This is a genomic window from Arthrobacter sp. ISL-72 (assembly GCF_018613755.1).
Classification (GTDB): domain Bacteria; phylum Actinomycetota; class Actinomycetes; order Actinomycetales; family Micrococcaceae; genus Arthrobacter.
In genome coordinates, this window is the sequence record NZ_JAGGPP010000014.1 from 56,256 (window position 1) to 113,926 (window position 57,671).

At 66.2% G+C, this 57,671-nt stretch carries 46 protein-coding genes and 2 pseudogenes (2 of these 48 cut by a window edge); 27 read left to right on the top strand and 21 right to left on the bottom strand.

Going from position 1 to position 57,671, the window contains the following annotated elements:
• Positions 1 to 1,162, bottom strand: the beginning of a protein-coding gene (locus J7I92_RS14070) for a DEAD/DEAH box helicase (RefSeq protein WP_214841419.1). 1,265 nt of this gene lie to the left of the window's left edge; only the first 1,162 of its 2,427 coding nucleotides appear in the window; its start codon is at positions 1,160 to 1,162; its stop codon lies beyond the left edge, outside the window.
• A gap of 75 nt (positions 1,163 to 1,237) precedes the next feature.
• Positions 1,238 to 1,930, bottom strand: a complete 693-nt coding sequence (locus J7I92_RS14075) for a GNAT family N-acetyltransferase (protein WP_214841420.1) — start codon at positions 1,928 to 1,930, stop codon at positions 1,238 to 1,240.
• 148 nt (positions 1,931 to 2,078) lie between these two features.
• Here J7I92_RS14075 and J7I92_RS14080 point away from each other — a divergent pair, with 148 nt between their 5' ends.
• Entirely contained in the window at positions 2,079 to 2,972 is an 894-nt protein-coding gene (locus J7I92_RS14080) for a rhodanese-related sulfurtransferase (RefSeq protein WP_214841421.1), read from the top strand.
• Positions 2,973 to 2,999: 27 nt separating this feature from the next.
• Here J7I92_RS14080 and J7I92_RS14085 read toward each other — a convergent pair whose 3' ends face one another.
• From J7I92_RS14085 to J7I92_RS14105, 5 genes are all read right to left on the bottom strand, one after another.
• Complete coding sequence (locus J7I92_RS14085; protein WP_251039927.1) at positions 3,000 to 3,539, bottom strand: hypothetical protein; 540 nt, start codon at positions 3,537 to 3,539, stop codon at positions 3,000 to 3,002.
• A 95-nt stretch (positions 3,540 to 3,634) separates the two neighbouring features.
• On the bottom strand, positions 3,635 to 4,192 hold the full coding sequence (locus J7I92_RS14090) for a hypothetical protein (protein WP_214841422.1): 558 nt from the start codon (positions 4,190 to 4,192) through the stop codon (positions 3,635 to 3,637).
• Complete coding sequence (locus J7I92_RS14095; protein ID WP_214841424.1) at positions 4,189 to 4,710, bottom strand: hypothetical protein; 522 nt, start codon at positions 4,708 to 4,710, stop codon at positions 4,189 to 4,191. Before J7I92_RS14095 ends, J7I92_RS14090 begins: the two co-directional genes overlap by 4 nt.
• A 42-nt stretch (positions 4,711 to 4,752) precedes the next feature.
• Positions 4,753 to 5,214, bottom strand: a complete 462-nt coding sequence (locus tag J7I92_RS14100) for a hypothetical protein (protein WP_214841426.1) — start codon at positions 5,212 to 5,214, stop codon at positions 4,753 to 4,755.
• A gap of 58 nt (positions 5,215 to 5,272) precedes the next feature.
• Positions 5,273 to 6,661, bottom strand: a complete 1,389-nt coding sequence (locus tag J7I92_RS14105) for an NYN domain-containing protein (protein WP_251039928.1) — start codon at positions 6,659 to 6,661, stop codon at positions 5,273 to 5,275.
• 117 nt (positions 6,662 to 6,778) lie between these two features.
• Between J7I92_RS14105 and J7I92_RS23960 the strand changes: the two genes are divergently transcribed.
• A complete protein-coding gene (locus J7I92_RS23960; protein WP_251039938.1) occupies positions 6,779 to 8,419 on the top strand; it encodes a methyltransferase in 1,641 nt (546 codons plus the stop codon).
• A 96-nt stretch (positions 8,420 to 8,515) separates the two neighbouring features.
• Here J7I92_RS23960 and J7I92_RS14110 read toward each other — a convergent pair.
• Positions 8,516 to 9,790 (bottom strand): annotated as a pseudogene (locus J7I92_RS14110) (MFS transporter); the annotation flags it as partial.
• 79 nt (positions 9,791 to 9,869) lie between these two features.
• On the opposite strand from J7I92_RS14110, the gene J7I92_RS14115 reads away from it, so the two are divergent.
• The 8 genes from J7I92_RS14115 to proC all read left to right on the top strand — a co-directional run bounded on the left by J7I92_RS14115 (position 9,870) and on the right by proC (position 18,940).
• Positions 9,870 to 10,508, top strand: a complete 639-nt coding sequence (locus tag J7I92_RS14115) for a helix-turn-helix transcriptional regulator (protein ID WP_214841430.1) — start codon at positions 9,870 to 9,872, stop codon at positions 10,506 to 10,508.
• Positions 10,509 to 10,615: 107 nt separating this feature from the next.
• Positions 10,616 to 13,363, top strand: coding sequence for a type I DNA topoisomerase (gene topA / locus J7I92_RS14120; protein WP_214841432.1), 2,748 nt, complete (start codon positions 10,616 to 10,618; stop codon positions 13,361 to 13,363).
• 70 nt (positions 13,364 to 13,433) lie between these two features.
• A complete protein-coding gene (locus tag J7I92_RS14125) occupies positions 13,434 to 13,883 on the top strand; it encodes an SseB family protein (protein ID WP_214841434.1) in 450 nt (149 codons plus the stop codon).
• 78 nt (positions 13,884 to 13,961) lie between these two features.
• Positions 13,962 to 15,026, top strand: a complete 1,065-nt coding sequence (locus J7I92_RS14130; protein WP_214841436.1) for a Ppx/GppA phosphatase family protein — start codon at positions 13,962 to 13,964, stop codon at positions 15,024 to 15,026.
• A gap of 1 nt (position 15,027) precedes the next feature.
• The gene (locus J7I92_RS14135) at positions 15,028 to 15,864 is read left to right on the top strand and encodes a sugar phosphate isomerase/epimerase (protein ID WP_214841438.1); all 837 of its coding nucleotides are present in this window, start codon (positions 15,028 to 15,030) and stop codon (positions 15,862 to 15,864) included.
• Positions 15,865 to 15,975: 111 nt separating this feature from the next.
• The gene (locus tag J7I92_RS14140) at positions 15,976 to 16,317 is read left to right on the top strand and encodes a YciI family protein (protein ID WP_214841440.1); all 342 of its coding nucleotides are present in this window, start codon (positions 15,976 to 15,978) and stop codon (positions 16,315 to 16,317) included.
• A 16-nt stretch (positions 16,318 to 16,333) separates the two neighbouring features.
• Positions 16,334 to 17,620 (top strand): RNA polymerase sigma factor, encoded by a 1,287-nt coding sequence (locus J7I92_RS14145; RefSeq protein ID WP_214841442.1) that lies wholly within the window; start codon positions 16,334 to 16,336, stop codon positions 17,618 to 17,620.
• A 486-nt stretch (positions 17,621 to 18,106) separates the two neighbouring features.
• Positions 18,107 to 18,940, top strand: a complete 834-nt coding sequence (gene proC / locus J7I92_RS14150) for a pyrroline-5-carboxylate reductase (RefSeq protein ID WP_214841444.1) — start codon at positions 18,107 to 18,109, stop codon at positions 18,938 to 18,940.
• Between the two features lie 163 nt (positions 18,941 to 19,103).
• On the opposite strand, the gene J7I92_RS14155 is transcribed toward proC, so the two are convergent.
• Positions 19,104 to 19,790: a TrkA family potassium uptake protein gene (locus J7I92_RS14155; RefSeq protein WP_214841445.1), complete on the bottom strand. Its 687-nt coding sequence runs from the start codon at positions 19,788 to 19,790 to the stop codon at positions 19,104 to 19,106.
• A complete protein-coding gene (locus tag J7I92_RS14160) occupies positions 19,783 to 21,216 on the bottom strand; it encodes a TrkH family potassium uptake protein (RefSeq protein WP_214841446.1) in 1,434 nt (477 codons plus the stop codon). The genes J7I92_RS14155 and J7I92_RS14160 overlap by 8 nt, the downstream gene beginning before the upstream one ends.
• 103 nt (positions 21,217 to 21,319) lie before the next feature.
• Here J7I92_RS14160 and J7I92_RS14165 point away from each other — a divergent pair, with 103 nt between their 5' ends.
• The gene (locus J7I92_RS14165) at positions 21,320 to 22,543 is read left to right on the top strand and encodes an acetoin utilization protein AcuC (RefSeq protein ID WP_214841447.1); all 1,224 of its coding nucleotides are present in this window, start codon (positions 21,320 to 21,322) and stop codon (positions 22,541 to 22,543) included.
• Positions 22,544 to 22,572: 29 nt separating this feature from the next.
• Here the strand turns inward: J7I92_RS14165 and J7I92_RS14170 are convergent, their stop codons facing one another.
• A complete protein-coding gene (locus J7I92_RS14170) occupies positions 22,573 to 23,067 on the bottom strand; it encodes a hypothetical protein (protein ID WP_214841449.1) in 495 nt (164 codons plus the stop codon).
• A 187-nt stretch (positions 23,068 to 23,254) separates the two neighbouring features.
• Here J7I92_RS14170 and J7I92_RS14175 point away from each other — a divergent pair, with 187 nt between their 5' ends.
• Entirely contained in the window at positions 23,255 to 23,800 is a 546-nt protein-coding gene (locus tag J7I92_RS14175; protein WP_214841451.1) for a helix-turn-helix transcriptional regulator, read from the top strand.
• A gap of 195 nt (positions 23,801 to 23,995) precedes the next feature.
• On the opposite strand, the gene J7I92_RS14180 is transcribed toward J7I92_RS14175, so the two are convergent.
• Positions 23,996 to 25,375, bottom strand: coding sequence for an alpha-hydroxy acid oxidase (locus tag J7I92_RS14180; protein ID WP_285290107.1), 1,380 nt, complete (start codon positions 25,373 to 25,375; stop codon positions 23,996 to 23,998).
• A 116-nt stretch (positions 25,376 to 25,491) separates the two neighbouring features.
• Here J7I92_RS14180 and J7I92_RS14185 point away from each other — a divergent pair, with 116 nt between their 5' ends.
• Positions 25,492 to 26,205, top strand: coding sequence for an FCD domain-containing protein (locus tag J7I92_RS14185; protein ID WP_214841453.1), 714 nt, complete (start codon positions 25,492 to 25,494; stop codon positions 26,203 to 26,205).
• 114 nt (positions 26,206 to 26,319) lie between these two features.
• Here the strand turns inward: J7I92_RS14185 and J7I92_RS14190 are convergent, their stop codons facing one another.
• Positions 26,320 to 28,812: a beta-glucosidase gene (locus J7I92_RS14190; protein WP_214841455.1), complete on the bottom strand. Its 2,493-nt coding sequence runs from the start codon at positions 28,810 to 28,812 to the stop codon at positions 26,320 to 26,322.
• Complete coding sequence (locus J7I92_RS14195) at positions 28,813 to 30,144, bottom strand: MFS transporter (RefSeq protein WP_311380361.1); 1,332 nt, start codon at positions 30,142 to 30,144, stop codon at positions 28,813 to 28,815.
• Between the two features lie 109 nt (positions 30,145 to 30,253).
• Between J7I92_RS14195 and J7I92_RS14200 the strand changes: the two genes are divergently transcribed.
• Positions 30,254 to 30,844 (top strand): TetR/AcrR family transcriptional regulator, encoded by a 591-nt coding sequence (locus tag J7I92_RS14200; protein WP_214841457.1) that lies wholly within the window; start codon positions 30,254 to 30,256, stop codon positions 30,842 to 30,844.
• A gap of 157 nt (positions 30,845 to 31,001) precedes the next feature.
• Here the strand turns inward: J7I92_RS14200 and J7I92_RS14205 are convergent, their stop codons facing one another.
• A complete protein-coding gene (locus J7I92_RS14205; RefSeq protein WP_214841459.1) occupies positions 31,002 to 32,024 on the bottom strand; it encodes a LacI family DNA-binding transcriptional regulator in 1,023 nt (340 codons plus the stop codon).
• 189 nt (positions 32,025 to 32,213) lie between these two features.
• Here J7I92_RS14205 and J7I92_RS14210 point away from each other — a divergent pair, with 189 nt between their 5' ends.
• The 5 genes from J7I92_RS14210 (at position 32,214) to J7I92_RS14230 (ending at position 37,392) form a co-directional block, all read left to right on the top strand.
• Positions 32,214 to 33,737, top strand: coding sequence for a Gfo/Idh/MocA family protein (locus J7I92_RS14210; protein WP_214841461.1), 1,524 nt, complete (start codon positions 32,214 to 32,216; stop codon positions 33,735 to 33,737).
• Between the two features lie 37 nt (positions 33,738 to 33,774).
• Positions 33,775 to 34,743 carry an NAD(P)-dependent oxidoreductase gene (locus J7I92_RS14215; RefSeq protein WP_214841463.1) on the top strand — a complete coding sequence of 323 codons (969 nt, stop codon included), beginning with the start codon at positions 33,775 to 33,777 and terminating at the stop codon, positions 34,741 to 34,743.
• Complete coding sequence (locus J7I92_RS14220; protein ID WP_214841465.1) at positions 34,740 to 35,645, top strand: 5-dehydro-4-deoxyglucarate dehydratase; 906 nt, start codon at positions 34,740 to 34,742, stop codon at positions 35,643 to 35,645. The genes J7I92_RS14215 and J7I92_RS14220 overlap by 4 nt, the downstream gene beginning before the upstream one ends.
• A gap of 86 nt (positions 35,646 to 35,731) precedes the next feature.
• Positions 35,732 to 36,835, top strand: a complete 1,104-nt coding sequence (locus tag J7I92_RS14225) for a mandelate racemase/muconate lactonizing enzyme family protein (RefSeq protein ID WP_311380362.1) — start codon at positions 35,732 to 35,734, stop codon at positions 36,833 to 36,835.
• A gap of 257 nt (positions 36,836 to 37,092) precedes the next feature.
• A complete protein-coding gene (locus J7I92_RS14230; protein WP_251039929.1) occupies positions 37,093 to 37,392 on the top strand; it encodes a hypothetical protein in 300 nt (99 codons plus the stop codon).
• Positions 37,393 to 37,448: 56 nt separating this feature from the next.
• On the opposite strand, the gene J7I92_RS14235 is transcribed toward J7I92_RS14230, so the two are convergent.
• From J7I92_RS14235 to J7I92_RS14250, 4 genes are all read right to left on the bottom strand, one after another.
• Positions 37,449 to 39,935, bottom strand: coding sequence for a bifunctional SulP family inorganic anion transporter/carbonic anhydrase (locus J7I92_RS14235; RefSeq protein ID WP_214841470.1), 2,487 nt, complete (start codon positions 39,933 to 39,935; stop codon positions 37,449 to 37,451).
• A 415-nt stretch (positions 39,936 to 40,350) separates the two neighbouring features.
• Complete coding sequence (locus tag J7I92_RS14240) at positions 40,351 to 41,499, bottom strand: Xaa-Pro peptidase family protein (protein WP_251039930.1); 1,149 nt, start codon at positions 41,497 to 41,499, stop codon at positions 40,351 to 40,353.
• A complete protein-coding gene (locus tag J7I92_RS14245) occupies positions 41,496 to 43,649 on the bottom strand; it encodes a DUF6807 family protein (RefSeq protein ID WP_214841472.1) in 2,154 nt (717 codons plus the stop codon). Before J7I92_RS14245 ends, J7I92_RS14240 begins: the two co-directional genes overlap by 4 nt.
• Entirely contained in the window at positions 43,646 to 44,797 is a 1,152-nt protein-coding gene (locus J7I92_RS14250) for an acetylesterase (RefSeq protein ID WP_251039931.1), read from the bottom strand. The genes J7I92_RS14245 and J7I92_RS14250 overlap by 4 nt, the downstream gene beginning before the upstream one ends.
• A 332-nt stretch (positions 44,798 to 45,129) precedes the next feature.
• On the opposite strand from J7I92_RS14250, the gene J7I92_RS14255 reads away from it, so the two are divergent.
• From J7I92_RS14255 to J7I92_RS14265, 3 genes are all read left to right on the top strand, one after another.
• Positions 45,130 to 46,074 carry a carbohydrate ABC transporter permease gene (locus J7I92_RS14255; protein WP_214841474.1) on the top strand — a complete coding sequence of 315 codons (945 nt, stop codon included), beginning with the start codon at positions 45,130 to 45,132 and terminating at the stop codon, positions 46,072 to 46,074.
• Positions 46,067 to 47,020, top strand: a complete 954-nt coding sequence (locus tag J7I92_RS14260; protein WP_214841476.1) for a carbohydrate ABC transporter permease — start codon at positions 46,067 to 46,069, stop codon at positions 47,018 to 47,020. Before J7I92_RS14255 ends, J7I92_RS14260 begins: the two co-directional genes overlap by 8 nt.
• Positions 47,021 to 47,341: 321 nt before the next feature.
• Positions 47,342 to 48,703: an ABC transporter substrate-binding protein gene (locus tag J7I92_RS14265; RefSeq protein ID WP_214841477.1), complete on the top strand. Its 1,362-nt coding sequence runs from the start codon at positions 47,342 to 47,344 to the stop codon at positions 48,701 to 48,703.
• Between the two features lie 211 nt (positions 48,704 to 48,914).
• Here the strand turns inward: J7I92_RS14265 and J7I92_RS14270 are convergent, their stop codons facing one another.
• Together J7I92_RS14270 and J7I92_RS14275 are read right to left on the bottom strand one after the other, a co-directional pair.
• Entirely contained in the window at positions 48,915 to 50,597 is a 1,683-nt protein-coding gene (locus J7I92_RS14270; RefSeq protein WP_214841478.1) for an HNH endonuclease signature motif containing protein, read from the bottom strand.
• 73 nt (positions 50,598 to 50,670) lie between these two features.
• Positions 50,671 to 52,743, bottom strand: coding sequence for a beta-galactosidase (locus J7I92_RS14275; RefSeq protein ID WP_214841480.1), 2,073 nt, complete (start codon positions 52,741 to 52,743; stop codon positions 50,671 to 50,673).
• Between the two features lie 179 nt (positions 52,744 to 52,922).
• Between J7I92_RS14275 and J7I92_RS14280 the strand changes: the two genes are divergently transcribed.
• From J7I92_RS14280 to J7I92_RS14300, 5 genes and pseudogenes are all read left to right on the top strand, one after another.
• Positions 52,923 to 54,206, top strand: coding sequence for an ABC transporter substrate-binding protein (locus J7I92_RS14280; protein ID WP_214841482.1), 1,284 nt, complete (start codon positions 52,923 to 52,925; stop codon positions 54,204 to 54,206).
• Positions 54,207 to 54,254: 48 nt separating this feature from the next.
• On the top strand, positions 54,255 to 55,205 hold the full coding sequence (locus tag J7I92_RS14285; protein ID WP_214841484.1) for a carbohydrate ABC transporter permease: 951 nt from the start codon (positions 54,255 to 54,257) through the stop codon (positions 55,203 to 55,205).
• A complete protein-coding gene (locus J7I92_RS14290) occupies positions 55,202 to 56,119 on the top strand; it encodes a carbohydrate ABC transporter permease (protein ID WP_214841486.1) in 918 nt (305 codons plus the stop codon). The genes J7I92_RS14285 and J7I92_RS14290 overlap by 4 nt, the downstream gene beginning before the upstream one ends.
• Before the next feature lie 12 nt (positions 56,120 to 56,131).
• Complete coding sequence (locus J7I92_RS14295) at positions 56,132 to 56,761, top strand: Poxvirus protein I5 (RefSeq protein ID WP_214841488.1); 630 nt, start codon at positions 56,132 to 56,134, stop codon at positions 56,759 to 56,761.
• Positions 56,762 to 56,840: 79 nt separating this feature from the next.
• Positions 56,841 to 57,671 (top strand): annotated as a pseudogene (locus tag J7I92_RS14300) (MFS transporter) (it continues 464 nt past the right edge of the window).

The window sequence follows — 57,671 nt, forward strand, 5'->3', positions numbered from 1 at the left end:
CGGCGTCCAGCCCGGAGATGTCGATGCCGAGTTCGAGGGCCGACGTACTGGAGACACCCAGCAGTTCCCCTGACCGCAGCGCCCTCTCCAGCGCCCGCCGCTCCTCGGGCAGGTAACCGGAACGGTAGGCGGCCACCCGCTGGGGAAGGCTGGGATCCACCTCGTCCAGCAGCCGCTTGGTGATGGCGGAGATGGTCTCCGCGCCGCGACGGGACTTGATGAACGCAATGGTCCGGATACGGGAGGAAACCAGGTTCGCCAGCAGGTCGGCGGTTTCAGCGACGGCCGTCCGGCGTTCCTTGGCACCGTTCTCACCCCGCAGTTCCGTCAGGGCAGGCTCCCAGAAGGCCACTGTGGTGGAGCCGTGCGGCGAGGAATCCTCTGACACGGCCCGGACCGGCGCCCCGATGAGCCGGCCGAAGGACGTGCCCGGTTCGGAGGCCGTCGCCGAAGCCGCGATGAACACCGGGCCCGGCTGTGATGTGTCGGCGCTGTAATACGCGCAGATCCGCCGCAGCCGGCGCATCAGGTTGGCCACATGGGAGCCGAAGACGCCGCGGTAACTGTGGGCCTCGTCCACAATGACGTACTTGAGCCGGCGGAAGAAGCTGGCCCACCAGGCATGGTTGGGCAGGATGCCGAAGTGCAGCATGTCGGGGTTGGCCAGGATGACGTTGGCGTGGTCCCGGATCCAGCGCCGCGACGCGGGGTCCGTGTCGCCGTCGTACGTTTCAGCCCTGACGGTCGGCAGCCTGAGCGACCGGATGGCCGCGAGCTGATCGGCGGCCAGGGCCTTGGTGGGGGAAAGATACAGGGCCACGGCGCGGTCGTCGTGGATTTTGCCCGGCTCGGAGAGCACGCGCAACTCCGAACGGTGGATCGCATCCAGGGCAGGCAGCTGATAGGCCAGCGACTTACCGGAAGCGGTGCCGGTGGCGATCACCACGTGCTCGCCACCGTGGGCAAGCTCCGCGGCCTGGACCTGGTGACGGTACGGCTCATGGATCCCCAAGGAACCGTAGGCGCTGATGAGGTCGGGGTGTGCCCAGTCCGGCCATGGCTCATTGACGGCCCGGCGGGCCGGAATGGTGCGGACATGACGCAGCTGTTCCGGTTCCGGGCCACGGCCCAGCAGCGGAATCAGGGAGTCATGGGGGTTCACTTCAACATTGTTTCATCCGGACTCAAATCGTCCGGCATTAACAACAACATAACAGCAGCCCAGCTTGACGCAGTGTCAGCCGACGGAAAGATCCGCACCTTCGTCAGAGGAGGAAAGCATCAGCACGTGGCACAACGTCGTCCAACCCAGGTGCGAGTAGAGCTTCTGCCCGTCCAGGGAGGCCAGCAGCAGGCCGTTTTCAACATCGTGCTCGAAGGCCTGCGCCGCGAGCGCCCTCATGATGAAGCTCCCCAGTCCGCGCCGTTGAAAGGCGGGCTCGACGATGATCTTGTCGAATACCGCGGTGTGTCCCACCACGAACACTCGACCGCTCGCAGCCAGGGTGTCACCGGAGCGCACCACGGCATGGTGGACTCCGTCCTCATTGGACGTGCTGATCTTCAGGTCATCATCGGCCAGCCAGGGGTCTTCGGAGTCCTGTGTTTCCATGTCCACGATCATCATCGTCTGGGACGCGGAGGTTACGTTCAGCCCCTGCTGCCCGGCAAGGTAGTGATACCGGGCGACGTCGTTGGTGAGGATCGTGAGGATCCGGGCCTCGGCCTCGGCCGTCTTTGCCGCAAGCTCCGAGAACTCCGTGTCCGAGGGATCATGGGCGAAGAATTCCCACTCCCTCGTGGTGTCCGCACGCAGGACGGCGGGGAAGCGGCCTTCCATTCGCGTCTCGTAACCCCGGCAACCGGCCCATCCGGTTACCCAGATTTCCACGAGGCGTGTGATGTCTTCAACCAAGGCGTCTGGGCTCATGTGATGAGAGTATTCCAGCCCTGCCGTAAGTAACAGGGGTATGCTCCGGTGAAGAGTCCTTGCTTATGGAATTGTGACCGGGCGAGCCTCTGCGGTTGCGGAATGGTCCCGGTTCCGGGGCCAATGGGCAGGAAGTACCCTTAAATACGTGGCTTTGAACCGAATTGTGCTCTTTTACGGCTTTACTCCGATCGCCGACCCCGACGCCGTGCGCCTCTGGCAGCGCGCCCTGTGCGAGAAGCTGGGCCTGACCGGCCGCATCCTCATCTCCAAGGACGGCATCAACGCGACGGTCGGCGGCGAACTGAACGCCGTCAAGCAGTACGTGAAGACCACACGCGAATACAAGGGCTTCCACGGCATCGACGTCAAATGGTCCGAGGGCGGAGCAGCGGACTTCCCCCGCCTCAGTGTCAAGGTGCGGGACGAGATCGTTTCCTTCGGCGCACCGGGCGAGCTCAAGGTGGACAAGAACGGCGTGGTCGGCGGCGGCACCCACCTCAAGCCCGAAGAGCTTCACCAGCTGGTCGACGCCAAGAAGGAAAGCGGCGAGGACGTGGTGTTCTTCGACGGCCGCAACGCCTTCGAAGCGCAGATCGGCAAGTTCAAGGACGCCATTGTCCCGGACGTCGCCACCACCCACGACTTCATCAAGGAACTCGAGTCCGGCAAGTACGACTCCCTCAAGGACAAGCCCGTGGTCACCTACTGCACCGGGGGGATCCGCTGCGAGGTGCTCTCCAGCCTCATGGTGAACCGCGGCTTCAAGGAGGTCTACCAGCTCGACGGCGGGATTGTCCGCTATGGCGAAACGTTCAAGGACCAGGGCCTATGGGAAGGTTCGCTCTACGTTTTCGACAAGCGCATGCACCTCGAATTCAGCGAGGAGGCCAAGACCATCGGCGAGTGCGTCCGCTGCTCGGCACCCACGAGCAAGTTCGAGAACTGCTCCAATCCGAGCTGCCGCACGCTGACGCTCTACTGCCCGGATTGCGCGTCCAGCCCTGAAACCCTCCGCTGCCCCGAAGGCTGCGCGGCCTAGCTGGTACCGGTCGGAGAAGCCGCATGGTCAGAGCCGGCTGACCCGGAAGGCGAAGTTCGCACCGGACTGCGCGGCCACCTCCACGCTGAGCACCGCATCGTTGGACACGTGGATCACGTTCACGCGTGATGTTCCGCACCGCACGCTCAGGTCAACAAGCGCAAGCTCGCCGTCCCGCACGGTGAACGACACCCTGCGCGGGCTCTTGCAGGCGAGCGTCAGCGAGTACGTGCCGCTGGGCAGTTGCCCGGTGCTTTCCCTGCGAGTTGTGCCGGGCTCCAGCAGGCCGAACCCTGTGTGGAAAACCTGGCCCTCGGTTTCCGGGAGGACCTGCTCAACCCACCGGTCGAGTTCCGCCCCGGTGACCGGCAAATTCCGGCGGGGGTCCTGCGGCAGCGCTGCATCGGTGAAGCGCGGCGCCGTCGCGCTGGGCAGCGGGCCGCGCCCGTCGTCGTATACGTACTCGCAACCGCTTAACGCTGCCCCGGCAGCCAGCGCACCGGAAAGCACGACGCCGGCCGCCGCGGCCGCCCGCCGTGGCACCCGGGGTGCCTGCACGGTGTGCATACTCTGACTTTAGGCCTGCTGCCACCCCCAAGCCATAGACGGCCGGACCCCCTGCTTATGCACGTCCAAGCGTCGTGCGGTATCTCCCCGGCCCCCTACGGCACGGGGTCCGAAATCCGCATGGCCCCCACCGCTGCCGGGTATTCACTGCTTTCGTCCCGACTCCCGAGATAGGCCGTAAAAGGACTGGTTCCCAGCTCAATCTGCTGGCTGATCCGTTCTCCGCAGGGCACGTCGATCTGCCGCGAGCCGCCGGCGGTTCCGCCCGATGTGATCACCAGCCGGGCCCCGGCCCCGCCCACACAAACGGCGGTGACGGTATAGGCACCGGCCCGCGTGAGGACTCCGTCGTAGGCGAAACCGCCGCCTGCGCCGCCCTGACCGCTGATACCTCCCGCACCACCGGCCGAGCCCATCGGAACGTCCGCCAGCATCAGTTCGACGGCGGCCATGTTCCGTTCCAGCTCAGCCTCAAGCTTGGGATCCGGCGAAGCGAAGGGAACTGGGTTGGCGCCCAGGCTGCGTACCGGCCGGTCGGCGGGTCCGGACGGCTCCGCCCCGGTTTCGTCGGCATATTCGCAACCGGCCACGCCCGCCATCAGGGCGCCGGCCACCAGGAACACTGCGAGCTGTGGCCACCGGCCCGCCCTCACCGTGATGTCTCCTGGTCCCACGCGGCCGGACCGGGATCCAGCCTAACGCCGGTGAATACGTGCGGCGCGTCCGTGAGCGGCACGATTTCCGCGCTAATCCTGCCGCCCTGATGGTCCAGGTACACCACCTTGCCCGTGCCGCACCCGAATGTCGTCCGCTCCGGTTCGGCATTCCCCAGGCGCACCACCAGGTCAGCGGCGGGCGCCGCGACGCACGCGGCCGTCAGGATGTATGTTCCGGCCGGAATTTCCGCGCTCCACGATGCCGCACTCGCTGACGCGTAGGGCAGTCCGCTCCCGTCCGGAAAGCCAAGAATTTCCGTCAGCGCGTCAATGGAGCCCTGCTGGCTTTCCTGGGCACTTTGGCCGCCGGAACTGGAGCTCGACGGCGGGGAATCAGCAACCCTGGGCTCATCGCTGTCGCTGCTGTACTCGCAGCCGTTCAGGCCCGCGGCGAGCAGGCACAGAACCGGCACCAGTGCGAGGCCTATCATCCGCTTCCCCCAGAGAGCTGGCATATCCCTGAGCTTACGCGCCTTGGCTGCCGGTGCTGTTGACCCCTAGCTTGCTGCAGCCAGATGGTAGGCGTAGATGAGCGGAGCGTCCACGCTGGAGGTGCTGATCTGCACGGGGCCCGTTGCGGGAATCGTGATTTTGGCGCGCTCCCGGCTGCCGTTGCAGGCGGCCCCTGCTTCCGCAATGGGGGTACCGCCCGCAGAGACCGAGAAGAAGGCCTTGCCGCCGCCGTCGCACGTCATGGTCAGCGAGTACACACCTGCCGGAACATCGGCTGCGTCCTTCACCAGCGGCTCGCGGTTGAGGATCTTGCCGGCGTCCTCAAGCACGATCCCGCTGGCCGTCGGCAGGGCCGTGGCTTTCCAGGCGGGGACGTCCGCGTTCTCTACGGAGACCGCCGAGGAGCAGCCCGAGGCAGCCAGCATTAGGCAGGCGCCGGCAGCCGCCGCACCGACGAAGCGCACGGGTGCTGTCGGCCGGAAAGGCCCGGATGAACGTGAAAGCATTCCTCCAACTTACCTGCTGGTCCGCGCCCGGAATCACCGCTGCATGGCGCGGGCGCTGCTACACGAGCTCATCGAGACGGCGCCAGAACGCTGCCCGGATGGCCTTGCGGATGTCCTGCAGGTCCGTCTTGGCTTCACCGATCTTCGCGGCACAGTCCTTGATCAGGACCCGGTCAATGGTCGGCGGGAGCAGCGGACGCTCGGCAAGGAGTTCGTTGAGTTCGCGCTGGGTGACGCTGCCGTGCCAGTTGTCCGCCAGGCTGACAGCCACCGCTTCGGCACTTTCCACCAGGTCGAACCACGGGCTCTGGGCTGAGGGGCCGCCTGTTTCGGTCGAATACACGGGCTCACGGCGAACGACGCCGGCAGCCGGCACCGGCCGCCCGTCCTGCTGGACGCGCCTGGGGCCAGGCGTCGGAATCGGCCTGCCGGACGTACCCGGGCGGGGTGCGAAGGGAGGAGAGGCGGGAGGTACGGCGGGCCCTGCGGCACGCTGGAGATTGGAATCCTGGGACGAACCGGACCCTTCCACCGACGCTGCCGCACCGGCGCCCGACCCGCCGCGCGCGGTGCCACCAGCAGCCTCCGCCGTCGTGCCCGCAGCAGCGGCCGCGGCACCCGCACCAAGTGCCGGCGCCAGGCTGGGAAACACGCCCGGCCCGGGTACCGGGCGGTGGCCGCTCGCGGAAACACGGCCAGGATCCGGCGCGGCAGCAAAAGTCGGCTCCGTCTTCGCAGCTGCCGCGCCGTCAGCAGAGGCACCGACAGCAGAGGCGCCGACAGCGGCACTGTCAGCAGCAGATGCCGCGATGGCGCCCGCGTCCGCATCGGATCTCGCCGCAGCGGCGTGGGCAACCGCCTCGCCCGGTTCCATGGTTGCCCACGCCGTCAAGGGCGCCGTCTTGGCAAAGCATCCGTCCAGCAGCGACTGCGGCAGAGTGGCGATATCGTCAACCTGCAGCGCCAGATGCTCCGCCACCGCGGTGACCCCCAGCCGGTGCCCCTGGTTCTCGATTCCCAGCAGCACCACCTTCATGCCCAGGTCCTGGGCTGCCTCCACGGCTTCGGCCAGATCGTCGTCGCCGGACAGCAGGTAGGCCACGTCGGCCGAACGGTTCCGCGCAACGCCCACAAGGTCCAGGCCCAGCTTGAGGTCCACGCCCTTCTGCTCGCCGTTGTATGACATGCGCCCCAGCCGGACCTTAACGCCCGGCAACAGGCCGATCCGTTTGTGTTCGTCGCTGAACAAACCGTCCTTGGCAGCGTCATACCAATACATGCGCAGCAGGTCACGGCTGTCGCGTTCGCTCACGAAACCCTGGATGCCATCCACCAGGCTCTTGTACTGGACGGAAAAGGCAGAGCGCAGCGAGTTCCCGGTGACCCGCAGCCCGCCCGTGGCCAGGAGGAAACCTGCGTCAACGAAGATCACACTTTTGCGGCTCATGCTCAGAAGCATAGGTGGTCCTGCCGGCAATCCCGTCGTAGGCATGGCGGAGCCAGGACGATCCCAAGGGAACGGAGGCGGCCCGGAACATAGACTTGCACGGTGACTGAAACAGCTATGCACTTCACGGCCGGCAACACTTCCGACGCCCCGCGCAGCGACCTCCCGGAGCTGCTGTCCGTCCTCGCCAAAGACCTGCGCGGCGTTGGCTACACCGTGGATGGAGTGGCCGGATTGCTTGGCGACTCCGCCAATTCCGCCCTCAGCCGGGACCAGCTCATCCCGGCGCTGATCGTCACCGAAGCCGCCGCAAAAGGTGACCCGGCCGCGGCGGCGCTTGCCGCCGTCGTGCGCCTCTGGCTGCTGGCGGTGCCCCAGCAAACTGAACTTCTCGACGCCGCCCTCCCGGGGATTCGCACCGAAGGCCTCCTCACGCTGGGGCTCGTTGAACCGGCCGCATCCACGGGCCCCGGCAGCGGGACCGTCAGGGCGAAGGCCGATCTGCGCCCGTATGGCTGGAACGGCGATGCCGCAACCGACGCTGACGGCAGTGGCGGCGTCGAACTCTGGGTGGCCAGCGACCTTGCCGCGCACCAGCAGCCCGGTGTCCTCCGGCACGATCATGTGCTGGGAATCGGGCAGGCTTCCACCACCCTGGTGCGGACCACCATCCGCCGGCACGTGGGGAAGGCCCTCGACCTGGGCACCGGCTGCGGGATCCAGTCCTTTCACCTTCTGCATCACGCGGAACACGTGACAGCCACGGACATCTCCTCCCGGGCGCTTGCCTTTACCCGCTTCAACCTGCTCCTGAACGCCGACGCGCTGGACCTCGACCCGGCCAGGCTCGAAAACCGGGTCAGCCTGCGCCTTGGTTCGCTGCTGGAGCCCGTGGCCGGAGAGACCTTCGACCTGGTGGTGTCCAATCCGCCGTTCGTCATCACGCCGCGGAGCGTGGGGGAGTGCGCCGCGGACCAGTTCACCTACCGCGACGGCGGCCTGCCCGGGGACGACATCGTGGCGTCGCTGGTCCGGGATCTGCCATCGGTCCTCGCACCGGCCGGCACAGCCCAGCTTCTGGGCAACTGGGAAGTGGCGGCAGGGACGCCTTGGCAGGAACGGCCGCAAAGCTGGGCCGGACCTGACGTGGATGCCTGGTTCATCCAGCGCGAACTGGCGGGGCCGGAACAGTACGCCGAAACATGGCTGCAGGACGCTTCCGAAGCCCGTGACCGCCAGCACTACCAGGACGCCTACGCCGCATACCTGGATGACTTCGCCTCGCGGAACGTGGAGGGAATCGGTTTCGGCATGATTTACTTGCGGCGCCCGGCTGACGGCGCGCGGCCGGTCATCAGCCGCTTCGAGGAGATCACGTATCCGATCGAGCAGCCGATCGGCCCGCATCTGGGCGCAGCGGTGGAGCGCGCCGACTGGCTCGCGGCCAACGACCTCGCCGCCGCCCACCTGTTAGTGGCGGAGGACGTCACGGAAGAGCGGCACCAGCGCCCGGGCGCGGAGCACCCCGGCGTGATCCTGCTGCGCCAGGGCGCGGGCCTCCGCCGCACCAACCTTTTAAGCACTGAGCTGGCGGGCTTCGTGTCAGCGTGCGACGGTGATTTGTCCGTCGGGCAGATCATCGGTGCGCTGGAAGCTCTGCTTGGCGGGGGAGAGGGCTTCGACGGCGCCGGGTTCCGGGGCGGGCTCCTCGCCGAAGTGGGGAACCTGGTCCGAGACGGGTTCCTCCTGCCCGCCTGATCCGGCCCCGGGTTCCGTTGGTTCCTCGCTGTCCGGGCTGCCCGCGTCGGCGAGGCCGGCATCATCCGGGCTGCCGCTATCCGTGGCGCCCTCGTCGGCCGGGCTGAGCTCCTGCGAACCGAAGCGCCACAGCACGGTTAGCGCGATGGCCAGCGAGACCGCCGCGTCGATCCCGCCGATCAGCAGGAAACCGGACCGGACCGGCAGCAGTGCGCCCAGCAGCCCGCCCGCGGCAAAAGCCGCTACCGTCGTGGCCCGGGTCAGGCCGCCGATCATCGACATGGCCTGGCCGCGGCCTTCCTCGGGAATCCGGAGGATCACGAGCGCTGCGAAGCATGCATTGAGGGCGCCGCAGGACACGCCCATCCCGGTGTAGGCGACGAACATGACGGCTACGTTGGGCACTAGCCCGATGAGGGCGAGCACAGCGGACGTGACAGCCATGGATGCCAGCAGCACGCGGAGCCGGACCAGCGGCGTCTTGATCCGGCCCGCGAGGGCGGCACCGGCGGCCATTCCCAGGGCAAAGGCGGCAACGAGCAGGCCGTACTGGGTTTCGGAGGCGCCCATTTCGCCGCGGACCAGGAACACTTCCAGGACGTTCGTCGCCTCTCCTCCGGCGATGAAGAACAGGGCCCCGAGCACAAGGGCCCACACCAGGCTGTCCCGCCGGATGAGCCGGAGCCCGTGCATCAAAGCGGGCGGCCTCCGGCCGGCGCGTTCGGCGGCAGTACCCCGGCGCGTCCTGATCAGGACGGCCCCTACCCCCATGGCGACGTAGCACGAGGTGGCTACGGAAAACACCAGTCCCGAGCCGCCCCAGCCGCTGAGAAGTCCTCCTGCCGCCGGGCCGGCCATTCCCGCGAGCATGATGGTGGCCTGCATGGTGCCGACAGCGCGGGGGGTTTGCTCGTCACCGACGATCCTGGGCAACAGTGCCTGGAATGTCGGGCCTGCCAGCGCCTGGCAGGCGTTCAGCAGGAGTGTCAGCGCGAACAGCGCGGGAATGTAGTTTTCGAGGTACTGCATGCTGAGGCCCATGCCTGCAACGGCGGCGGCGCTGCCTGCTGCAGCCGCCGTCGCGAGTGTCCGGGAATCCCTCGTGTCCGCCAGCCTGCCGGTCCAAGGGGCGAGGACAACCATCGGCAGCGCGGAGCAGAGCAGATAAAGGGCCACCAGCCACGGGCCCGCGAGGGGCACGGTGCCGGCCGCGCTGGCGGACTGGAGATGCAGCATCACACTGATCACCACGGCGCCCATGCCGGCGGCAGCCATAAAGCGGGCGCTGCTTGCCAACAGGAAATCCCGGTTCCGCCACAGCGGTGAATTCACGCGAAAAAAGGCAGGCGATCGCCCGTCCATGTGCCCCATGTCCGCGAAGCTACTCCGTTGCTCATTGAAATGTCAAGCGTTTCTTTCAGAGTTGCCTGGGGCTCGATAGAATAGAGGTGTGAATGCAGAGACTCCTGAGACGGAGCCAGCCGCACCGCTTGAAGGCGCCCACCGCACGGCACGGCCGGAGAAGAAGGTGGAGATCACGGATCCTAAGGCCATCCGTGCGCTTGCCCACGCGGCCCGGCTGGAAGTGATCTCGGAGCTGTACTCCACCCAGGTCAGCCGGACAGCCACCGAGCTTGCCGCGCAGACGGGCCTGACGCCGAGCGCCATGAGCTACCACCTTCGGGCCTTGCAGAAGTGGGGCATCGTGGAGCCCGCCGCCACTGCGGGCGACGCGCGCGAACGGCGATGGCGGGCAGCGGGATCCGACTTCACCATCAATTCCGGCGGCGGACTGGCCAGCCCCGAGTTTGCCGTCCTGGACCTGGAGCTGGACGCCTTCCGACGCCGGGTGGATGCCTTCGCCAAGGTGCGGGACCAGCGCCGGCGAAAAGGCGAATCAACCGAGGCGCCGGGTGTGGTGATGCTGTCCAGCAACCTGCTGTACCTGACGCCGTCGCAGCGCTCGGAGCTGACCGCGAGGGTCTTCGCGCTGCTCAAGGAATACGAGCTTGAGGACCCTGGCCATGTCCCCCAGGGTGCCGAACGGATGGCCACCATGTGGTCCGTGGTTCCCGACGACCGTAAGTGATGCCGGGCACCCCTTTTCCACATGACTGCGCATCATTCTGCAAAATATGGTGAACTAGGCGAGTATGGGCTCATCTGCCCGAGCCAACCTTTTTCTGTAGGAGCACCGTGCCAAGCAAGGCCAAAACCGGCAAGAAACTCGTGATTGTGGAGTCTCCGGCCAAGAGCAAGACCATCGCCAAGTACCTGGGCGAGGGCTTCATCGTTGAGGCCTCCATCGGTCACATCCGCGATCTGCCGCAGCCGTCAGAGCTCCCCGCCGAACTCAAGAAAACCTCCATCGGCAAGTTCGCCGTCGACATCGAAAACGACTTCAAGCCTTACTACGTAGTGTCCCCTGACAAGAAGAAAAAGGTGACGGAGCTCAAGGCTGCGCTCAAGGACGCCGACGAACTTTACCTCGCAACCGATGGGGACCGCGAGGGCGAGGCCATCGCGTGGCACCTGCTGGAAGTACTGAAGCCCAAGGTCCCGGTGTACCGGATGACGTTCGGCGAAATCACGAAGGAAGCAATCCAGCGCGCCATGGGCAACCTGCGCGATGTTGATTCGGCCCTTGTTGACGCACAGGAGACCCGCCGTGTGCTGGACCGCCTGTACGGCTACGAGATTTCTCCCGTGCTCTGGCGGAAGGTTGCCCGCGGGCTGTCCGCCGGCCGCGTCCAGTCCGTGGTCACGCGCATGGTGGTGGACCGGGAACGCGAACGCATGGCGTTCAAGTCCGCTTCCTACTGGGACCTCACCGGCCAGTTCGGCGCCGAATCCGGTGCTGCTTCGTCGTTTAAAGCCAAACTCGCGGCCGTGGACGGCGCCAAGGTGGCCAGCGGGCGTGACTTCAACGACGACGGCGTACTCACCTCGCGCAACGTCACGCACCTGAATGAGGAACTGGCTACGGCGCTGGCGGCGGGACTGCAGACCGCGGAATTCCGCGTCCGCTCCGTCGACACCAAACCCTATACCCGCCGTCCGACCGCACCGTTCACGACTTCCACGCTGCAGCAGGAAGCCGGGCGCAAGCTGCGGTTCTCCTCCAAGAGCACCATGCAGGTGGCACAGCGCCTGTATGAAAACGGCTACATCACCTATATGCGTACGGACTCATCTGCGCTAAGTGACGAAGCCGTGACGGCTGCCCGCCGCCAGGCCTCCGAACTGTACGGCCCCGAGTACGTACCGGCATCGCCCCGCGTGTACTCCAGCAAGGCCGCGAACGCACAGGAAGCCCACGAGGCCATCCGACCCGCCGGCGACTCCTTCCGCACGCCGGCACAGGTGGCCAAGCAGCTCTCCGGCGACGAGTTCCGCCTGTACGAGCTGATCTGGAAGCGCACCGTCGCCTCGCAGATGGCCGACGCCAAGGGTTCCACCGCCACCATCCGCCTGGGTGCCGTGGCGGTGAGTGGCCCGGCCGAGGGCCGCGACGCCGAGTTCTCGGCCTCTGGTACCGTCATCACCTTCCCCGGCTTCCTGGCCGCCTACGAGGAAGGCAAGGACGAGAGCCGCGGGGATGACGACTCCGAGGAAGCCCGCCGCCTGCCGAACGTGGCCAAGGACGATTCCCTCACGGCCTCGGACATCATCCCGGTGGGCCACGAGACCTCGCCGCCGCCGCGCTACACCGAAGCCTCACTGACGGCCGAACTGGAAAAGAAAGGCATCGGACGTCCGTCCACATATGCCTCCACCATTTCCACCATCCAGGACCGGGGCTACGTGCGTAAGCAGGGCTCCGCGCTGGTTCCCAGCTGGATCGCCTTCTCGGTGATCCGGTTGCTCGAGCAGCACTTCCACGACTACGTGGACTATGAGTTCACTGCGGACATGGAAGGTGACCTGGACAAGATCGCCAACGGCCAGGCCGTGGGCGCCGCCTGGCTCAAGCACTTCTACTACGGCGAAGACGCCGATCCGGGCCTGCTGAGCATCGTGAACAACCTCGGCGAAATCGACGCCCGCGAAATCAACTCCGTGCCCATCGCGGACGGCATCACCCTGCGCGTGGGCAAGTTCGGCCCGTACCTGGAGAGTTCCGTCCCCACGGTTGATCCCAAGACGGGCGAGGTGGTTGAATCCGCCCGTGCCAACGTGCCCGAGGACCTGGCCCCGGATGAGTTGACCGCGGCCAAGGCCGTTGAGCTGATGGAGACCGCCGCTCCCGAGGAACGCGTCCTGGGCGAGGACCCGCACACCGGTCACACGGTGGTGGCAAAGAACGGCCGCTACGGCGCGTACGTCACGGAGATCATTCCAGAGATGACGGAGGAGCAGCTGGCTAACCAGCCCGTGGAGTACTACAAGAACGGCAAGCCTAAGCCGCCGAAGAAGCCCCTCAAGGCTAAGCCGCGCACCGGTTCGCTGTTCGCCTCGATGAGCGTGGAAACAGTCAGCCTGGACGAGGCGCTGCAGCTGATGAGCCTGCCGCGGGTGCTCGGCGAGGACGCCGAAGGAAACGTCATCACCGTGCAGAACGGGCGCTTTGGGCCGTACCTGAAGAAGGGCACGGACTCGCGTTCCATCGGCTCCGAAGAGGAAATCTTCACCATCACGCTGGAGCAGGCACTGGAGATTTACTCGCAGCCGAAGCAGCGCGGTGCCCGGGCAGCCGTCCCGCCGCTTGCCGAGTTCGGACCGGATCCGGTGTCGGAGAAGAACATCGTGGTGAAGGAAGGCCGCTTCGGCCCGTACATCACCGATGGAATCACCAACATCACCGTTCCGCGGACCACTGCACTTGAAGAACTCACGCGGGAACAGGCCGTGGAACTCCTGGCGGAGAAGCGCGCCAAGGGCCCGGCCAAGCGCCCCGCCGCGCGCAAGGCTCCCGCCAAGAAGAAGGCTGCCGCCAAGAAGTAGGGTGACGCCGGACGGGTAGCAATGCTCTGCGTGAATTGCGCCAGGCTCTGCAACGTGATCGAGTAGGGATATGACTGAACAGCCTGCACCCGCGGAAATCCAGCCCCTGAACGACCTCGAAGAGAAGCTCGCTACGGGCAACGATCCGGATGCCAACCCGGTGGACGTCATCCTGTCCTTCCTCAACAACGAGGTCTACATCATCAGCCCCGACGCGCTTGAGGGTGAGGACTCCCAGGTCGAACCGTTAGTGCTGTCCAACGCCGAGGGCAAGCCGGTGCTGGCCGTCTTCTCGCACCCGAGCCGCGTGGACCAGCAGTTCCTCGACGCCGCCCCGAACATCCTGGGCACCCAGGGAGCCGCCGTCATCGGCAACCTCGGCGATGAGCTGGGCATGGTGATCAACCCCGGCAGCGCCTTCGGGTTCGAAATCGACCCCGAGGGTGTGTCCAACATCCGCCGCGACTTCAAGCGGGCCGACGAGCCCGCCGAGGATTCCGGCGAAGCCGTGGCGGAGTAACAGCCGCCCGTACGAAACGAACAAGCAGGCCGCCGACGCAGTTGCGCCGGCGGCTTGCTGTCGGTGAATAATGGCAGAATGCGTCTAGGCGTCCTCGACATCGGTTCAAACACTGTCCACCTGCTCCTGGTTGACGCGCATCCGGGCGCGCGGCCGGTCCCTTTCGCTTCGCACAAGCGCCCGCTCTCGCTGGTGCAGTTCCTGGACGCCGAAGGAAACATCAACGACGCCGGGCAGCATGAACTGATCGAATTCGTCCTGGAAGCGTGGGAGTTCGCGGCCAAGCACAAAGCCCAGGACCTGCTGGCCTTCTGCACATCGGCCATCCGTGAAGCCACCAACGGGCCCGCGGTGCTGGCGCGGGTAAAGCACGAAACCACGGTCACACTCCAGGAACTGACAGGCAGCGAAGAAGCGTCCATGACGTTCTTTGCCGTCCGCCGCTGGTACGGCTGGGGCGCCGGACCCATCCTGAACCTCGACATCGGCGGCGGCTCCTTCGAAATGGCACTCGGCCAGGACGAGCTGCCGCAGACCGCCACCTCCGTACCGCTGGGCGCGAGCCGTCTCACCAGGGACTGGCTGCATGAGGACCCGCCTTCAGCGAAAAGCGTCAAGGAGCTCCGCCGCTACATCCGGACAACCCTAAAACCCGTCGTCCGGAGCTTCAACGAGGTGGGCAGGGCCAACGTGGTGGCGGGAACATCCAAGACCTTCCGCTCGCTGGCCCGGATCGCAGGGGCTGCTCCCAGCGGGGCCGGTCCCTACGTCAAACGGGACCTTGGCGCCACCGACCTGGGCATCTGGGCGCAGCGGATTTCAGCCATGAAGACCGAAGACCGGCTTCACCTCCCCGGCGTTTCCGAAGCCCGCGCGAACCAGCTCCTCGCGGGAGCGCTTGTTGCCGAAGCCGCCCTGGAACTCTTCGAATTCAAAAAGGTGAAGATCTGCCCCTGGGCGCTGCGGGAAGGACTGATCCTCCGCAGGCTCGACCAGCTGATCTTTGAGGGGCCCCTGGAGCCTGTGTACGACGCCGTGCTGCCGCCGGTTGCGGGCGGCGCTCCTGCCGAAGGCCGCCTCTCCGCCGCTACCGCTGCCGCTACCGCTGGCGCTGCCACAGCCGGCAGCGGGACGAGAGACTGAGATGAGCACCGGCGTCGAACGTTCCCCTGACGAAGGCCGGGTCATCCCGGTGGCGCTGTCCAGCGCGTCCGTCTACCCGCTGGGCGTGCACGACGCCTTCGCCGTGGCGCAGGACCTTGGCTTTGACGGCGTGGAAGTCATGGTCACCAACAACCCCACAAGCCAGAGCCCGCACTCCCTCCTGGAGCTCAGCCACCGTTACCACCAGCCGATCGTCTCCATCCACGCGCCCACGCTGCTGCTGACCCAGAAAGTGTGGGGATCGGCCTGGAACAAGATCGAGATGTCCTGCAGGATGGCCCGCGAGGTGGGCTGCGGCACCGTAGTCGTCCATCCGCCGTTCCGCTGGCAAAGCAACTACGCCGGAAACTTCCCCGCCGGCATACGGCAGCTCGCCGACATGTACCAGGTGCGGATCGCCGTCGAAAACATGTATCCGTGGCGTGTGCGGGGACGGGAGACCGTTGCCTACCTTCCGCACTGGGACCCGCTGGGCCAGGATTACGACGACGTCACCTGGGACTTCTCGCACGCCGCCACCGCGGGGGTCAACAGCGTGGAGGCGATCAAGGCGCTCGGCGGCAAACTGCGGCACATCCACCTGACGGACGGATCCGGTTCCGGCAGGGACGAGCACCTGATTCCCGGGCGGGGCAACCAGGGCTGCGCCGAAGCGCTGCAGCACCTGGCGCGCAGCGGCTTCGACGGCGTGGTGGTGGCCGAAATTTCCACCCGCCGGGCGAGGTTCGCGGGCCAGCGCGAGCAGTGGCTGAACGAAACCCTGGGCTTTGCCCGGCAGCACCTGAGCCACCCGCTGGTGGGTGCGAGGGAAGTTTAGGCCGGTTTTTTGACAAGGGATGCGGCCGGGTGTCGATACGGGCGGGGGCCGTACGTATAGGTGGTGAGACGCCGGCACCGGGCCGGCCGAACCCTCAAGGAGGAAAACCAAATGCCACAGTACCTGCTCAGCATCTATCAGCCTGACGGTCCTGTACCGGATGCGGAGTTTCTGGAGCCGATCATGCGAGAGCTGGACGGCCTGAACCAGGAGATGAAGGCCGCGGGCGCCTGGGTGTTCGCCGCCGGACTCCACCCCGCTGATACCGCCACAGTGCTGCGGCCGCAGGGTGACGAAGTGCTCATCACCGACGGCCCGTTCACCGAGGGCAAGGAACACATCGGCGGATTCACCGTCATTGACGTCGACGATCTGGACGCTGCGTTGGGCTGGGGCGGGAGGCTGGCGAAGATCGTGACGCTGCCGGTCGAAGTCCGGCCCTTCCAGCACTAGGCGCTGGACGTACCGGATGACCGGGCGGGGCTCGGAGCCGGAGGATCGGGCGGCGGAGATCGCCCGCATCTTCCGTCGCGAATACGGCCGCGCCGTGGCGGTCCTGGTCCGGATCTTCGGCAGCATCGACATGGCCGAGGACGCCGTCCAGGACGCTTTCACGGAGGCCGTGCAGCGCTGGCCGTCCTCGGGCATCCCGCCGAGTCCGGCCGGATGGATCATCACGACCGCCCGCAACCGGGCTATTGACCGGATCCGGCGGGATGCGGCCCGCGAGGACAAATATGCCCAGGCGGCCGTGCTGCATTCAAGGACCGGGGTAGCCTCGGGCGCCGCGCCCGAGGAGCTGCTGATGGATGAGCTTGCAGGGGAGGCCGGCGTGCGTGACGACACCCTCCGGCTGATCTTCACCTGCTGCCACCCTGCCCTCGGAACCCCGGCGCGCGTGGCGTTGACCCTCCGGCTCCTCGGCGGACTGACCACGGCGGAGATCGCCCGGGCGTTCATGGTCCCTGAAAAGACCATGGCCCAGCGATTGGTCCGGGCGAAGGCGAAAATCCGGGACGCCCGGATTCCATACCGCATTCCCCGCGGCGCCGAACTGCCCGAGCGGCTGACCGCCGTGCTCGCCGTCGTCTACCTCATCTTTAATGAGGGTTACAGCGCGAGTTCGGGCCCGGCGCTGGTCCGCGACGAGCTCTGCTCCGAGGGTGTCCGGCTGGGACGGCTGCTTGTCTCGCTGATGCCCGATGAACCCGAAGCCCAGGGGCTGCTGGCCCTGATGCTGCTGATCGAATCGCGGCGTGCTGCCAGAACAGTACCCGACGGCGGGATGGTGCTTTTGGCGGACCAGGACCGGCGGCTTTGGGACAGGGAGCTTATCGCCGAAGGCCAGTCGATTGTCCGCCAATGCCTGCGGCGGAACCGGCCGGGACCTTATCAGCTCCAAGCCGCCATCAACGCGGTTCACAGCGACTCGCCGTCAGCCGAAAGGACGGACTGGGCCCAGATCCTGAAGCTTTACGATCAGCTCCTGGAGACCTCGCCGGGTCCCGTTGTTGCGCTCAACCGGGCGGTGGCCGTGGCTGAAGTGCAGGGTCCTGCGGCAGCCCTCGGTCTGCTCGACGAACTGGAGCTCACCGGCTACGGGGGTTTCCATTCGGTGCGCGCGGACCTTCTCCGCCGCCTTGGCCGCTTTCCTGAAGCCAGGGCGGCCTACGGGGAAGCCCTGTTGCTTGCAGGCAATGCGGCTGAGCGGCAGTTCCTTGAGGGCCGGCTGCTGGAACTGCTGGCCGGGGATTAAGCCTGTTCCGCAGCACAGAGGTTCGTTGGGGAAAGGTTCCGCAGGCAAGGGAAAAGCGCCGGGCGGTCCTGCCGAAGGAATTGGGGGAACCCTTCCGCAGCCGCCCGGCGCCGCGCCGGTTCCGAAGAACCGACTGTCATCACTCGCACCTGTGAGGCACTTTCCAAGGTACAGAGGGAGTATGAATGTTCCAGGAATTTTTCCTGTGCGTTGGCTGGCAATGGCCGGTTGCGGCGGCTGTAAAAGGCGGCTTAAAAGAGAAAGCACCGGTGGCCCTGGCAGGAAAATGGGGGAAACCTGCTGCAGACCACCGGTGCCAGGCAAACATCCCCATGCGTGCCGCATCACTCGCACCCTCAATGAGGTAATAACTACGTTAGGGGGCCACGTTGTGAGGAAGCTGCGCCGATCATGTGAGCCAGCTGTGAATGCGTAGCGCGACTGTCCCGGGTGCGGCAAGGTGCAGTGAACTGCAATGATGGACCAATGAGCAACCGAATCGCATTCCTTGGCTGTGGATCCATGAACGAGGCCGTCATGACCGGCATGCTGGAGGCCGGAACGGAGCCGGCTGACGTGGTGGCCACTGTCCGGCGCGCGGAGCGCGCTGCAGAACTTGCCGAACGCCATCACGGCATCACCGCCATCGCCGGCGAAGAGGAGCCGGAGAACAACAAACAGGCAGCCACCGGCTCCGACGTCGTGATCCTCGGCGTCAAGCCCGTGGGAATAGCCGACCTGGCGCGGGAAATCAGCGGTTCGCTGTCCCCGAAGACCATCGTGATCAGCGTGGCCGCTGGGGTTTCCATCGCCCAGCTCGAAGCCGCGCTGCCGGCGGGGCAGCCGGTGATCCGCACCATGCCGAACACGCCTGCCAAACTGGGACGCGGCGTCGTGTCCGTCTCGCCGGGCACCAACTGCACAGCCGAACAGCTGCAGCTCGCGAAGGACATCCTCAAAGGCGCCGGAACCGTGGTGGAGGTTCCCGAGGAACAGGTGGATGCACTGTCCGCCATCAGCGGCTCGGGGCCGGCGTACGCGTTCTACCTGGCCGAGGCGATGGCTGCTGCCGGCGTCGAACTCGGGCTGGATCCTGACTTGTCGCTGCTCCTGGCACGGGAAACCGTGGCCGGGGCGGGTCTGATGCTTGCCGAACCCGGGGCTGATCCCACCGCACTGCGCAAGGCCGTGACCAGCCCGAAGGGCACCACGGAACGCGCCATCGCCACGTTCGACGAGCGCGGGATGCCGGCGATCATCGCCGAAGGAGCCCGCGCCGCGGCAGCCCGGGCGGCCGAGATCACGGCGCAGCTCTCCTGACCTCGGAGTTTTTGTCCAGATAATGGCCCTTAGCGGACGCTTTGGGGCCATTATCTGGACAAAAACTCGAACCGCCGGGGCGCCTTCCGAACGGGCGCCCGACCACGGCGGCACCAGACTACGGCTGCGCCCGACTACGGCGGCACCAGACTATTGGGGCCGACTACGGTCGGGCGGCGAACCTTTCCAGCAGGTCCACGTGCCCGGACACAATCAGCATGTCGCGGGAGGACACCTTGGTCTCCGGCCGGGCGTAGGTAAAGTCTTCGCCCGGGGTCTTCACACCCACAATGGTCACGCCGTACTTGGAACGCACCTTGGACTCTTCGAGGGTAAACCCGACAGTTTCCCGGGGCGGGTACATCTTCACGATCGCGTAGTCGTCGTCGAACTCGATGAAGTCCAGCATCCGTCCGGACACCAGGTGCGCGGCACGGACGCCGGCGTCGGCCTCGGGGTAGATCACGTGGTTGGCGCCGATCCGGGTGAGGATCTTGCCGTGCGACGGGGTGATGGCCTTGACCCAGAGGTGCTGGATCCCGAGGTCCACGAGGTTCACGGTGATCAGCACCGAAGATTCGATGGACGTGCCGACTCCGACGACGGCCGAGCTGAACTCCTGCGCGCCGAGCTGGCGGAGAGCGTCGATGTTGGTGGCGTCGGCCTCCACCACGTGGGTCAGGACGGGCGCCCACTTCTGCACAAGGGTGCGGTCGCGCTCGATAGCCAGCACCTCGCGCCCCTGCTTGACCAGCTGTTCGGCGGTCGAAGAGCCAAAGCGGCCCAGCCCGATGACCAGGACGGGGGCATTGTGGGCGGGGCGATTTACGGCGCCTGAGGGATCAGCCAATGATGGGCCTCTCTTCCGGGTAGTGGTAAAGCTGGCTGCGCTGGCGGAGGGCCAGGGCAGCGGCGAGCGTAACGGTGCCCACACGGCCGGCGAACATCAGCGCCGACAGGACATAAACGCCCGACGCCGGCAGTTCGGCACTCAGGTTCGTGCTGAGGCCCACTGTGGCGAAGGCAGAAATGGTTTCAAACAGCACCCGGTCAAGGGATGCGCCGCTGATGTGCAGGAGCAAGAAGGACGACGCGGACACCAGGGTTGCGCCGGCGACGATCACGGAGATGGCCACCCGCATGGTTCCCTGCGGAATGGTGCGGCCGTAGACCTTAACGTCGGCGTCGCCGCGGGCTTCGGCCACGATGGCCAGGAACATGACGGCGATGGTGGTGACCTTGATGCCGCCGGCCGTGGATGCCGAACCGCCGCCAGCGAACATCAGGGCGTCGGTGAGGAGCATGGTGGTGGATTCCATGTGGTTCTGGTCCACCAGGTTGAAGCCGCCTGACCGGGTCATCACCGAGGCGAAGAGCGCATGCGTGATTTTGTCGCCCACGTCCATGGAACCGATGGTCCGGGCGTTTTCCCACTCCATCAGCCCCCACAGCACCGTTCCCGCCACCAGGAGGATGAACGACACCTGGATGGTCAGCTTCGTGTGAAGGTTCCATTTCTTCCAGTTCAGCCCGTTCTGCTGCAGCACCATCACCACGGGAAAGCCAAGGCTCCCCAGGAACACTCCGAGCATCAGCGGGATGAGGATCCACAGGTCGGTCTCATAGGGGACGATGCCGTCCGAGTGCGGCGTGAAACCGGCGTTATTAAAGGCGGAAATTGAGTAGAAGACCCCGTGCCAGACAGACTGCCAGAAGGGCTCACCGAGAACCATGAACCGAGGGACCAAGGCAAGCGCAAGGCTGGCCTCAATGACCACGGACGTGGTGATGACAATCCGCAGCAGGGTGCCCACTTCGCCAAGGCGTCCGGCGTTGTTCATGGCTTCCTGCGCAATCAGCTTGCCCCGGACGCCGAGCTTCTTGCTGACCATGAGCGCCAGCAGGGAAGCCAGGGTCAGGGTGCCCAGGCCGCCGACGAAAATACCGGTAAGAATGATCAGCTGGCCAAAGAAGGACCAGTGCACCGCGGTGGACACCACGGTGAGGCCGGTGACGCAAACCGCCGATACCGCGGTGAAAAGAGCCTGGTGCAGGGGTGTGAAATCTCCGGTGGCGGACGACGCCGGCAGCGACAGCAGGCCCGTGAACAAGAGGATGACAACGCCGAACGCAGTCAGGGCCAGCCGCGCGGGCGACGTGTTGGCGATGTTGTCGATGAAGTCGCGGATCCCGGTGAAGATCCACAGGCCCTCACGCTCCGGCATGCCGGGGTGCCAGTAAGCCGGGCTCTGAGTCCTCGGCTGGCTTTGCGTCATGTGGGCTTTTCCTCGGTTGAAACTGCTTCCTTCAGTAGTAAACCACTATATTCCGCGCGATGACGGGGAAGTCAGGCTGCCCGGCTCGGGTAGCCTGTCCTTGATGACATTCCTGCCCGGACTCGCTCAGCCCGCACTGCCAACGACGGTTGTGTGGGACATTGCCATGACTGCGTACAACTTCGGCCCCGGGCACCCTATGGCACCGGAACGCATGGAGCTCACCGCCCGGCTGGCGCGCAGCCTGGGCTTGCTGGATCTCGCCCACGTCACCGTGGCAGCTCCGGAAGTGGCCAGTGATTCCGAACTGACGGCCGTTCACAGCCCCGAGTTCGTCGCGGCCGTCCGGCGGGTCAGCGCGAACCCGGACGTCCCGGACCTGGAGCGGGGCCTGGGCACGGAGGACGATCCGGGTTTCGCCGGGATGCACGAGGCGAGTGCCCGGCTTGCGGGAGGTTCGCTGCTTGCCGCCGCTGCAATCCTGGACGGCAGTGCCGTCCGGGCCGTTAATTTCGGCGGCGGCATGCATCATGCGGCCCGGGAGCGGGCCAGCGGCTTCTGCATCTACAACGACGCCGCGCTGGCGATCCAGAAACTGCTCGACGGCGGTGTGCAGCGGGTGGCATATATCGATGTCGATGCCCACCACGGCGACGGGACGCAGAGCATCTTCTGGGACGATCCGCGTGTGCTCACCATCTCCCTGCACGAGAGCGGCCTGACACTGTTCCCCGGGACCGGCTTCGCCAACGAGATCGGCGGGCCCAATGCCGTCGGCAGCGCCGTCAACGTGGCCCTGCCTGCCAGGACGGGCGACGCCGGGTGGCTGCGGGCGTTCCATGCTGTGGTGCCGCAGCTGATCGGGGCCTTTGAACCTGAGGTCATCGTAAGCCAACACGGCTGCGACTCGCACCGTCTGGACCCCCTCACGCACCTCAACATCAGCGTGGACGGACAGCGTGAAGCCGCCACCGCCGTCGGGAATCTGGCGGCGCGCTACTGCGGCAACCGCTGGATATCCACGGGCGGCGGAGGCTACAACGTGATCAGCGTGGTGCCGCGGTCCTGGAGCCACCTGATTGCCATCGCCGCCGGGAGGCCGGTGCCGCTCCGCACGCCGGTTCCCGAGGATTGGCGGCAGTACGTCGAGGACAAGTACGGAACCGGGTACGGGATCTCGGCGCCCGAGCTTATGGGCGACGACGTGGACGTCTGGTGGCGGTCGTGGGAGGTCGGCTTCGATCCCAATGACGAGGTGGACCGCTCGGTGATGGCCACGCGCAAGGAAGTGTTTCCGCTCTACGGCCTGGACCCCTGGTTCGACTGACCCCAGCTTCGAAAAAGCTCCCGCAGCGGCTAGGTGATGGGCTTTTCCGCCTGGAAAACCACCCCTGCTGCACCGATGAGCCAGCCAAGCAGGGACAACGCGAAGGCGCCGATCAGATCCGTGGACGCCGTGCCCTTGGCCAGCCAGAGCAGCAGAACCAGCAGCCCGACGGCCATGTAGACCACCACTGCGGCCACGATCCGCCCGGACAGCCTGGCGGTTACCTCGGCCGGGTTGAAACCGGCAGTCGAGTCGGCGTCGCCGGGTTCGAGGTCACGGCGGACTTCCTCGTCACGGCGGACCTCGGCAATGGTGAATCCCAGGGCTGAGGCCGTCAGCGAACTCATCGACGTTGCCAGGACGCCAGCGGCGGTGACCAGTGCCCCGTTCAGCTGCGGGGCGATGGTCCTGCCGTCCGGAACCCAGAACCCGACGCGCAGGAGAACCGATCCCCAGACCGCCACGAACAGGCCCAGGAACACAAACGCGATGATGTTGAAAAGTTGCTGGCGCAGGAAATCCATGGCTACCCGACCTTCACGTCTGAACGGCCGGAGCCGGACAGCCCGGGGCAACCGTGAGTCCGTTGTAGCACTGCGGCCGGTGCTGGGCAATGGCCGCATGCTTGGCGGCCTGCGTGCTTTATGCTGTGGCGCGCGCGGGGCGAAATAGTGGATGCCATCCGGCGTATATGTCGCTAGGGTGGATCCCATGGTGACAGACGACGTTTTTGCCGTCATTGCTGAGGCAACCCGGCGTGACATTCTGGTATCCCTCCGCTCGGGGGACAAAGCAGTGGGGGAGCTGGTCGAGGAACTGGACGCCAGCCAGCCCACCATTTCCAAGCATTTGAAAGTTCTCCGGGAGGCCGACCTGGTCAGCATGCGCGCCCAGGGCCAGAAGCGGTATTACGCGCTGAATCCCAAACCGCTGGCAGGCGTCGCCAGCTGGCTGGAGACGTTCGACGTCGGGCCGCGGGCCGCCGTCGTGAGCCCGTCAACGCATTCTGCGGACGAGAATGCCGAAGCCGCGCCAGCGCCGTCGCCCGTTCCGGCCGGCGCCGGGGCGTCGCGTCCGGGAACCGCCGAGGTGCCGGCCCGCCCGGCCGCCGGGCAGCTGAGCCCCGCCGTCGCGATTCCGGTCGCCACGGCCGGAGATGACACGGTGCCGCAGCAGATCGGCCGCACGGTGGGCCGCGCCGCCACCAGAGCCGCCGACCTCATCGCCAACCTGCCGAAGTTCGGCCGCAAGAAGTAAAGCAAAGCCCTGCCGAAGCGCCGCCCCTCGTGACCGGACTTCCCGAGTTTTTGTCCAGATAATGGTCCGAAAATCGCGCCGGAAGGCCATTATCTGGACAAAAACTCGGCTGGCGGGGCTTCATCGGCGGGCCCCGCAGGCACGAGCGCTCCGGCAGGCCCGGCGGCCCGCGGCCCGGGGGAAGCGCGGGGAGGCTTACTTGCCGAGGATCCGGACGTGGTCCGGGGTCAGCTCGGAGAGCTTGCTGACGCCGAGCAGTGCCATGGTGCGCGTCATGTCCTTCTCCAGGATCTGGATGGCACGGTCCACGCCGGCCCGGCCGCCAGCCATGAGTCCATACAGGTACGCGCGGCCGACGAGTGTGAAGTCTGCGCCAAGGGCCAGCGCAGCAATGATGTCCGCACCGCTCATGATGCCCGTGTCCAGGATGATCGCGGCGTCCGAGTTGTCCTCCTTGAACGCCGCGGAGACCTCGGGCAGCAGGTGGAAAGGAATGGGGGCACGGTCCAGCTGGCGCCCGCCGTGGTTGGAGAGCACCACGCCGTCGGCACCGTGGTCCACCACTTTGCGGGCGTCGTCGACGGTCTGGATGCCCTTGACAACCAGCTTGCCCTTCCAGGTTTCACGCAGCCAGTCGAGGTCCTCGAACGTCAGGGTGGGGTCGAACATGGAGTTGATCAGGTCTGCCACTGTGCCGGTGTAGCGGGACAGCGACGCGAACGTCAGCGGCTCGTGGGTGAGGAAGTTGAACCACCAGGCCGGTCGGTATGACGCATCCAGGACGGTCTTCAGCGTCAGTGCCGGCGGGATGGTCATGCCGTTGCGGACATCACGCAGCCGCGCACCGGCGACAGCGGTGTCCACCGTGACCATGAGGGTGTCGTTGCCCGCCTTCGCGGCCCGCTCGATCAGTTCGAGCGACCGGTCCCGGTCCGTCCAGAGGTACAGCTGGAACCAGTTCCGGCCATTCGGGGCGGCCGCGGCAACATCCTCGATGGACGCCGTGCCCATCGTGGAGAGCGTGTAGGGGATGCCGGCGGCCTCGGCGGCCTGGGAGCCGGCGTATTCACCCTCCGACTGCATCATCCGGGTGAATCCTGTGGGTGCGATGCCAACCGGCAGCCGGGACGGCTTGCCCAGAATATCGGTGCTCAGGTCGATGCTGGACACGTTCCGCAGGATGCCCGGCCGGAACTCGATGTCCAGGAAAGCCTCACGGGCGCGGCGCAGGGTGATTTCGGCTTCTGCCGCGCCGTCCGTGTAGTCAAAGGGTGCCTGCGGCGTGCGGCGCTTGGCCATGTCCCGCAACTCCCAGATGGTGCTGGCGCGCTGCAGCTTGGCGGCACGGCTGAACTCCGGCTTTTTGAACTGCATCAACGGGGCGAGGTCCGAGTATTTCGGCACGCGGCGCTTGAGCGCCGCGGGGACTGCGGATGCTGCCCGGTTGACGGCACCGCTGGGGGAAGTGCCGGCGTCGGGCGCTGCACCGGTGCCGGCGCCACCGGTCGCTGGGATGTCCGTCGATTCAGGCGCAGGGGTGGCCTCGGGATTGTTGGGCTGGATGGTGTGCGTCATTGCTGCCTCCGGGCATGGGCTGTGAAGCTTTGGGCTGTGGGGCTTTGAACAGATAGTTCTGTGGTCTAACCACACTCTAAGGTATGTGGTCCAACCACATCAAGTACCATTGACCCGTGCGCACCCATCAACTGGTCCTACAGTGGATCGAAGACCAGCTCTCCAGCGGGGAGCTGTCCCTTGGCGGCCGGCTGCCGGCGGAGCGGACGCTGGCCGAGCAGCTGCAGGTTTCGCGCACCTCGGTCCGTGAAGCGATCCGGATACTGGAGGCCATGGGGGTCGTGCGTGCCGGAGTGGGGTCGGGCCCCGACGCGGGCACTGTGGTCATAGCGGACCCGACGGCGGCACTCGGCTCGGCATTGCGCCTGCATGTGGCCACTTCGCACCTGCCCGTCGCGGACATCGTGCAGACCCGTGTCCTGCTTGAGTCGTGGGCCGTTGCCCGGGCCCGTACCGATTCTCCGGCGCTGGCAGAGGCCGCGGCGCTCCTGGAAAAGATGGAGGCCTGTCGGGATACGGACGACTTCCTGGCGCTCGATGTCCGCTTCCATCTGGCCCTCGCAGAAGCCGCAGGCAACGTTGTCGTCAGCGCGATGATGGGCTCGCTGCGGGAAGCCATCCAAAGCTACGCCGGCAAACTCACGGCCAACCTGCCGGACTGGGACGCCACCGCGGCCCGACTTCGCTCCGAGCACCGCGGCATTCTCGCAGCGCTCAACAATCACGACGGCGGCCGCGCGGCCGAGCTCGTGGCTGCCCATATTGAGGGGTACTACAAAGAAGCCGGGCTGGGTCCGAAGGATTCAGACCCAGCCCAGCCCCAGCCTTAGCCCTAGCCCGAGCCCGGGAGTTTTTGTCCAGCTAATGGCCGGAAAAAGGCGTTTAGCTCACGTTAGGTGGACAAAAACTCCCGAGGCGTCGCGGCGGCTGGCGGGGATAAAGCGTTAGCGCAGTTCGATCTCGAGCACCTGGAAATCGTCGGCCGCATGCCGGCCCACCAGCAGGCGGAACGTGCCCTGCTCGAACTGCCAGCCGCCGTCGTAATGTCCGAAGGCCTTTGCGGGAATCCGCACCTCCACGCTGTCCGTTCCGGAGGGTGCCAGATGCGTTCCGGCGTAGCCGGCGAGCCAGCGGACCGGCCGCTCCACGGCAGTGTCCGGGCGGTCGAGGTACACCTGGACTACTTCACGGCCCGTGCGGGTGCCGGTGTTCCTGACGGGAATATGCACCACGACGTCCTGCCCCGCCGGGACCGACTGCGGCGCGTGTGCGGTGCCCAGCTCGAACGTGGTGTAGCCCAGGCCGAAGCCGAACGGCAGGGCCGGGGCGGCTCTGCCTTCTGCTTGCTGCTTGAGCCATGCCCGGTAACCGACGTGGATTCCCTCCGAATAGACCACCTTGCCGTCAACCGGTGTGGTGTTGAGGACGGGGACATCCTCCAGGGCCGCGGGCCAGGTGGTGGGCAGGCGTCCGCCCGGCTCCTCGGCACCGAGCAGGATGTCGGCGATGGCCGTGCCGAATTCCTGGCCGCCGAACCAGCCCAGCAACACCGCGCCCACCTTGTCCAGCCACGGCATGAGGACCGGCGAACCGGAGTTCACCACCACCACCGTGCTCGGGTTCACCGCGGCCACTGCCTCGACCAGCTCGTTCTGCAGCCCGGGGAGGTCCAGGTCTTTCCGGTCAAAGCCCTCGGACTCAATGGCCGCGCTGGTGCCAACCACCACCACGGCCACGTCTGCTGACCGGGCAGCCTCAACCGCGGCGTCGATCTCCGCCTGCGGATCGGCCACCACGGTCTCTTCACCCAGCAGGATGGCCGTGAACGGAATGATTTGCTGCTTCGGCAGCTGGTATTCGGCCTCGATCCGCACGCTCTGGCCGGCCGTGGTCTCGATGGCATGGACCGTCTTGGGCGGATCGAACAAGGCGGCGCCGAGGACATCCGTGTCGTCCTCGAGTTCGCTGTTGAACACCTCGTCCCCGTCCAGGGCGAACCGGATCCGTCCCACTGTCCCGACGCCGAGGTGGTGGACGCCCGCGGTCTCGGCGGTCCAGTCCGCCTGCATGTGGATGGCCGCGGCGCCGTCGGGGATGCCCACCCCGAACCAGATCAGGTGCGAGGCAAGCCGGTCTTCGCCGGAAATCTCCGAGCCGTCCTCCGCCAGGAACGTGACCCGGATTCCGGGCACGTCGGACACCGGGTTGTGCAGGGACGTGCGCGGGAAGGGCTGGATGGCCTCGGCCACCTTGGCGCCCCGGACGTAGGTGACGATGACGTCGTCGGGCAGTGCCTTACGCAGGCCCTGAAGCGGCGAGACGGTGTATTTGGGCATGACCGTGGCACTGCCGCCGCCCTGGGTGCGCGCCTCCTCGGCGTTGTGGCCAATCACGGCCACGCTGGCGAGCTTGCTGGCATCCAGCGGCAGGATGCCGCCTTCATTGCGGACCAGAACCGCGCCGCGAACGGCCACTTCGCGGGCGACGGCGGCACCGTTCAGCGGGGCGGGAAGCTCCGTCACCGCCGGTGCGAACCCTTCGAGGGAACCCACGCGCGCCGCGAGCCGCAGGATGCGGGTGACCTTTTCCAGGATGGCGGTGCGGCTGACCCGGCCGTCCTCGACGGCGGCAAGCAGCTTGGGCCCCCAGTGGCCCACGGGGCCGGGCATTTCAAGATCCTGGTGCGCGTTGGCTGCATCGACCGAGCGGACGCCGGTCCAGTCCGAGACCACCACGCCGTCGAAGCCCCATTCCGTGGACAGCGGGGTTTCGAGCAGCTTGTTCTCGCTGGCCGTGGTGCCGTTGATGGAGTTGTAGGAACTCATCACCAGCCATGCCCGGGCCTCGGTGATGGCGTCCTCGAAGGCGGCCAGGTAGAGCTCGCGCAGCGGACGCTCAGCAACAACGGAGTCGGCGGTGAACCGGTCCGTTTCGGCCTCGTTGGCCAGATAGTGCTTGGGAGTGGCGCCGATGCCCATGGACTGTACGCCGGAGACGTATCCGGCGGCCATGGTTGCCGTGAGCCGCGGGTCCTCGCTCATGCATTCGAAGTGGCGGCCGCCAGAACGGTGCAGGTTGATGGTGGGCCCCAGGACGGCGTGCACACCTTTTCGGCGTGCTTCCTGCCCTAGGACCTGGCCGTAGCGGCGCGCGGTTTCGACGCTCCAGGTCGCGGACAGGGCGGACGACGACGGCAAGGAGATGGAGTCGTGACGCTCATCGAAGTCTTCGCCGCGGACGCCGGACGGTCCGTCCGACAGGACCACGCGGGAGAGTCCGATTTCGGGAATGGCGTGCGTGGCCCAGACATCCGCTCCCGTGAGCAGCTGGATCTGCTGCTCGAGGGAAAGGCTCTGGGCGAGTTCGCGGATCCGGGCTTCGGCGTCCGGCGAGTCCGACGCCGGGGCCAGGGCGGCCGGTGACAGTGCGGGGTTCATTTACTTGACTCCTTTAATTCGGGTGACGAGGATGGCGCCGATGATGCCGACGGCCGCGCCGCCAAGGAACAGTGCGGGGTAGCCGCCGAAGGCGATGACCGGGAAAGCGACGGCGGGCACCAGGGACTGGGGGAGGGCCTGGGCGATGTTGAAGACGCCGAAGGTCTTGGCGTTCTCGCTCTGGCTGCCGGGCAGGAGGTCGGCGATGAGGGCGACGTCCACGGCGCCGAAGCAGCCGAGTCCCAGCCCGGCGATCGCCTGGCCGACCATGACCTGGTCGGTGGTGCTGCTTGTGGCGATGACGATGAGGCCAATCATCATGATCAGGGCGGAGGCGATGACCATGCCCTTGCGCTTTCCGATCCGGTCGCTGATCCAGCCGCCGGCGAGGCTGGTGGCGACAGTGCCCGCGGAGCTGACCAGGGTGGCCTGGAACACCAGGCTGGTGACATCCGTTTCGGCCACGTGGAGCTGGTCGGTGAAGAAGTAGGGCAGGTAGAGCAGCCCGGCGCAGTAGCCCACGTAGACCATGAACTTGGTGAGCCAGGCCCAGCCCAGGCCGGGGTAGGTGCGCGGGTTGAAGTAGAACGAACCCAGGATCTCCTTGAGGTTCAGCGGAGCGGGCTTTTCGGTCAGGACCCGGTCCTTGAAAGTGAAGGCAAAGGCGATGGCCAGCACGGTTCCCACAGTTCCGGGCACGACGGCCATCTGCAGTGCGTTGTCGAACAGCTGGGCGAAGAAGGCTGCGGCGACGAGGCCCACGGGCAGGGTCATGCCGATCAGGCCGGACAGGCGGCCGCGCTCGGTCGGGCCTGCCTGGTCGGGGAGCGTTGCCACGAGTGCCGCGAGGGCGGCGTTGAAGCCGAGCTGCGCGATGACCCAGGCAACGAGGACGCCCGTCACGCCCGTGGCGGAGCCGAGCAGGAACAGCGACGCCAGCCCAACGAGCGAACCGCCGACGATCCAGGGTTTGCGCATGCCGAACGGTGACGTGGTGCGGTCGCTGAGCCTGCCGAAGAACGGGTTCGCGAGCAGGGCGACCAGGGCGCCGACGCCGGCCACAAGGCTCAGTGCCCCTGCGCGGGTGTCCGGTGTGGTGATTTCGGAAACCTTGATGGCCAGCACCACCAAGGCGGGTGCCAGCACCGCCATCCAGAGCCCGGCGCTCGCGATGGGCATGCCGATCGCGTAAGCGCGCGGAGCCTTGGCGGGTGTGCTGCTTCTGTTCGAAGTGATGCTGGTGGAAGTGGTGGGGGTTGAAGCGGTGCTGGTGGAAGGGGTGCCGCTGCCCGGAGAAGCAGCGGAATCCTCTGAAATGGTCTTGACGGCCACATTGCCTCCTGACGAAAAGTGACCCTCCGTTGGGTCCTGACAATGATGGTAGCGGCAAAAACCTAGTACGACTAGGTTTTTGGAAAAAGAAGTGAAATACACTGACTCAATGTCATCGTCGAAGCCACGCGGCCAGTACGCCAAGGGTGCGGAACGCCGCGAACAGATAATCCAGACAGCCACGGATGTTTTTGCCACCGCCGGCTTCGAAGGAACAGCGCTTAAGCGGGTTGCAGAGCTTGTGGGTGTCAAGGAAGCCACCCTGTTCCACTACTTTCGTGGCAAGCAGGAGCTGCTGACGGCAGTCCTCGCTGAACGGGACCGGCGCAGCCTCGCGCTCACTGACCACGAGGAGGTTGGCCTGCGGCTGATGGCACCGATCGCGGAGCGCAACCGGCAGGAACCGGGGCTGACTACGCTTTACGCTGTTGCCTCGGCTACGGCGAACGACCCGGGGCATGACTCCCATCCCTACTTCCAGGAACGTTATGCCCTGTTGGTGGATGAGCTGGCCGAAGACGTCGAGCGCCGCCAGGAGGCCGGCGAGGTGCGCCGGGACGTGCCTGCGAAAACCCTGGCACGGCTGGTGGTGGCGGCGTTCGACGGCCTGCAGCTGCAGTGGCTTTATGACAAGAAGGTGGACATGGCGGACGGTCTGAGCCAGCTCATAGACGTGCTCCTGGCTCCGCCCGCGGCTTAGCCCCGGTCACCCCGGCCACCCGTGGCTTAGCCCCAGTCACCCCCGGTGCCGGCCGGCGCCGCCGTCGTGCCCGTTGGAGTTTTTGTCCAGATAACGGCCCGAAAAGGGCGCGGAAGTGCCTTTATCTGGACAAAATCTCCGGACGAAGGGGGAGGACTTACGCTTTTGCCGGTCCTGTGCTGCCGCGCGATTCCAGTTGGGGCTGGAATACTGTGGGCCCTTCGTTGGCCGCGTCGGAGGGGACGTGGCGGATGAGGTCCCGCATCCGGTGCCATGCCTGCTGGCCCAGTTCAGTGATGGGAACCGCTGCTGTCGTTAGCGTGGGTGTGGTGTAACGGGCGAAGGGGATGTCGTCGAAGCCCGTGATGGAAACGTCCCCGGGGACCCGGATACCCCGCTCATGCAGCCCGCTCAGCAGGCCCATCGCCACGAGGTCGTTGAAGGCCAGAATGCCCGTCGCTCCGCTGGCCAGGACTGCGTCCGCGGACTCGTGGCCCGCCTCGAAGCTGGAGCCGCCGTCGAGCATGTGGAGGTCGATCTCCGGATGGCCCGCCTTGAACTTTTCCAGTCCTGCAAGGCGGAGTGCGTTCGAAGCGCTCCCTTCAGGGCCGGCCAGGAATGCCAGCCGGGTATGGCCAAGGCCTACCAGGTGACCGGCCAGTTCCTGGATGCCCTGGCCGTAGTCCACCATGAGGCTTGGCACGGAGGCGTGCGTGGTGGTGCGGTTAATCAGGACCATGGGGTGGAGCGACGGCGCAAGCTCTTCCAGTTCGGCGTCGCCCATGCGGGGCGCGCACAGCACCAGCCCGTCGCAGCGGCGGCGCGCCTCGCCGGCCAGGATGGCTTCCTCGCTGGAGACTTCGGAGGAATCGGCGATCAGCACGCGGTAGCCATCCTGCGCCGCGGCCATGCTGAGGCCGCGGAGAATGGCCTGGAAAGTGGGGTTGGAAAGGTCCGGAACCACGATGCCGATGGTGTCGGTCTTGCCCAGTGCCAGGCTGCGGCCCACCGGGTTCGGCTGGTAGTTCAGCTCGGTGGCTGCCGCCCGCACCCGCTCGGCGATGGTGGCGTCAACGGTGAAATTGCCGTTCATGACACGCGAGACCGTCGCGTGCGAAACGCCGGCCTTGAGTGCGACGTCGGCAATGCCGATCCGCCGGGTCGTGGCTCTCCTGCCCATGGGGCCCCTTTCCGGGCTTGTCCGACTCCTCCCGCCGTCTTCCCCTTCAGGGGGACGGTTGACGTGGCCGCCAGAGTCTTGATACAAAGCTTATAACGCTTCGAGAAAACGCTTTCTCATTATTTTCCCCGCTCAGTTTCGGGCCGTCAAGCGGCCAGCGTTCCTGCCTTCCGAAAGGGTCACACCGCAATGGGCAACACCACCAACACCGCCAATCCAGGCGGCAGAGCTGCCGCCGCTGGCAGCAGGGTCGACGCCGACGCTGCCGCCGCTGCCGCCGCAGCCGCCGTCGCCAGCCCTGCCGGGGATCCCGCCCCTGCGGCTCCCGCCAAGAGGGCGCGGATCGCCCTGATCGGGGCGGGCGGCAGGTCCGAAATGTACATCCGGGCCATCTACGGCAAACACTCGGATACTGCGGAACTGGTGGGTTTGTCCGATGTGAACCCCGGCCGGATGGAGTACTACCGGAAGCTCATCCAGGAACTCGGCGGCACCCGGCAGGTGAAATCCTTCGAGCCGGGACAGCTGACCGCCTTCATCCGGGACAACGCAATCGACAGGGTCGTGGTCACCACGCCCGACTACACCCATGCCGACTACATCGTGGAAGGCTTGGAAGCCGGCGCCGACGTCGTGGTTGAAAAGCCGCTGACCATCAACGCCGAGGGCTGCCGCAGGATCACCGACGCCGTGGCGCGGACCGGACGCAACGTGGTGGTCACGTTCAACTACCGCTACTCGCCGCGCAACAGCGCCCTGAAGGAAATCATCCAGGGCGGCGTGATCGGCAAGGTCACGTCCATCGACTTCAGCTGGGTCCTGGACACAGTGCACGGCGCTGACTACTTCCGCCGCTGGCACCGCGAAAAGGAGAACTCCGGCGGCCTGCTGATCCATAAGTCGTCGCACCACTTCGACCTCGTCAACTGGTGGATCGACGACGTCCCGGAGCGCGTCTTCGCTTCCGGTGGCTTGAAATTCTATGGCGACAAAAACGCTGCGCAGCGCGGCCTCGGCGCCCGCCCCGAGCGCGGCACCCAGGACTCCGGCACCCAGGACTCCGGCACCCAGGACTCCCGCGCAGGCGAAGCAGTCAGGGATCCGTTCGTGCTGGACCTGCGCGAGGACGACAAACTCCGCGAGCTCTACTACGAAAACGAGCACTTCGACGGCTACCGCCGCGACCAGGACGTCTTCACCGGGGGCATCACCATCGAGGACAACCTGGCACTCGTAGTGGACTACCAGGGCGGTCAGGTCCTCAGTTACTCGCTCAACGCCCACAGCCCCTGGGAAGGCTATCGCGTGGCTGTCAACGGCACCGAGGGCCGTGCGGAGCTCGAAGTGGTGGAGCGCGCAGCAGTCCAGAACAGCACTGACAAGAAGACCGTGGTGGACCCCTCCGGGACGCCGGTCCAAGAAGAGGACGCCGTGCGCCACAACGGTGAACGCCTGGTGGTCCAGCGGCACTGGGAGGCAGCTTACGAGGTGCCGATCATCAACGGTGAAGGCGGCCACGGCGGCGGCGATGAACTGCTGCTGTCCGATCTCTTCAACGGCCCCGGCGAAGACCCGCTGGGACGGCCTTCCGGCTATCTGGACGGAGTCCGCTCCGTCTCCGTCGGCATCGCCGGCAATGAGTCCCTGGGTACCGGCCTTCCGGTCCGCACCGCGGACCTGGGACTCGGCGTCGACCTCCGCCGCGGCCAATGACCCGCGCCAACAGACCCGAGTAAAGGACCCGATCATCATGAGCAGGATTTTTGTCACCGGCGGCTCCGGCCGGCTGGGGCGCAGTGTTGTTGCCGGCCTCGCGGGGGCAGGCCACCATGTCATCTCGGTGGACCGTACCGCCGTCCCGGCAGCCCAGCTGCCGGACGGCGTCGAGCAGTACAGCGCCGACCTTCTGGCACCGGGGGAGGCCTCGCGCCTGCTGCGGGAAGCAACGCCCGACGCCGTCGTCCACCTTGCGGCGATCGCCGTACCTTTCAGCGCGCCGGAAGACGTCATCCTCAGCACCAATACGAGGCTGGCGTACGCCGTCATCAGCGCGGCGACCGAGCTGCGCATCGGCAGGATCATCACGGCAAGCAGCCCAACGGTACTGGGCTACGGCTCGCCCGCGGGCTGGCTGCCGGAGAGCTTCCCGGTGAACGAGGAAACCACGCCAAGGCCATGGAACGCCTATGCACTGTCCAAGCTCGTCGCCGAGCAGACCGTGCAGATGTTTGCTGCCGCCCAGGGGGACGCCATCCGCTACGCGGCCTTCCGGCCCTGCTACGTGATCTCGCCGGAGGAATGGGCCGGTGCCCCCACCCAGCAGGGCCACACCGTCAGCGAGCGTTTGGCCGACCCCGCACTGTCCGCTCCCGCCCTCTTCAACTACGTGGACGCCCGGGATGTAGCTGAATTCCTCGACCTGCTGCTGGCAAAGATGGACACCATTCCCAACGGCCAGACCTTCTTCGTGGGAGCGGCCGACGCGCTGGCCACCGAACCGCTGGCCGAACTGATGCCGCGATTCCTGCCTGGAAGTTCGGACCTTGCAGCCGGTCTCACGGGCACCAGCCCGGCATTTTCGATCGCAAAGGCCCGTGAACTGCTCGGCTGGGAACCCAGGCGGAGCTGGCACACCGAGCTGAAAACAGAAATCCACCTCAACGACGAGAAGTCCGCCGCGCTGGTCGCGGCCGGCGCCGGATCCAAGGAGACCCCATGAAATTCGACGGCGTACTGTTCTTCCCCGTCACGCCCTTCACGCCGGAAGGAGACGTGGATGTGGAAATCCTCAAGGAGCACATCACCTCCCGGCTGCCTCACAGCCCGGGCGGTGTGTTCCCCGCCTGCGGCACCGGCGAGTTCCACGCGCTGAGCATCGAGGAGGTGCGTACGGTGGTGGCTGCCGCCGTCGAAGCCGTAGCCGGACAGGTGCCGGTTGTTGCCGGCGCCGGCGGACCGCTGGGCCACGCGCTCGCCGCGGCCCGCGTGGCAGAGGAAGCCGGGGCCGACGCCCTGCTGGTGCTGCCGCCGTACCTCGTAACGGGCCCCGCCGATGGCCTGGTGGCGTACATCGAGGCGGTTGCGGCAGCCAGCAGCTTGCCGGTGATCGTCTACCACCGCGGGAACGCCCGATACACGGCAGCTTCGATGGCGCGCCTTGCCGCCAACCCCAAAGTGATCGGCTTCAAGGACGGCCTGGGCGACGTCGGGCTCGCCCAGGAGATCGTCAGCGCCATCACTGCCAGCGGCCGCGAGGACTTCCTGCTCTTCAACGGCCTGCTCACGGCGGAACTTACCCAGGGCGCCTACCGCGGCCTGGGCATCCCGCTCTACTCCTCGGCCGCGTTCGCCATGGCACCGGAAATCGCCCGGGCCTACTACGACGCCTACATCTCCGGAGACGAGGACCGCCGGCACGCCCTGCTGGAAGGTTTCTATGCGCCGCTGGTGAGGCTCCGCGACCAGACCCCGGGGTTCGGCGTCTCACTGATCAAGGCAGGACTCCGCCTGGGCGGCCTGCCGGTTGGTCCCGTCCGGCCGCCGCTGGTTGACCCCACCGAAGAACAGCTTGTCCAGCTCAAGGCCATCCTGGCCAAGGGCTACGAGCTGGCCGGCCGCTAATGGGGTCGCCAATTGCCGAGGCCCTGGGTGGGGGCCGTCCCGCCGGCGCGCCTGGCGCCGAAGCACCCGTTGCTCAAGAACGAGGCGTGGCCGCTGGAACACCGCCACGGATCACCAGGCTCTCCAGCCGCCTCCTGACGGTTCCGCTCCTGCGGAGCTGGGGGGCCGAGGCACCGGAAAACCATGTGATCGTCACCGAAATCCACACGGACGACGGCGGCGTGGGGCACGGTTTCTCCTGGACCCCCACCATCGGTCCCCAAGCGGTCAAAGCGCTGCTGGATTTCGACGTCGCGCCTTTTATCACCGGGTTGGAAGCCAAGGCCGAAACAGTGTGGGACCAGCTGTGGAAGCGGCTGCACGAAGCCGGCGGCGGGGGACTGACCACCATCGCCATGGCCGGTGTTGACCTTGCCCTGTGGGACCTCCAGGCCCGCCGTGCCGGAACCTCCGTGACGGGACTGCTGGGGCAGCGGCAGGAGTCGGTCGAGGTGTACGGCTCCGGCGTGAACCTGCACTACTCGCTCGAGGAACTCGTGACCCAGGCGGAACGCTGGGTGGCCGCCGGGCACCAGGCCGTCAAAATCAAGGTGGGCAAGCCGGACATCCGGGAGGACGCCGAACGCGTGGCCGCGGTGCGGAAGGTCCTGGGCCCCGACCGGAAGCTTATGGTCGACGCCAACCAGCGCTGGGATCTGCCGACCACGTTCCGCGCCCTGGACGTACTGGGCGGGTTCGGACTGGAATGGCTGGAGGAACCGCTCCGGGCGGATGACCTCTGGGCCTACCGCAGGCTGCGCCGGCACTCACCGGTGCCCATCGCGCTGGGGGAGAACCTGCACACCATCTACCGCTTCCGTGACTTCATCGAGGCCGGCGCCGTGGACATCATCCAGCCCAACATCGTCCGCGTGGGCGGCATCACGCCCTTCCGCCGCATTGTGGAACTGGCCCGCACCCACAGCATCAGGGTGCTGCCGCACGTGCTGCCCGAGCTCTCCGGCCAGCTAGCGCTGACCATGGCCGAACCGGCACTTGTGGAGGACGTGGAGGACGCTTCGTTCGAACAGCTCGGCGTGCTTAACTCGCCCTCGCCCGTTCGTGTGAGCAACAGCAGGCTGACCCTTGCCGGCCGGCCCGGTCTGGGGTTCGACTTCTGCGCCAGGTCTTCCGAGCACGGGCGGCCCTAGGAGCTTCGGGCGACACAGCGCGCGCAAGCGACACAGGAAAATCACCCTCCGGAAACGTTGCTGCAATCTTGCTGAAGGATGCTGATCCCAGCGGATGACTGACAACACCAGCAGTCGGGGTTCAGTCGATACAGCACCAAGGGGAGGGGCTCATTGTGGATGCAGGCGGGAATGCAGTGGTCCGGACAAGTTCGGAATTGTCGGCCGGTGAGGAAATCGAGGCCTGGCACAAGGGCCGGTTGTTTCACCGGGGCCGCGTGACGGAAAAGATTCCGTCCACAGACCTGTTCTGGATCGTGGACGCACGGACCGGGGCGCGCAGGCTGCTCGACGTGGAAGCCCTGGAGATCGTCAAGGTTGCAAAGCCCGTCGCGGTTGAAGCAGCCCGTCTGGAAGCAGCCCGTATGGAAACAGCCTTGGCTGAAACCAGCGGCAGCGAGCCTGCCCGGAGTGGGAGTGACACAACGCGGGTGGACCGGATGGTCCGCGGCGAACGTGCCACCGTTTCCCGGGCGTCCCGGCGTGAACCCCATGTCGTGTGGTTCTCCTCGGCCTGAGGCCTGACCCCAAGCAGCATCAGGCCGAGGAGAAGTGCGGGCTTAACCCGGCCCGCTTAGCGGCTGGCTGCCGCTGCGGGGTCGAGGTGGCTGATGCCGTCCGGGGTGACCTGCAGAACCCTGGCCGTGGAGATGTCGTAGAACAGCCCTGCAATGTGCACACGTCCGGTCTGCAGTGCTTCCTGCAGGCCGGGGTGCCGCTGGAGCCGGTCCAGCTGAACCGCGACGTTCACCATTGCCAGCTGGTCGACGGCGCCGAAGCCCGCCTCGGCTGCGGCGGCCTGAACCGGGTGCCCGTCGCGGAAGGCGGCCAGGCTTGGACGTGCGTGGTCCAGCCAGATGTCGATCGCTCCGCGCTGTGCGTGCTCCCGGTCAACGGGTTCTTTAACTCCGCACTCCGCGACCTCGGAGTGGGTGCCTGCGGTCCCTGCATCTCCGCACTCCCGGTTTCCGGACTCCGTCTTGGCGTCGGCCAAGAGTGCGGTCATGGCACCGCAGCCGGAATGCCCGCAGACCACGATGGACTCCACGGACAGCTCGCTGAGGGCAAATTCCAGGGCTGCCTCGATGGACGCGTCGCGGCCGCTGCCGCCCACCACATTGCCCACGTTCCGGACGGTGAAGAGGTCGCCCGGGCCGCTGCTGGTGATGAGGTTCGGCACCAGGCGGGAATCGGAGCAGGCCACGAACAGTGTCCCCGGATCCTGGAACGAGGACAGCTCCTGCACGTGGGGGCGCACCAGGTGGGCGTTTCGGCGATGATAGTTGTCCACGCCGGTCAGCACTGAACGCAGCGGCCCCGGAACCTCCGGCCCGGTCGCCGAAGGACCGGCCGGATGACCGGCCGCGTCGTTTGGAACCGCGTGTCCGGCAAGCAGGCGCCGCTGCCAGCTGCGCCACGGGGCAAATCCACTACGAAGGGCCGAACGTGAACTCCCGCGGCTCGGCGGTCCTGCCTGTGCGGCATGGAGCGTTGCGGTGCCGCTTTCTTCAATGACCACGGTGCCCCCGTTGCCCACGTGCCTGTTGCGCCAGGCCTCCAGGGTGTCGTGGACCGGGTGGTCGAGGAAGTCCACCTCCAGTTCAACGGTGACGAGGGCACGCGCCGGAACCGAGGCTAACACCGTGCTCAGGCGCGGAAGCGAGAGGAAACTGCACGATCCGTCGATGACCACGCGCCAGCGGTTACCGTCTCCGCCTCCGATCGCTTCCGCATGGATGCTGGCCCTCGCCACCCGCCATACGACCAGCGCAATGGCCAGGACCAGGCCGGTCAACACTCCCACGAGCAGGTTGACGAACACCACGCAGAACAGGGTCACACCGTAGACCGTGAGGTCGCCGGTCCGCCGGGCTGTCCGGATGTCGGCCGGCCGGACCAAACGGGAGCCGATGACAATCAACAGGCCTGCGAGGACAGCTTGCGGAATGAGCTGGATCAGCCCTGCGAGCAGCAGCGAGAAGACCAAAACCCAGACGCCGTGCAGCACGGCTGACCTGCGTGTCCGGGCGCCCGCCTCGACGTTGGTGGCACTGCGGACAATGACACCGGTGACCGGCAGTCCGCCGAGCATCCCGGAGGTCATGTTGGCTGCGCCCTGCCCCAGAAGCTCGCGGTTGAAGTTCGTCCGCTCACCGTGCTGCATCTTGTCCACGGCGACTGCGGAAAGAAGCGATTCAACACTGGCAATCAGCGCGATGGTCACGACACCGACAACTACGGCCGTCCAGTTCCCGTCGGGCAGTTCCGGAAGCGCCAGCGCGCCGAGCAAGGAGCCGTCAAAGGTGATCCGGTCCACGTTGAACGGCAGGGACAGTGCAGTCGCTGCGATCACCGCCACCAACGGACCGGGAATCCGCCGGACGGCTGCCGGCAGGTGCTTCCATCCGAGCAGAAGGGCGATGACCACCGCACCCAGGACTGCCGCGGCGATGTCGGCGGCGATGATGCTGCCCGGCATGGTCATGATGTTCTCCCAGGCCTCACTGGCAGACTCGGCACCGAGCATCACGTGAAGCTGCTGCAGCACGATGGTGATGCCGATGCCGGCGAGCATGGCATGAACCACCACCGGGGCGATGGCCAGCGCAACGCGGCCCACCCGTGCCAGGCCAAGCAGGGCCTGGAGCACACCGGCGGCAGCCGTGATTGCGCAGGTGACCGGCCAGCCAAACTGTTCGATCAGGCCGGCAACGATGACCGTCAGTCCGGCTGCCGGACCGCTGACCTGCAGGGGTGATCCGCCCAGGCTGCCGGCAACAATCCCGCCAACGGCGGCGGCGATCAGGCCGGCCATGACCGGGGCGCCGGAGGCCGCGGCGATGCCGAGCGACAGCGGGACGGCAACAAGGAACACCACCAGGGACGCCGGCAGGTCCCAGCGGAGTCCGGTGGTCAGGAATGCCCGGATTCCGGCGGGACGGGACTGTGCTGCAGTGTCCTGCACGACGGCGGCGGCCGGGTCGTGTTCGACCTGACCCTGTCCCGCCGGGCCGGGATCAGTTGGCGCGGGCGGGTCTGTCTTGGCAGGTGCAGATGGCATGGCAGTCCTTCGCTGGTACGTCGCGGTCCCGTGCCACGCTATTGACGCTCCAGTTGAGCCCGCAAGGGACCCGGGGGTGAGAAGAAACACGCCGAAAAGATGCCTTCCGGTGCGTAACGAAGCCTCAACATTCCGCGCAAAGAAGGCACGCCTGAGCTCCTCTCGCCCCACTTACGGGCGCCGCTGAAGCCCCACCGAATCGGACTCGGGTTTCAAGTCAAATCCAAACGGTTGGCTAATAAACCGCCTTCTGGCACGAAAAGTTCTCGGCGGATCCCACCCGGAAGAGGCGTACCGGTCTATACCAGTGACGTCTTGTTGCGGAGGATGTTTGGGCTTCCGGCCGCCCTGTGCTGTCGGCGGGCAGGGCGGCTAGGAAGGCTCCCGCTCTCCCCGAGTGCTCATAAACCGCACGCTACAGTTCCAGCGTCAGCGGCCGTGCGATGCCGTTCACTGTGGCGGCGGGCCAGCGCGGATCCACGCTGAGGACACTGATCCCGGCTTCCGTGAGCTGGACGGTGTCTTCGATCTTTACGCCGGGGCCTGTCGGGTTCCAGGTGAAGGTTTGGTTGAGGACCGCCGTATCGTCCGTCGCGGGAGTGGCCCGGGGATCCCTGCCAGCGTATCCGGCAGGTCCGCCCTGGTGGTGCAGCGTCCACTGGTCCGCGCCGAAGCCGTGCCGGAAGTAGGCTTCCTGGATTTCGGCGAAGATGCCGGCAAGGCGGGCGCCGGGAACCGTGGCGTCAAAGATATCCGCCTCCACCGCGGCAATCCGCGCTTCCGCGTCGAGCTCGGCGGGGGTCCCGGCGCCGAACCGTACCCACCGCGTCACATTGGCCACCAGCCCGCTGCGCCGCGCGCACACCACCGCCATGGCCCGCCGGCCAATGGGCGCGTGGGTGGGCAGCGGATGCCGGAACCCGCTGCGGCTGGAGCCGTTGCAAAGGAGCACCAGCGGCTCGGCCCCCATTGCCACGATCCGTGCGGCCAGGGCGGAGGCCACTCCGAACTCGGTGGTTTCCGGGGTTGCCTGGGAAAGGACATCGGTCATGGCGGCAGCCGCGTCGGCGCACAGCCGGGCGTACCGCGCGCTTTCGCCCGGAAGGAACTGTTGCCGTGCGGTCCGCAGTTCTGCTGCGACCTCGGCCTCTGCCAAGGGCTCGCCGCCGCGAGCCAGCAGGGCAGCGGAGGCGTGCAGCTGTCCGTGCCAGGGGACCGTGTGGAGGGCGACGCCGTCGGGCAGTTCCTCCGCCTTAATCCGGGCCGCCTCGTTGTTGAAGGTGACCAGGTGGTCGCCGTCGCGGTCAACCAGCATGGCGGCGATGGGGTCGCCGGCGAGGCTGATGTGCACGCGGCTCCCGTCCAGGTACCACGTGAGGGCCGTGTTGGTGGTGAGCAGGAGCGCGTCCCGGCCGGCGGCATCCAGGATGTCCAGGACGCGCTGCCGTTTGACTGCACGGTCGGCGGGGTTCCCTGGCGCGGTTCCGTTGATTTCCTGGATAACGGGCGTGCGCACGGCCGATGCGGCGCCCGAAGCGTCAAGTTCATGCTGGGTGGTGTTCATGTGGATTCCCCCAAGGTGGTGATGAGTTGTTGGATATCGCTTGTGGCCAGGAGGCCGTCAGCAACAAGGACGGTGACGCTTCGGTGAAGCGGTTTGTCGTGGCTGGCTGTTGCTGCCTTTTCCCACGCCAGGGAAAGTCCGACGCCGGGATACCCCGCCATGCGGACGAACCAGGGGTCGCCGGGCTGCTGGGGCAACGGCCCGGGCAGGAAGACGAGGGTGGCGGGATCGCCGTCGGGCTCTTTGTCACTGACCGTGCCGGCGCCCCTGAACATGCCTGACCACGCCAACCAGGGGGCCGCCTGGGAGGGAACGGCGCCGTGAACGGCGTCCTCCCCGTTGGCTGTGGCGGTCCAGGCAGTGGCCCCGTCCACGGCGGGAAGGCGCCAGAAGAACCCTCCATAACCGCCCTGAGGCCGGCCGTTTGAGCCGGGACTGCCCAAGGCGACCGGGTCGGGGCCGGATGGCGTGAGCTCGAAGTCGAGCGTGAGCCGCCAGGCGGAGGCGGTGACGGCGGCCCAGGTCCACGTCCGCCGTTCGCTCAGCAGCGGAATGCCGCCGGGTGCCACCCAGCTCAGGGTTTCGGTCCGTGACCCGCCGCCCTGACCGGCCTCATTCGCGGTGTCCGCGGTGTCCGCGGTGTCCGCGGCAACCGTGACGATCCGGCCGTGATCCTTCCGCCAGAGGTAGGCGCCGGCGTCGCGGGTGTAGGTGCGGCCGCCCCAGAAGTTGACGCCGTTGACATCCTGGATGGCCACTCCCGCGCCGAGGTGCCACACGTGATCGTCCGGCAGGTGCTCGGTGACCATGGTGCCGGCCAGGGTTCTGACCGGGTGGAGGTAGGGACGTGGCGACGACGTGGGTGGGATCCGGCTGCCGTCAGAGGGGACTGCCACGACCTTCCCGTTCACCTCAAATGACGACTCCCCGGGCGCGGGCAGTTCGCGGGCCCAAGGGACCCCGAGTTCCGCGAATGTTGCCTGCGCCGCGGCCGCCCTGCGCACCAGGGGACCGATGCCATGCACCACGGGATGGGCGTCGTCCCCTTCGCCGTCCCACCTCACATGTTGCGGGGTGATTGCGCGGGGCTGCTCCGCCGTCCGGATGGCTTCCAGCACCTTCATGAAGGCGCCGTTGCCGGCCAGCGGACTCAGCAGTTTGCGTGCCACCCCCTCGGGGGAGCGGCGCACCGCCAGGAGGTCTTCGAGCAGATCGGTGCGGCCGAACATCTCGGTGCGCTCGCAGTCGGGCCCTGTGATGGTCAGCCGGTCCTCCGTGTAAAAGAACTCGGCAGCACCGAGAGTGCCGTGAACGGTGACCGACGGGGCGGTTTGTTCCTCGGCGCATAGCGTGAGGGCGCACAGCAGGACGGCGCCGCCGGCGGTGCGCACGCGGATCACCGACGTGTCGTCGCTTTCGGTGGCATGGGCCCGGTACAAATCCGTTTCCACGGACACGACGTCGCTGGCGAGCGCCGCGCCGGCGATTCGGAGCCCGGTGGCCACGGCGTGCGCCAAAGCGTTGGTGGCGACGCCGTCCACCACGTCCGTGCCGTCCAGGCTGCGTTTCCCTGCCCAGCGAGAGCGGTTGAAATAGCCCCTGGTGCGAACCCACGTACCCACGGCGCTGACACCGCGGACCTCACCGATTCCGCCCGACGCCACGAGCCGGTCCAGGGCCGGCAGGGCATGGGAGCCGAGGCTCTGGAATCCCACCTGCACCAGACGGCCGCCCGCCCCGGCCGCGGTGAGGACGGCGTCGAACTGGGCGAGGGATGCCATGGGCGGCTTCTCCACGTAGACATCAGCGCCGGCGGCGATCGCGGCGAGGGCCAGCGGCGCATGGGTCTGGATCGGGGTGGCCAGGATGACGACGTCGGGAGCCGGCCCCGCCGCCAGAAGGTCTGCCAAGGACTGGAACGTGGCTACGCCGTCAGGCAGCGTGCCCTTCGCCGGCGGGCGGGGGTCCGCCACGGACACCAGTTCCACGAGGTTAAGCGCACCAAGGCGGGCCAGGTTGTCCAGGTGGCGGGCCCCGTAGCCGTGGGCGCCGACCAGGGCGACGCGCGGCGGCGGGCCGGCCACCGGGTGTTCGTGGCGGTCCGGCCGGACCGTCGCCGCAGGCGAAGCGGTGGAGGAAATGGGGGTCATGTCCGTCCGTCCTGACGTTTCTGGGAAGTGGGATGCCGGGCCTGGGAATCGCGGAGGAAGCCTGCGGCTTCCTCCTGCATGTCCGTGGTGAAGGTGTGTCCGCCCGGCCAGAAGCTTCCGGTGTAGCGGCCGGAGGGATGGTGCGCGGCCAGGATGGCGTGGGCGTCGCGCGTCCCGTCCTCCGGGAACAGCTCGTCTTCCAGCGCGTACTGCACCAGGAGACGGTCTGCAGTGGAACGTGCAGCCAGGTCGGGAAATTCGCCCAGCCGCGGCAGGCCTGGAGTCTGCAGCAGCCAGGAGTGGGCGTCCAGGTAGGCCGGCACCAGTGAGCGGTACGCGGTCATCATGCAGGCGACCACGACACTGCGGATGAGCGGGCTGAGCCCGGCCAGCATCAGTGACCGGCCGCCTCCTCCGGAGAAACCGATGCTTCCCAGCCGGCCGGCGTCCACCCCCGGAAGAAGTGCGAGGACGTTCAGGGCCGCGAGGTCGTCGTGAGCGACCATCCCCGCGAAGCTTGTCCCCAGGAGGCCGGCCGCTTTCGCCACCGTATCCTCGTGCGCTGCCGCGGCAGCGTCGTATTCTTCCGTCTCGGAAGGCACGACGCCGGCCTCCCGCCACAGTGCCCGGCGACCCTCGACGGCGGCGGCCGTTCGCCACGGGGCAGCGCCGAGTTCAAAGCGCCGGCCGCCCCACGAGAAGGCGTCGTGCGCCAGGACGGCGAAGCCCTGTGCTGCGAGCCAGGTGGCAAAGGCACGCCCGCCGTAGAACTTCTGCTGGAGGGAGAGGCTCCCATCCACCAGGCGGTCTGCACCGCCCGACTTGATGCCGCCATGGCAATGCAGTGCCAGTACTCCCGGCAAGGGGCCGGCGGCGCCGGCGGGACGCAGGTACCAGCCCCGGGTGCGGGGACCGAAGCCCAACTGCCAGCTGACCCGTGAAGTAGTGACGCCGTCGTGCGTTACCTGCGACTCAAGCAGCACGTCCGGCGCGGCCGGGACGGCAGGAACGCCCAAGGCGTCTGCCAGTTCCTGGCCCGGGCAAGTGTCCGCCAGGTGCCGCGGATACGAGCGCAGGTACGAGGGCCAGTCTTCGTAGCCGCCAATGGCGCTGGGACGCAGCTCGGTGTCCATGCTGGCTGCATTCATCGGCTCGGCCTGCCGGGTGCAAACATCGTTGTCCTGCCTCTCGCGGGTGCTCTGATCCGGATCCGCCGAATGTCAGAAAACGCTTTCTCAAAAATTAGCAAAAGGCTGTACACCGGTCAAGAAAGCGTTTACTTTGGTACAAAGCCGCAGTTGGCCCCCTCACTCCGGAGGCCGAAGAAGCGGGTGGCGTCCGATCTCGTTTGGGGCCACCCGGGATGAGGGCTAAGCATCACCAGCACGCCGTGGAAGGCCACGATGACCAAAGGAGACCACATGGCCGCACAGCATTACCCGGGGACGCCCGAAGGCGCCCGCCAGCCGAGGGGAAGGCAATGAGCGCTATCAGCGAACTGTCGTCCATGAGCCGGCGCACAGGGCCGGCCACGGCCGAGGAGAAACGGGCCAACCGCCGTGACAATAAAGCGGCCTATATCTTCCTGCTGCCTTGGCTGATCGGTCTCGTGGCCATCACCGTGGGCCCCATGATCATGTCCCTGTACCTGTCCTTTACGGACTACAACCTGCTGCAGCCGCCGGAGTGGGTGGGGCTGGACAACTTCACGCGCATGCTCGGCGACGCCCGGCTCCACAACTCGCTCCGGGTGACCTTCACCTACGTGCTGGTGGGGGTTCCCCTGCAGCTGGCCGTTGCGCTGCTGATCGCACTGGTTCTGGACAAGGGCCTTCGGGGGCTGCCGTTCTACCGGTCCATCTTCTACTTGCCGTCCCTTCTTGGCGGCTCGGTGGCCGTGGCCATCCTGTGGAAGCAGATTTTCGGAACCTCAGGCCTGGTCAACCAGGTGCTGGCCATGTTCGGAATTACCGGGCCGGGCTGGATCTCCGACCCGTCCACCTCGCTCGGATCCATTATCCTGCTCCACGTATGGACCTTCGGCAGCCCCATGATCATCTTCCTCGCTGGCCTTCGCCAGATCCCGAACATGTACTACGAGGCAGCCGAGGTTGACGGAGCCAGTACCTTGCAGAAGTTCTGGCGGATCACGCTGCCGATGCTCAGCCCGATCATCTTCTTCAACCTGGTGCTGCAGATCATCGGCTCCTTCCAGTCGTTCACCCAGGCGTTCATCGTCTCGGGAGGCAACGGCGGACCGTCCGACTCCACGATGTTCTTCACGCTTTACCTCTACCAAAAGGGATTCGGCCAGTTCGACATGGGGTACGCCTCCGCGATGGCCTGGTTCCTGCTGGTGATCATCGGCGCTTTTACGGCCATCAACTTCATCGCTTCAAAGTATTGGGTGTTCTACGATGACTGAACTACAGACCTTGCCGGCTACGGAGAAACAGCCCCCTTCCGGAGGAAAAACGCGGGCGAACAGCCCTCAGGGCGGCGGCAGGAAGCGCGAATCCCGCGGATCGCTTGCCTTTAGCCGCAACGCTCGGATCAAGGCCCTGGCCAAGCACGCCGTCCTGATCATCACCGGCGGCATCATGATCTACCCGCTGCTGTGGATGGTGGTCTCATCGCTTCGGCCGAACGACATGATCTTCCGCGAACCCGGCCTCTGGCTGAACAGCCTGGAGATGGGCAATTACACCGACGGCTGGTCCGCCCTTACTCACCCCTTCGGGCACTATATGCTCAACTCCGCAGTGGTGGTGATCGGCTCCATCCTGGGCAACCTGATTTCGTGCTCGATGGCTGCCTACGCCTTCGCCCGGCTGCAGTTCAGCGGCAAGAAACTGTTCTTCGGCGTCATGCTGCTGACCATCATGCTGCCGTTCCACGTGATTATCGTTCCGCAATACATCCTGTTCTCGCAGATCGGCTGGGTGAACACGTTCTGGCCGCTGATTGTGCCGAAGCTCCTGGCGACGGATGCGTTCTTCGTGTTCCTCATGGTGCAGTTCATCCGCGGCATTCCCAAGGAGCTGGATGAGGCCGCCCGGATCGACGGCGCCGGCCATCCGCGCATCTTCCTGCGGGTCATCCTCCCGCTGATGGTTCCGGCCCTGGCCACCACTACGATCTTCACGTTTATCTGGACATGGAACGACTTCTTCGGCGCCCTGATCTACCTGACGGATCCCGAGATGTTCACCGTGCCGGTTGCTCTGCGCGCCTTCGTGGATTCCCAGTCCGCCACGAGCTGGGGCTCGCTCTTCGCGATGTCCATCGTGTCGCTGCTGCCGGTGTTCCTGGTGTTCCTGTTCGGCCAGCGCTTCCTCATCAAGGGGATCGCGACGACGGGTATCAAGTAAGACGGGTATCCAGTGTTGCGGGGCGGCGGCTGTTTTTGGCCCGGTTGTTTGGACCGGGTCCTTCCCACCCTCGCGCTGGGTGCGCGTACGGCGCTGATTGCGCGGCGGTTGTGCCTCATCAGTACTTTTGGGGGTGGATGAGTGTTCGCTCCCATCCACCCCTGGCGCTCTGAACACAGTCAGGAATTGGCGTCGCCAGCGTCTTGTATTACAAGTATGTTGCTTGTATTCTCAGTTGTGGGAAAGCGCTTTCTCAACTTTCAGCCTTATCCGTTTTCGAACTCAAACACCTTTCAGGATCAAAGAAGATCGGAGAATCCAGTGCCGCTATTTTCCCGCCCTGCCTCAGACGCCAGCCTTGGCGCAGCAGAGGCAAAAACCGCCAAAGCCGGGTGGAGGCTGCGCCGAACCGGCGCCGTCGCCGCAGCTGCCGCCGTCGTCCTGGCTCTCAGTGCCTGTGGCGGGGGAGCCGCTCCGCAGAGTGCCGACGGCAAAGTTGAGCTCCGTTTCTCATGGTGGGGAGGGGACAAGCGGGCACAGTTGACCCAGGCCGCGATTGCTGCCTTCGAGGCCGAGAACCCGAACATCAAGATCAAGCCCGAGTTCGGTGACTGGAGCGGCTACTGGGACAAGCTTGCCACCCAGGTGGCAGCGAACGACGCTCCGGACATCATCCAGATGGACGAAAAGTACATCACTGAGTATTCCAGCCGCGGCGCCTTGCTGGACCTGTCCAAGTACGACATCGACACGTCCAAGCTTGATGAAGCCGCCCTCAACGCCGGCAAGAACGAAGACGGCCTGACCGGCATCGCAGCCGGCATCAACGCGGCCACCATCCTGGCCAACCCGGCTGTCTTCAAGGCCGCCGGTGTTGAACTTCCGGACGACAGCACCTGGACCTGGGAAGACTTCGAACGGATCGCCGCCGAGGTCACCGCGAAGTCGCCGAAGGGCACGTACGGTGCGGCTGCCTACGGCACGGACGAAGCTTCCCTTGGTGTCTGGCTGCGGCAGAACGGCAAGTCGCTGTACACCGACGACGGGAAGCTCGGCTTCGAGCCGGGCGACATTGCTGAGTGGTGGGCGTTCCTGAAGGAGCTCAGCGAGAAGAAGGCCGTGCCTTCAGCGTCCGAGGTGGTTGAGGCCGAGGCGGCACCGCTTGACCAGAGTGGCCTGGCGACGGGCAAGAACGGACTTGCCTTCTGGTGGTCCAACCAGCTGCCGGCCCTCGAGAAGGCTGCCGGCGGAGAGCTGCAGGTCCTGCGGTTCCCATCCAAGACCGGTAGCGCGGCCGATGCCAACCTTTGGTACAAGGCGTCCCAGTTCTGGTCCGCGTCTTCACGCACCAAGCATCCGGAAGAAACGGCCAAGTTCATCAACTTCCTGGCCAACAACACCAAGGCCGGTGAAGCGCTTTTGGCCGACCGGGGCGTGTACCCCAACTCGGACGTCCGGGCGGCAATTGAAACAAAGCTGACCCCTGCCGACATCAAGGTGGTCAAGTTCATTGACCAGATCAAGGATGAGCTGGGCGAGGCTCCGGCTCCGCCGCCGAAGGGTTCCGGCGCCATCCAGGAAATCGTCAAGCGGTACACCTCGGAAGTTCTCTTCGATCGGCTGTCCACCGAGGAAGCCGGCAAGAAGGCAGTTGATGAAATGAAGTCGGCAATCAGCAGCTAGGCGAGAGCATTTCGGTCGCTGTAGTGGCCTGCGGAAGGTGCCTCCATCTGATCCCGGAGGTTGGATGGGGGCACTTCTGCATGCAGGGCGGCAGGACGCCACTAGGGACGGGTTGAGGCCGCGTCGTCGTGCTTTTGCGCAGGGTGATGGTTTCGGTCAATGCCGAGAGCACCGTTTCGACTGTGCCTCACTGCTTGTTTTTGGGCGTTCGTCAGCATCTGAAGTATCTGTTTCGTTGTGGTTTTTGGCGCGGGTCGATGTGGGGCGGCGGGATGAACCACGGGATGCCGGTTTTGACTTGGATGGTCCACTGTTCTTTGTGGATGAGGTGGTGGTGATGGGAGCAGAGCAGCGTGCCGTTCTCGGTGCTGGTGGCGCCATTGTGTGACCAGTAGGTGATGTGGTGGGCTTCGCACCAGGGGGCGGGGATGGTGCAGGCGGGGAAGGCGCAGCCCTGGTCTCGGGCGGTGATGGCTTTGCGGATGTGCGGCGGGAAGACCCTGGTGGTGCGGCCGATGTCCAGGACGCGGCCTTCGCTGCCGAGCAGGACCGGGATGATGTCTGCGTCGCAGGCGATTTTACGGACCGTGGCGGCGGTGACCGGGCCGGTGAACGTGAACGTTCCGGTGCCGGGAATGCCAGGGTTGTCGAGGGGGCCGGTGCCGCTTTGATCTTCGGTGGCGTGTTCGAGGTGGTTCAGGAGGTCGCGGTAATCGATGGTGGCCATGACCTGCGGGCGGAGTCCTCCCGCGGCCGGGAGTTTTCCGCTGGCCAGGGCCGCTTTGCAGCCGTTGACGAGGCCGTCGAGGCGCCGCTGCGGGAGGGTGCGCAGGTCCAGCTCCGGATCAGGTGTCCCGGCACCGTCCTTGAAGGATTCATCCAGGCTCGCCGGCTCCCTGCCGCCAGCGCCGCCAGCGTTGTTCACACCGGCTTCGCCGGGGCGGGTGCGGGGGTTGGTGGCGGTGTTCATGACGGTCAGGAGGTGTTCGTACTGGTCCGGGGTCGCGAAGATCTCCACATGATGCAGACCGCGGCGGGCCCGGCAGATGAACGCACCCTGCCGGTGGCGGAGTTCCTCCTCGGACGGTTCGGTCCCGTCCTGGTCGATCGCGTCGATCCAGCGGCGGGCCATGCGGGAGAGGAAGTCCGCGTGGTCCTCGGCCGCGGTGCTGACCAGGGCGTGCTCCATCAGGACAGTGGTTTCCTCCGGCGCGTGGTGCCGGACCTGGTCCAACGCGAGGGTGATGATCGTCGCGGCCCGGGAACCGACGGTCCCGGCGGCGAGGGCGCAACCGAGCTCGGGCCGTTCCGGGGGCTCTTCGTGGCCGGTGAAACCGGTGCGGGGCAGTACCGCCCCGGCGAGGGCGATCCGCCGCCGGGCCTCACCGGCGCTGATCCGCAGCCGGGAGCGCAGGACTTCGGCGGCGTTCCGGCACCCGTCATCCGCCGGGTTTGGCGCCGATGAGGCCTGCGCCGTGGACCCCAGCACCGGGCACGCCGATGTGGCGGGGTCCACCGTTTCCGCCTCTGTGCCCCAGCCCGTGGTCCAGCCGGCCGCCGCAGCTGAACTGCCCGCCGCCACCGCCTGACGACGGGTCCGGTCCACAGCCCCGGCCGCGACCACCTGCAGGAACTCCAAAGATCTGGAAGTCTCCTCCACCCCCGCGGCGAAATCAACAGCCTCACGGAAACCGAACAGCGCAGCGTCCGCCACCGCCGTCGAACCCGCGTTCCTCAGCAGCTCAAGGCACCGGAACAGAACACCGGAACCACCGTCGGACGCCAAAACCGACGGGCGAACATCTGCAGAGACACGGCGCAAGCCGTGGGCAGCGGCAGGCGATCCTGCCCACGGCAACGTCCCTCCTGCTGCAAGTTCCCCCATGACTTCCATGGGATAACTCTGTCAAAGGGGTACGACATTTAAGGCCGGCCGCCACCCGCCCCAGGACCCAACTCACCCCAGGTCAGTCCTCCGCAATCACCGCAACTCCGCTGGCAGGAACAGTGCCCGTGAATGGTTTGCCGGTAAGAAGTTCACGGCCTGCCACCCGCACCGTGGCGTCGGCCCGGGAGTGGTTGATGGCGAACACGAAGCTGGCACCGTCGGCGGTCCGCCGGCGCGTCAGTTCGACGCCGGGGTCCGCCACAGCCACGGCGGAAACTCCCGACTCAGCAAGCAGCCGGTCCACCAGCGCTTCGATGCCGTTCCTGTCGGGGAAAGTCGCCAGATACAAGGCTGAACCGGCTCCCACCGAGCGGCGGGTCAGGGCAGGCACACCGTCGAGAGGGTACTCAGTGAACGTCGCGAGGACTTCTGCCGAAGCCCCGCCGCCGGAGGCCTCAACAGCGGCCCCGCTGGCCTCGCCAACAGCAGCCCCCGAAACATGTACATGCTCGCTCCACACGGACCCCGCCCCGCCGTCGCTGAGCTTGACGGTCCCGCCGGCCAGCAGCGGATGGAACTCCTCCACGCTGATGCCCAGCAGGTCACGGAATGCGCCGGGATATCCGCCAAGCCGGATGTGGTCCTGTTCGTCGACGATCCCGCTGAAGTAGCTCACCAGCACCGTGGCCCCCGCCTGCGCAGCCGAAGCAATGTTGGCCGCGGCGGCGTCGGTGACGCTGTACAGCGTGCACACCAGCACCAGGTCGTAGCCCTCCAGTGACGCGGAAGGGTGCACGAAATCAGTCGAGATCCCGCGCAGGAACAGCGACCGGTGGAAGGCCCGCAGCAGGTCCAGGTATTTCACGTCCTCGCTGGGGTGCGAATCGAGCTCGCTGGCCCACCAGGCCTCGTAATCGAACACAATGGCCACCCGCGCTTCAACCAGTGACCCCCGCACTTGCCCGATCCGCTGAAGCGAAGCACCCAGCTCCACTACCTCACGCCAGACTCGGGTTTCGCGCCCGCCGTGGGGGACCATCGCGGAGTGGAATTTCTCCGAGCCGGCAAAGCTCTGCCGCCACTGGAAAAACATCACGGCGTCCGCGCCGCGGGCAACGTGCGCCAGGGAGTTGCGCAGCATTTCGCCCGGCATCTTGGGCTGGTTGCGCGGCTGCCAGTTCACTGCCGACGTCGAATGTTCCATCAGGATCCACGGGTCACCGCCGGCAACGCCGCGCGTCAGGTCCGCGCTGAACGCGAGTTCGATGTGCCGCTCGGGGTCGGCTGCGACGAGGTAGTGGTCGTTTGCGATCACGTCCAGGTCCTTGGCCCAGTCGAAGTAGTCCATGGACTTGGTGGCACTGGAAACCATGAGATTGGTGGTGGCGGGCACTCCCGGCGTGACTTCGCGCAGCACCCCAAGCAGCGACCGGTAGTAGTCCATCAGCGCCCACGAATTGAAGCGCTGAAAGTCCAGCTGCTGCCCGGGGTTCAGGGTGGAGGGGGCGACGGCGGGCGGCAGGATCTCCTCGAAGGACGCGTAATGCTGGGACCAGAATGCCGTTCCCCACGAAGCATTCAGCGCCTCAATAGTCCCGTAGCGGCCCTCAAGCCAGCGGCGGAATGCGGCTGCATCCTCGTCGCCGTAGAACTCGGAAACGTGGCAGCCGAGTTCGTTGTCCACGTGCCACAACGCAAGGGCAGGATGGTCCTTGTAGCGCTCGGCCAGCACCCGTGTGATGCCGGTGGCGTAACGCCGGTAAACGGCCGACGACGGCGTGTAGTGCCGCCGGGAGCCCGGTCCCAGTACGGTTCCGTCAGCTGTGACCGGGAGGATTTCCGGGTGCTTGCGCACGAGCCAGGCCGGGGGAGCGGCGGTGGCGGTCGCGAGGGCCACTTTGATTCCGGCCCCTGCGAGGTTGTCCATGACCTCGTCCAGCCAGGCGAAGTCATATTCGCCCTCGGACGGTTCAAGCAATGCCCAGGAGAAGATGCCCACACTGAGGAAGGTGACGCCGGCTTCCTTCATCAGTTCCAGGTCTTCCATCCGGGTGTCGGCGGGCCACTGTTCGGGGTTGTAGTCACCTCCGTAGGCAAGGCCTTCGAGGCTGTTCCACACGGCCGGGGGAGCGGATGGTTCCTGGGGTGACATGAGACTCCTTCGTCGATTCCGGGGCTAATGCAGCAAGTAAAGCAGCGGTTTGGAAAACGCTTGCCCAAATCTGTGAATGACGATATTGTATCGTTTCAGAAGCGCGTGTAAGCCAGATCACTACTCTCGTTGTAGAGAATCACAGGAATCGCGCTTACACAACGAGCAAGGAGGCTCTTATGATCAGCAGAAGGAATTTCCTCACCACCGTGGCACTGGGTACCGCGTCCGCCGCTGCGCTGGCAGCCTGCGGGCAGTCCGCCCCGGCGCAGACGGGCTCTGCGGAGAACCCCGTCACCATCAACTACACCTGGTGGGGCAACGATGACCGCGCCGAGCGCACCCGCAAGGCCATCGCCCTGTTCGAGTCGAAGAACCCGGATATCAAGGTCAACGGCAACTTCACCGACTTCGCCGGCTACTGGCAGAAGCGAGCCACGGAGGCAGCCGGCGGCGGCCTGCCCGACGTGATGCAGTGGGACCTTTCCTACCTGCGGGACTACGGGCAGCGCAACCAGCTCATGGACCTTGGCGCGCTCAAGATCGACACCTCCGGTTTGGAGAAGTCCCTGCTGCCTTCCGGCCAGATCAGGGGCAAGACCTACGGCATCCCCACCAGCACCAACGCCTTCGCCGTATACTACGATCCGGCCAAGCTCAAGAGCCTCGGCGTGGCCGAGCCTGACGGCAACTGGACCTATGACGAATACAAGACCTGGCTCAAGGAGGTCGGCGCTAAGGGCAACGGCACCCTCTTCGGCTCCACCGACTTCACCGGTATCTGGTGGCAGTTCAATATCTGGCTGCGCCAAAAGAACATCGAAGCCTTCACAGAGGACGGCAAGCTCGGCTTCAACAAGGATGACCTGAAGACCTGGTGGAACATGGCGTCGGACCTGCGCGGCACACCGGCCATTGTCTCCGAGGAACGTGTCACCCAGCTCGCCCCCAAGTCCCCGTTCGGATCCAACGTCACCGTCGCGGAAAATACCTGGGACAACTTCATGGCCGGCTACCTCGCGGACAGCGGTGCCAAGGAGCTTAAGGTCGTCCCTGTTCCTTCCGACGATCCGGACAACCTGGGCCTGTTCCTGAAGCCGTCGATGCTCATGGTGGCCAGCGCCAAGACCAAGTTCAAGGATGCCTCCGCCCGCTTCATCGACTTCATGATCAACGATCCCGAGGTGGGCCAGATCTTCAAGACCTCCCGCGGCGTTCCGGCGTCGAAGAAGCAGCGCGACGGAACCACCTTTGAAGGCACCGACAAGGTTGTTGTGGACTACGAGAAGTCCATCGAGAAGTACCTTAAGGATGCCCCTGAGCCGCCCATCGTCGGTTTCGGCACCCTGGAAGCATCGTTCAAGCGCATCGGCTCGGACCTCAATTACGGCAAGCTGACTGTCGATTCCGCGGCCGACGCCTGGTTCAAGGAAGCCGAAGACCTCATCAAGCAGAACGCCTGATCAGGCAGACTCGCCGGATTAAGCCTTCACAACTGACGGAATGAACTCGTGACTCAAAGCCCAACCCTGACCAGGCGTCCGACGTCGTCCGCTCCCGTGCTGCGTAAATCAAAGCAGCGCGGGGCGGATGCCCGCGCCGGCTACACCTTCCTACTGCCGTGGCTGCTGGGATTCATCGCACTGACCGTGGGCCCGATGATTTCCTCGCTCTACCTGTCCTTCACCAACTACAACCTGTTCGAAGCGCCCAAGTGGATCGGCCTGGACAACTACACCACGCTGTTCCAGGACGAGAGGTTCCTGCAGTCCGTCGGCGTGACCCTCAGCTATGTGGTGTTCGGTACGCCGCTGAAGCTCGCCGCCGCTCTGGCCGTCGCCATGCTGCTCAACAGCAAGCGCAAGGGCCAGGGCTTCTACCGCTCCGCGTTCTACGCTCCGTCCCTGATCGGCGCCAGCGTCTCCATCGCCATCGTCTGGAAGGCGATGTTCGGCGACTCCGGTCCGGTGGACCAGGGCCTGTCCTTCTTCGGGATCAACCTGGGCGGCTGGGTGGGCAACCCCTCCATGACCATGCCGATGATGATCCTGCTGACCGTCTGGCAGTTCGGTGCTCCCATGGTGATCTTCCTGGCAGGCCTGAAGCAGATCCCCGCCGACCTGTACGAGGCCGCTTCCATGGACGGCGCCGGCCCCGTCCGTAAGTTCTTCAACATCACCTGGCCCATGCTTTCCCCGGTGATCTTCTTCAACCTGCTGATGGAAACCATCCACGCGTTCCAGATCTTCGCCTCGGCCTACATCATCTCCAACGGTGAAGGCGGCCCGGCAGGCTCCACCCTCTTCTACACGCTTTACCTGTACCTGCGCGGTTTCAGCGATTTCCGGATGGGCTACGCCTCGGCGATGGCCTGGCTCCTGGTGATCGTGGTCGGCATCATCACGCTGATCTTCTTCCGCACGTCCAAGTCCTGGGTCCACTACAGCGGTGATTCGAAATGACAACGATGGCAACGCCCACCAAGCCCGCAGCAGAAGCTCCGGCACCCGTCTACAACCCGAAGTCCGAGTCGGCAGGGGCCAAGCGCGCCAAGAGCGTTATTTTCCACATCGTGGCGCTGGCCCTCACGGCAGTGGTCCTCTACCCGGCCCTTTGGATGGTCGCCTCATCCTTCAAGCCCAATGCTGAAATCGGCGGCACCAACACCTCGCTGTGGTCCAACAACTTCAGCTTCGACAACTTCGTCACGGCGATGGACGGGATCGGCGGGGTGTCCACCCTGCAGTTCTTCACCAACTCCCTGGTCCTGGCAGTCGGCGCCGTGGTCGGCACCATCCTGTCGGCCAGCGTCTCGGCCTACGCCTTCGCACGGATCAAGTTCCCGGGCCGCAGCATGTTCTTCGGCATGATGATCGCCACCCTGCTGCTGCCGTTCCACGTGGTGATCATTCCGCAGTACATCATCTTCCAGCAGCTTGGCCTGGTGGACACCTACGTCCCGCTGCTGATCGGCAAGTTCCTGGCCGCAGACGCGTTCTTCGTGTTCCTGATGGTCCAGTTCATGCGGAACCTGCCGGCCGAGCTGGACGAGGCCGCCCGCATTGACGGCGCAGGCCACGTCCGGATCTTCGGTTCGATCATGCTGCCGCTGATGAAGCCGGCGCTCATCTCGACGTCCATCTTCTCCTTCATCTGGAGCTGGAACGACTTCCTGGGACCCCTGCTCTACCTGAACACGCCAGAGAAGTACCCGCTGCCGCTGGCGCTGCGCCTCTTCGTGGACCAGACCCAGAGCTCGGACTACGGAGCCATGATCGCCATGTCCGTCCTGGCACTCCTGCCGGTGCTGGTGTTCTTCCTGGTCTTCCAGCGCTACATTGTCGAAGGCGTCTCCACCCAGGGCCTGAAGGGCTGACGGAGGCAGGAAATGAGCATCATGGACAGCACCACACCCGCGGCAGGCCGCGACGACCGGATCCCGGTAAACCGCTTCGCCCTGTTTTCCGAGACCCTGCTGACCGGAGTGCTGGTGCTGGTGCTGTCCATTCCGCTGGTCACCATCCCCGCCGCCTATGCCGCGGGGATTGCCCACCTTGAACGCCACCTCTCCGGCCGGGACGACTCCATCCGTGCCCTTTGGGGCACGTTCCGCACTGCCCTGTCAGGCAGCTGGAAGCTGGGAATCACGACGGCGGCAGCCGGCGTCGTGATTGTCCTGAACCTCCTGCTCACCATGGTGGGGCAGCTGCCGGGCCAGGCAGTGGTCCTGCCGGCCACGCTGGTCCTTGCGGCGGCGGGCGCCGTCCTGCTGTTGCGCACCACCGCGGCCTGGTCCGATTTTGCCGGCGCAAGGCCGGACGCAAAGAACGCCTGGCGCTCCGCTCTCCGGAGTGCGCAGAACCTCTCGCTGCGCGACTGGACCGGATCCCTCCTCCTCGCCGCCGCGCTCTTCGCCGCCGTCGTATTCGTCTGGATGCTGGCCGCCCTCTTTGTTGTAGTGCCCGGAACGCTGATCCTGGCCTCGGCCGCGGTCAAGATGCGGTCCGCCCGAGGATAGCTCCGGCCAGTTCCACCCCGTGCCGCATACCAGCGGCAACCACTGTCCCCGCAGGTCCACCTACCGAGTTGAGCCAGACGTGTCTTCCGACCGCCCGCAGTCCGCTGAGTCCCTCCAACCCGCCGACAGTCCGCTGCGCTGGTACCACCCGCTGGCCGCGCGCAACTACCGCCTCTTCGTAGCCATCCAGTTCGCCGGGAGCACGGCATCTGGATGCAGCGGCTCGCCCAGGACTGGCTGGTCCTCCAGCTGACTGGCAGCCCCGCAGCCGTGGGCGTAGCTGTGGCGCTTCAGTTCCTGCCCATGCTGGTGGTGGGTCCGCTGAGCGGCATCCTGGTGGACCTGTACCCCAAACGCCGCATCCTCCTCATCTGCCAGTCCGTCACGGCCCTCCTGGCCCTGACCCTCGCGGTCCTCGATGCCGGCGGCGGGATCACCGTCTGGGCCGTGTATGCGTGCTGTGTTGCCCTCGGCATTACGTCCGCAGTGGACGGCCCGGCCCGCCAGGTGTTCGTCAACGAGGTGGTGGGGGATGCCGCCCTGCGTCCCGCGATCGGGCTGAACAGCGCGGTCGGCCAGCTTGGCGCGATGGCGGGCCCTGCCCTCGGAGGCGTGCTGATCGCCAGGGCAGGTTCTGCGGCCGCCTTCGCCGCGAACGCGCTGGTATGCCTGGCGGTGCTGGGCCTGATCGCGGCCATCCGCACGTCGCAGCTTCATGCCAGCGAACCGCCGCTGCGCGGCCGGGGGCAGGTCCTCGCCGGTTTCCGCTATGTCCGAAACAGGCCGTCCCTCCTGCTGGTGATGCTGCTTGCCGGGTTGCTGGGTGCTTTCGGCATGAACGGACCGGTGGTGCTTGCGGCCTTCGCGAAAGACATCTGGCATAGCGGCGCGGCCGGCTTTGGCATGTTCA

Coding starts and splice junctions, on each gene's coding strand:
- J7I92_RS14270 (WP_214841478.1), bottom strand. CDS start 50,597: ATGGAAGTCATGGGGGAACTTGCAGCAGGAGGGACGTTGCCGTGGGCA.
- J7I92_RS14235 (WP_214841470.1), bottom strand. CDS start 39,935: ATGCCATCTGCACCTGCCAAGACAGACCCGCCCGCGCCAACTGATCCC.
- J7I92_RS14260 (WP_214841476.1), top strand. CDS start 46,067: ATGACTGAACTACAGACCTTGCCGGCTACGGAGAAACAGCCCCCTTCC.
- J7I92_RS14170 (WP_214841449.1), bottom strand. CDS start 23,067: ATGGATTTCCTGCGCCAGCAACTTTTCAACATCATCGCGTTTGTGTTC.
- J7I92_RS14140 (WP_214841440.1), top strand. CDS start 15,976: ATGCCACAGTACCTGCTCAGCATCTATCAGCCTGACGGTCCTGTACCG.
- J7I92_RS14200 (WP_214841457.1), top strand. CDS start 30,254: ATGTCATCGTCGAAGCCACGCGGCCAGTACGCCAAGGGTGCGGAACGC.
- J7I92_RS14255 (WP_214841474.1), top strand. CDS start 45,130: ATGAGCGCTATCAGCGAACTGTCGTCCATGAGCCGGCGCACAGGGCCG.
- J7I92_RS14220 (WP_214841465.1), top strand. CDS start 34,740: ATGAAATTCGACGGCGTACTGTTCTTCCCCGTCACGCCCTTCACGCCG.
- J7I92_RS14295 (WP_214841488.1), top strand. CDS start 56,132: ATGAGCATCATGGACAGCACCACACCCGCGGCAGGCCGCGACGACCGG.
- J7I92_RS14175 (WP_214841451.1), top strand. CDS start 23,255: ATGGTGACAGACGACGTTTTTGCCGTCATTGCTGAGGCAACCCGGCGT.
- J7I92_RS14105 (WP_251039928.1), bottom strand. CDS start 6,661: ATGAGCCGCAAAAGTGTGATCTTCGTTGACGCAGGTTTCCTCCTGGCC.
- J7I92_RS14130 (WP_214841436.1), top strand. CDS start 13,962: ATGCGTCTAGGCGTCCTCGACATCGGTTCAAACACTGTCCACCTGCTC.
- J7I92_RS14180 (WP_285290107.1), bottom strand. CDS start 25,375: ATGACGCACACCATCCAGCCCAACAATCCCGAGGCCACCCCTGCGCCT.
- J7I92_RS14215 (WP_214841463.1), top strand. CDS start 33,775: ATGAGCAGGATTTTTGTCACCGGCGGCTCCGGCCGGCTGGGGCGCAGT.
- proC (WP_214841444.1), top strand. CDS start 18,107: ATGAGCAACCGAATCGCATTCCTTGGCTGTGGATCCATGAACGAGGCC.
- J7I92_RS14190 (WP_214841455.1), bottom strand. CDS start 28,812: ATGAACCCCGCACTGTCACCGGCCGCCCTGGCCCCGGCGTCGGACTCG.
- J7I92_RS14250 (WP_251039931.1), bottom strand. CDS start 44,797: ATGAATGCAGCCAGCATGGACACCGAGCTGCGTCCCAGCGCCATTGGC.
- J7I92_RS14075 (WP_214841420.1), bottom strand. CDS start 1,930: ATGAGCCCAGACGCCTTGGTTGAAGACATCACACGCCTCGTGGAAATC.
- J7I92_RS14245 (WP_214841472.1), bottom strand. CDS start 43,649: ATGACCCCCATTTCCTCCACCGCTTCGCCTGCGGCGACGGTCCGGCCG.
- J7I92_RS14125 (WP_214841434.1), top strand. CDS start 13,434: ATGACTGAACAGCCTGCACCCGCGGAAATCCAGCCCCTGAACGACCTC.
- J7I92_RS14165 (WP_214841447.1), top strand. CDS start 21,320: ATGACATTCCTGCCCGGACTCGCTCAGCCCGCACTGCCAACGACGGTT.
- J7I92_RS14095 (WP_214841424.1), bottom strand. CDS start 4,710: ATGCCAGCTCTCTGGGGGAAGCGGATGATAGGCCTCGCACTGGTGCCG.
- J7I92_RS14085 (WP_251039927.1), bottom strand. CDS start 3,539: ATGCACACCGTGCAGGCACCCCGGGTGCCACGGCGGGCGGCCGCGGCG.
- J7I92_RS23960 (WP_251039938.1), top strand. CDS start 6,779: ATGCACTTCACGGCCGGCAACACTTCCGACGCCCCGCGCAGCGACCTC.
- J7I92_RS14205 (WP_214841459.1), bottom strand. CDS start 32,024: ATGGGCAGGAGAGCCACGACCCGGCGGATCGGCATTGCCGACGTCGCA.
- J7I92_RS14275 (WP_214841480.1), bottom strand. CDS start 52,743: ATGTCACCCCAGGAACCATCCGCTCCCCCGGCCGTGTGGAACAGCCTC.
- J7I92_RS14280 (WP_214841482.1), top strand. CDS start 52,923: ATGATCAGCAGAAGGAATTTCCTCACCACCGTGGCACTGGGTACCGCG.
- J7I92_RS14160 (WP_214841446.1), bottom strand. CDS start 21,216: ATGACGCAAAGCCAGCCGAGGACTCAGAGCCCGGCTTACTGGCACCCC.
- J7I92_RS14290 (WP_214841486.1), top strand. CDS start 55,202: ATGACAACGATGGCAACGCCCACCAAGCCCGCAGCAGAAGCTCCGGCA.
- J7I92_RS14100 (WP_214841426.1), bottom strand. CDS start 5,214: ATGCTTTCACGTTCATCCGGGCCTTTCCGGCCGACAGCACCCGTGCGC.
- J7I92_RS14210 (WP_214841461.1), top strand. CDS start 32,214: ATGGGCAACACCACCAACACCGCCAATCCAGGCGGCAGAGCTGCCGCC.
- J7I92_RS14135 (WP_214841438.1), top strand. CDS start 15,028: ATGAGCACCGGCGTCGAACGTTCCCCTGACGAAGGCCGGGTCATCCCG.
- J7I92_RS14240 (WP_251039930.1), bottom strand. CDS start 41,499: ATGAACACCACCCAGCATGAACTTGACGCTTCGGGCGCCGCATCGGCC.
- J7I92_RS14145 (WP_214841442.1), top strand. CDS start 16,334: ATGACCGGGCGGGGCTCGGAGCCGGAGGATCGGGCGGCGGAGATCGCC.